This is a genomic window from Nevskia soli DSM 19509 (genome assembly GCF_000711955.1).
GTDB lineage: Bacteria > Pseudomonadota > Gammaproteobacteria > Nevskiales > Nevskiaceae > Nevskia > Nevskia soli.
Window position 1 is genome coordinate 1 of sequence record NZ_JONR01000025.1, and the last position, 57,546, is coordinate 57,546.

General features: G+C 66.1%; 47 protein-coding genes and 5 tRNA genes. 19 read left to right on the forward strand and 33 right to left on the reverse strand.

The window, feature by feature from the left end; all coding sequences use genetic code 11:
• Positions 1-129 precede the first annotated feature (129 nt).
• From BP26_RS30355 to recQ, 3 genes are read left to right on the forward strand one after another with little or no spacing between them, the layout of a single operon-like run.
• The gene (locus BP26_RS30355) at positions 130-1,527 is read left to right on the forward strand and encodes a Y-family DNA polymerase (RefSeq protein WP_029921166.1); all 1,398 of its coding nucleotides are present in this window, start codon (positions 130-132) and stop codon (positions 1,525-1,527) included.
• Entirely contained in the window at positions 1,524-4,634 is a 3,111-nt protein-coding gene (locus BP26_RS0113800; RefSeq protein ID WP_211254920.1) for an error-prone DNA polymerase, read from the forward strand. Before BP26_RS30355 ends, BP26_RS0113800 begins: the two co-directional genes overlap by 4 nt.
• Positions 4,635-4,666: 32 nt before the next feature.
• On the forward strand, positions 4,667-6,577 hold the full coding sequence (gene recQ, locus BP26_RS0113805; RefSeq protein WP_245611802.1) for a DNA helicase RecQ: 1,911 nt from the start codon (positions 4,667-4,669) through the stop codon (positions 6,575-6,577).
• A 94-nt stretch (positions 6,578-6,671) separates the two neighbouring features.
• Here the strand turns inward: recQ and BP26_RS0113810 are convergent, their stop codons facing one another.
• From BP26_RS0113810 to BP26_RS0113820, 3 genes are all read right to left on the reverse strand, one after another.
• A complete protein-coding gene (locus tag BP26_RS0113810) occupies positions 6,672-7,088 on the reverse strand; it encodes a PaaI family thioesterase (protein ID WP_211254921.1) in 417 nt (138 codons plus the stop codon).
• 45 nt (positions 7,089-7,133) lie between these two features.
• A tRNA-Arg gene (locus BP26_RS0113815) sits at positions 7,134-7,210 on the reverse strand.
• A 16-nt stretch (positions 7,211-7,226) separates the two neighbouring features.
• Positions 7,227-7,316: transfer RNA gene (locus BP26_RS0113820), tRNA-Ser, on the reverse strand.
• A 146-nt stretch (positions 7,317-7,462) separates the two neighbouring features.
• Between BP26_RS0113820 and BP26_RS0113825 the strand changes: the two genes are divergently transcribed.
• The 3 genes from BP26_RS0113825 to BP26_RS0113835 all read left to right on the forward strand — a co-directional run bounded on the left by BP26_RS0113825 (position 7,463) and on the right by BP26_RS0113835 (position 7,800).
• A tRNA-Thr gene (locus BP26_RS0113825) sits at positions 7,463-7,538 on the forward strand.
• Positions 7,539-7,628: 90 nt separating this feature from the next.
• Positions 7,629-7,705: transfer RNA gene (locus BP26_RS0113830), tRNA-His, on the forward strand.
• A 20-nt stretch (positions 7,706-7,725) separates the two neighbouring features.
• Positions 7,726-7,800 (forward strand) — tRNA-Lys (locus BP26_RS0113835).
• A gap of 90 nt (positions 7,801-7,890) precedes the next feature.
• Here BP26_RS0113835 and BP26_RS0113840 read toward each other — a convergent pair.
• The 4 genes from BP26_RS0113840 to BP26_RS27670 all read right to left on the reverse strand — a co-directional run bounded on the left by BP26_RS0113840 (position 7,891) and on the right by BP26_RS27670 (position 15,988).
• Complete coding sequence (locus BP26_RS0113840) at positions 7,891-8,535, reverse strand: RBBP9/YdeN family alpha/beta hydrolase (RefSeq protein ID WP_051748967.1); 645 nt, start codon at positions 8,533-8,535, stop codon at positions 7,891-7,893.
• Between the two features lie 166 nt (positions 8,536-8,701).
• Positions 8,702-10,036, reverse strand: a complete 1,335-nt coding sequence (locus BP26_RS0113845) for a CehA/McbA family metallohydrolase domain-containing protein (RefSeq protein WP_051748968.1) — start codon at positions 10,034-10,036, stop codon at positions 8,702-8,704.
• A gap of 64 nt (positions 10,037-10,100) precedes the next feature.
• Positions 10,101-13,088, reverse strand: a complete 2,988-nt coding sequence (locus tag BP26_RS26710; protein WP_029921172.1) for an InlB B-repeat-containing protein — start codon at positions 13,086-13,088, stop codon at positions 10,101-10,103.
• A 173-nt stretch (positions 13,089-13,261) separates the two neighbouring features.
• Positions 13,262-15,988: an InlB B-repeat-containing protein gene (locus BP26_RS27670; RefSeq protein WP_029921173.1), complete on the reverse strand. Its 2,727-nt coding sequence runs from the start codon at positions 15,986-15,988 to the stop codon at positions 13,262-13,264.
• 19 nt (positions 15,989-16,007) lie between these two features.
• On the opposite strand from BP26_RS27670, the gene BP26_RS27675 reads away from it, so the two are divergent.
• Together BP26_RS27675 and BP26_RS0113865 are read left to right on the forward strand one after the other, a co-directional pair.
• Positions 16,008-16,370, forward strand: coding sequence for a hypothetical protein (locus BP26_RS27675; RefSeq protein WP_157572528.1), 363 nt, complete (start codon positions 16,008-16,010; stop codon positions 16,368-16,370).
• 166 nt (positions 16,371-16,536) lie between these two features.
• Positions 16,537-17,355, forward strand: a complete 819-nt coding sequence (locus BP26_RS0113865; RefSeq protein WP_029921175.1) for a crotonase/enoyl-CoA hydratase family protein — start codon at positions 16,537-16,539, stop codon at positions 17,353-17,355.
• An 18-nt stretch (positions 17,356-17,373) separates the two neighbouring features.
• Here BP26_RS0113865 and BP26_RS0113870 read toward each other — a convergent pair whose 3' ends face one another.
• The 7 genes from BP26_RS0113870 to hutU form a co-directional block, all read right to left on the reverse strand.
• A complete protein-coding gene (locus BP26_RS0113870; RefSeq protein ID WP_169740715.1) occupies positions 17,374-19,983 on the reverse strand; it encodes a DUF1302 domain-containing protein in 2,610 nt (869 codons plus the stop codon).
• A 183-nt stretch (positions 19,984-20,166) separates the two neighbouring features.
• Positions 20,167-21,174: a CE1 family esterase gene (locus tag BP26_RS27680; RefSeq protein ID WP_169740716.1), complete on the reverse strand. Its 1,008-nt coding sequence runs from the start codon at positions 21,172-21,174 to the stop codon at positions 20,167-20,169.
• 17 nt (positions 21,175-21,191) lie between these two features.
• Positions 21,192-21,998 carry an N-formylglutamate deformylase gene (gene hutG / locus BP26_RS0113880; protein ID WP_029921178.1) on the reverse strand — a complete coding sequence of 269 codons (807 nt, stop codon included), beginning with the start codon at positions 21,996-21,998 and terminating at the stop codon, positions 21,192-21,194.
• The gene (gene hutI, locus BP26_RS0113885) at positions 21,995-23,179 is read right to left on the reverse strand and encodes an imidazolonepropionase (RefSeq protein ID WP_051748981.1); all 1,185 of its coding nucleotides are present in this window, start codon (positions 23,177-23,179) and stop codon (positions 21,995-21,997) included. The genes hutG and hutI overlap by 4 nt, the downstream gene beginning before the upstream one ends.
• A 64-nt stretch (positions 23,180-23,243) precedes the next feature.
• Complete coding sequence (locus tag BP26_RS0113890; protein ID WP_029921180.1) at positions 23,244-24,620, reverse strand: formimidoylglutamate deiminase; 1,377 nt, start codon at positions 24,618-24,620, stop codon at positions 23,244-23,246.
• 44 nt (positions 24,621-24,664) lie between these two features.
• The gene (gene hutH, locus BP26_RS0113895; protein ID WP_211254922.1) at positions 24,665-26,188 is read right to left on the reverse strand and encodes a histidine ammonia-lyase; all 1,524 of its coding nucleotides are present in this window, start codon (positions 26,186-26,188) and stop codon (positions 24,665-24,667) included.
• 10 nt (positions 26,189-26,198) lie between these two features.
• Positions 26,199-27,884: a urocanate hydratase gene (gene hutU, locus BP26_RS0113900; RefSeq protein ID WP_084183093.1), complete on the reverse strand. Its 1,686-nt coding sequence runs from the start codon at positions 27,882-27,884 to the stop codon at positions 26,199-26,201.
• A gap of 85 nt (positions 27,885-27,969) precedes the next feature.
• Here hutU and hutC point away from each other — a divergent pair, with 85 nt between their 5' ends.
• Positions 27,970-28,722 (forward strand): histidine utilization transcriptional repressor HutC, encoded by a 753-nt coding sequence (gene hutC, locus BP26_RS0113905; protein ID WP_051748970.1) that lies wholly within the window; start codon positions 27,970-27,972, stop codon positions 28,720-28,722.
• An 11-nt stretch (positions 28,723-28,733) separates the two neighbouring features.
• On the opposite strand, the gene BP26_RS26730 is transcribed toward hutC, so the two are convergent.
• The 13 genes from BP26_RS26730 to leuC form a co-directional block, all read right to left on the reverse strand.
• Complete coding sequence (locus BP26_RS26730) at positions 28,734-29,627, reverse strand: SPOR domain-containing protein (RefSeq protein ID WP_036516917.1); 894 nt, start codon at positions 29,625-29,627, stop codon at positions 28,734-28,736.
• 22 nt (positions 29,628-29,649) lie between these two features.
• On the reverse strand, positions 29,650-30,912 hold the full coding sequence (gene folC / locus BP26_RS0113915; protein ID WP_029921184.1) for a bifunctional tetrahydrofolate synthase/dihydrofolate synthase: 1,263 nt from the start codon (positions 30,910-30,912) through the stop codon (positions 29,650-29,652).
• Between the two features lie 99 nt (positions 30,913-31,011).
• Positions 31,012-31,881 carry an acetyl-CoA carboxylase, carboxyltransferase subunit beta gene (gene accD / locus BP26_RS0113920; protein WP_029921185.1) on the reverse strand — a complete coding sequence of 290 codons (870 nt, stop codon included), beginning with the start codon at positions 31,879-31,881 and terminating at the stop codon, positions 31,012-31,014.
• Between the two features lie 19 nt (positions 31,882-31,900).
• Positions 31,901-32,707 (reverse strand): tryptophan synthase subunit alpha, encoded by an 807-nt coding sequence (gene trpA, locus BP26_RS0113925; protein WP_029921186.1) that lies wholly within the window; start codon positions 32,705-32,707, stop codon positions 31,901-31,903.
• A 2-nt stretch (positions 32,708-32,709) separates the two neighbouring features.
• Positions 32,710-33,915 (reverse strand): tryptophan synthase subunit beta, encoded by a 1,206-nt coding sequence (gene trpB, locus BP26_RS0113930; RefSeq protein WP_029921187.1) that lies wholly within the window; start codon positions 33,913-33,915, stop codon positions 32,710-32,712.
• Positions 33,916-33,939: 24 nt separating this feature from the next.
• On the reverse strand, positions 33,940-34,575 hold the full coding sequence (locus BP26_RS0113935; protein WP_029921188.1) for a phosphoribosylanthranilate isomerase: 636 nt from the start codon (positions 34,573-34,575) through the stop codon (positions 33,940-33,942).
• 37 nt (positions 34,576-34,612) lie between these two features.
• A complete protein-coding gene (truA, locus tag BP26_RS0113940) occupies positions 34,613-35,410 on the reverse strand; it encodes a tRNA pseudouridine(38-40) synthase TruA (protein ID WP_029921189.1) in 798 nt (265 codons plus the stop codon).
• A 6-nt stretch (positions 35,411-35,416) separates the two neighbouring features.
• A complete protein-coding gene (locus tag BP26_RS0113945) occupies positions 35,417-38,023 on the reverse strand; it encodes a FimV/HubP family polar landmark protein (RefSeq protein WP_084183094.1) in 2,607 nt (868 codons plus the stop codon).
• Between the two features lie 408 nt (positions 38,024-38,431).
• A complete protein-coding gene (locus tag BP26_RS0113950; RefSeq protein WP_029921191.1) occupies positions 38,432-39,454 on the reverse strand; it encodes an aspartate-semialdehyde dehydrogenase in 1,023 nt (340 codons plus the stop codon).
• 39 nt (positions 39,455-39,493) lie between these two features.
• The gene (gene leuB / locus BP26_RS0113955) at positions 39,494-40,564 is read right to left on the reverse strand and encodes a 3-isopropylmalate dehydrogenase (RefSeq protein WP_029921192.1); all 1,071 of its coding nucleotides are present in this window, start codon (positions 40,562-40,564) and stop codon (positions 39,494-39,496) included.
• On the reverse strand, positions 40,561-41,352 hold the full coding sequence (locus BP26_RS0113960) for a class I SAM-dependent methyltransferase (RefSeq protein WP_036516920.1): 792 nt from the start codon (positions 41,350-41,352) through the stop codon (positions 40,561-40,563). The genes leuB and BP26_RS0113960 overlap by 4 nt, the downstream gene beginning before the upstream one ends.
• Complete coding sequence (gene leuD, locus BP26_RS0113965; RefSeq protein WP_029921194.1) at positions 41,349-41,984, reverse strand: 3-isopropylmalate dehydratase small subunit; 636 nt, start codon at positions 41,982-41,984, stop codon at positions 41,349-41,351. Before leuD ends, BP26_RS0113960 begins: the two co-directional genes overlap by 4 nt.
• Positions 41,985-41,986: 2 nt before the next feature.
• Positions 41,987-43,414 carry a 3-isopropylmalate dehydratase large subunit gene (leuC, locus tag BP26_RS0113970; RefSeq protein ID WP_029921195.1) on the reverse strand — a complete coding sequence of 476 codons (1,428 nt, stop codon included), beginning with the start codon at positions 43,412-43,414 and terminating at the stop codon, positions 41,987-41,989.
• Between the two features lie 115 nt (positions 43,415-43,529).
• Here leuC and BP26_RS0113975 point away from each other — a divergent pair, with 115 nt between their 5' ends.
• The gene (locus BP26_RS0113975) at positions 43,530-44,429 is read left to right on the forward strand and encodes a LysR family transcriptional regulator (protein ID WP_029921196.1); all 900 of its coding nucleotides are present in this window, start codon (positions 43,530-43,532) and stop codon (positions 44,427-44,429) included.
• Here BP26_RS0113975 and BP26_RS0113980 read toward each other — a convergent pair.
• Positions 44,400-44,822 carry a hypothetical protein gene (locus BP26_RS0113980; protein WP_157572529.1) on the reverse strand — a complete coding sequence of 141 codons (423 nt, stop codon included), beginning with the start codon at positions 44,820-44,822 and terminating at the stop codon, positions 44,400-44,402. The two genes, BP26_RS0113975 and BP26_RS0113980, sit on opposite strands and share 30 nt — an antisense overlap.
• Positions 44,823-45,045: 223 nt before the next feature.
• Here BP26_RS0113980 and BP26_RS0113985 point away from each other — a divergent pair, with 223 nt between their 5' ends.
• Positions 45,046-45,978 carry a glutathione S-transferase family protein gene (locus BP26_RS0113985; protein WP_029921198.1) on the forward strand — a complete coding sequence of 311 codons (933 nt, stop codon included), beginning with the start codon at positions 45,046-45,048 and terminating at the stop codon, positions 45,976-45,978.
• Positions 45,979-46,184: 206 nt separating this feature from the next.
• Here BP26_RS0113985 and yedA read toward each other — a convergent pair whose 3' ends face one another.
• Together yedA and BP26_RS0113995 are read right to left on the reverse strand one after the other, a co-directional pair.
• A complete protein-coding gene (gene yedA / locus BP26_RS0113990; RefSeq protein WP_211254923.1) occupies positions 46,185-47,114 on the reverse strand; it encodes a drug/metabolite exporter YedA in 930 nt (309 codons plus the stop codon).
• Between the two features lie 150 nt (positions 47,115-47,264).
• Entirely contained in the window at positions 47,265-48,893 is a 1,629-nt protein-coding gene (locus BP26_RS0113995; protein WP_029921200.1) for a phytoene desaturase family protein, read from the reverse strand.
• A gap of 236 nt (positions 48,894-49,129) precedes the next feature.
• On the opposite strand from BP26_RS0113995, the gene BP26_RS0114000 reads away from it, so the two are divergent.
• From BP26_RS0114000 to map, 5 genes are read left to right on the forward strand one after another with little or no spacing between them, the layout of a single operon-like run.
• Complete coding sequence (locus BP26_RS0114000) at positions 49,130-49,777, forward strand: FABP family protein (RefSeq protein ID WP_029921201.1); 648 nt, start codon at positions 49,130-49,132, stop codon at positions 49,775-49,777.
• A 48-nt stretch (positions 49,778-49,825) separates the two neighbouring features.
• Positions 49,826-50,218 carry a VOC family protein gene (locus tag BP26_RS0114005; RefSeq protein ID WP_029921202.1) on the forward strand — a complete coding sequence of 131 codons (393 nt, stop codon included), beginning with the start codon at positions 49,826-49,828 and terminating at the stop codon, positions 50,216-50,218.
• A gap of 15 nt (positions 50,219-50,233) precedes the next feature.
• The gene (locus BP26_RS0114010; RefSeq protein WP_029921203.1) at positions 50,234-50,674 is read left to right on the forward strand and encodes a YybH family protein; all 441 of its coding nucleotides are present in this window, start codon (positions 50,234-50,236) and stop codon (positions 50,672-50,674) included.
• Positions 50,658-51,068: a hypothetical protein gene (locus tag BP26_RS29545; protein WP_157572530.1), complete on the forward strand. Its 411-nt coding sequence runs from the start codon at positions 50,658-50,660 to the stop codon at positions 51,066-51,068. The genes BP26_RS0114010 and BP26_RS29545 overlap by 17 nt, the downstream gene beginning before the upstream one ends.
• A 41-nt stretch (positions 51,069-51,109) precedes the next feature.
• Positions 51,110-51,856 (forward strand): type I methionyl aminopeptidase, encoded by a 747-nt coding sequence (gene map, locus BP26_RS0114015; protein ID WP_029921204.1) that lies wholly within the window; start codon positions 51,110-51,112, stop codon positions 51,854-51,856.
• A gap of 638 nt (positions 51,857-52,494) precedes the next feature.
• Here map and BP26_RS0114020 read toward each other — a convergent pair.
• The 3 genes from BP26_RS0114020 to prmB are packed head-to-tail and all read right to left on the reverse strand — an operon-like array spanning position 52,495 to position 55,492.
• Positions 52,495-53,391: a DMT family transporter gene (locus BP26_RS0114020; RefSeq protein WP_029921205.1), complete on the reverse strand. Its 897-nt coding sequence runs from the start codon at positions 53,389-53,391 to the stop codon at positions 52,495-52,497.
• Between the two features lie 46 nt (positions 53,392-53,437).
• Positions 53,438-54,538 carry a chorismate synthase gene (gene aroC, locus BP26_RS0114025; RefSeq protein WP_029921206.1) on the reverse strand — a complete coding sequence of 367 codons (1,101 nt, stop codon included), beginning with the start codon at positions 54,536-54,538 and terminating at the stop codon, positions 53,438-53,440.
• 18 nt (positions 54,539-54,556) lie between these two features.
• Positions 54,557-55,492: a 50S ribosomal protein L3 N(5)-glutamine methyltransferase gene (gene prmB / locus BP26_RS0114030; protein ID WP_051748972.1), complete on the reverse strand. Its 936-nt coding sequence runs from the start codon at positions 55,490-55,492 to the stop codon at positions 54,557-54,559.
• A 99-nt stretch (positions 55,493-55,591) separates the two neighbouring features.
• Here prmB and BP26_RS0114035 point away from each other — a divergent pair, with 99 nt between their 5' ends.
• The 3 genes from BP26_RS0114035 to asd are packed head-to-tail and all read left to right on the forward strand — an operon-like array spanning position 55,592 to position 57,524.
• Positions 55,592-56,209 carry an SCO family protein gene (locus BP26_RS0114035; protein ID WP_029921208.1) on the forward strand — a complete coding sequence of 206 codons (618 nt, stop codon included), beginning with the start codon at positions 55,592-55,594 and terminating at the stop codon, positions 56,207-56,209.
• Positions 56,206-56,640 (forward strand): copper chaperone PCu(A)C, encoded by a 435-nt coding sequence (locus BP26_RS0114040; protein ID WP_051748973.1) that lies wholly within the window; start codon positions 56,206-56,208, stop codon positions 56,638-56,640. The genes BP26_RS0114035 and BP26_RS0114040 overlap by 4 nt, the downstream gene beginning before the upstream one ends.
• Before the next feature lie 29 nt (positions 56,641-56,669).
• Positions 56,670-57,524: an archaetidylserine decarboxylase gene (asd, locus tag BP26_RS0114045; RefSeq protein WP_029921210.1), complete on the forward strand. Its 855-nt coding sequence runs from the start codon at positions 56,670-56,672 to the stop codon at positions 57,522-57,524.
• Positions 57,525-57,546 lie beyond the last annotated feature (22 nt).

Here is a 57,546-nt window from a genome sequence, read left to right on the forward strand (position 1 = left end):
TGCTGCGCCGGCCAGAGCGCACCATGGAATCACCATGCCGCACTCTGTCCGACTTGCACTGCGCAAAAATGACCGCCGTCGCAGGCGCGATTCATTCTGTTACAGGCTCTTAGGGCCAGGGCGTGAACCGTGCTCTGGCTCTGCATCCATCTGCCGGCCTTGCCGCTGGAGGCCCTGGCGCCTTCGCCGGATGAACCCGCCGGCATCGTCGAAACCAGCGGCGCGCGCCGTCGCCTCATCGCACTGAACGAAGCCGCCGGCAGGCGCGGGCTACAACCCGGCATGGGCGTCAACAGTGCCCTCGGCCTGGTGCCGGAAATCCGCCTGCTGCAACGGGACACGCAAGCCGAATTGCAGGGACTGGAAACCATCGCCTGCTGGGCTTATACCCTGGGCACGCCGGTGACGCTCGCCGCCGGCACGCTCGACGTGTGGGTGGAGATCCGCCGCAGCCTGCGCCTGTACGGCGGCTGGCCCCCGCTGCGCCGGCACATCACCACGCAAGCCCAGGACCTGCCCTACACCCGCAGCTACGGCATCGCCCCTACGCTCGCCGCCGCCGCCCTGCTGGCGCATGCCGGGGCCGGCTTGCAGCACCCCATCGCGCGCATCGGCGAGATCCACGCCGCCATCCGCGACTGGCCGTTGCAACTGCTGCCCTTCGAGGCTGGCGTGATCGACACACTGCACAGCTCCGGCCTGCGCCGCATCGGCGAAGTGCTTGCCCTGCCCCATGACGCCCTCGGTCGCCGCTTCGGTCCGCAGGTGCCGCTGGCACTGTCGCGCCTGCTGGGCCGTGCCGGCGAAGCCTGGGAATCGTTCGAGCCGCCGCCGGTCTACCGCCGCCGCTTCGAGCTACCCGGCCACGCCGAGACCACCGAAGCCCTGCTGTTTCCGTTGCGCAAGATGCTCAACGATTTCGCCCTCTACCTGCGCGGCCGCGACGTAACGGTGCAGCGCTTCCGCCTGCGCTTCCGTGATCTCGGCCGGCGCATGACGCGGCTGGACATCGGCCTGCTGGCGCCGACGCGCGATCCGAACCGCCTGCTGCTGGTGCTGCGCGAGCGGCTGGAAAAAGTGGTGCTGGCCGAGCCGGTGCAGGAATTGTTTCTCGAAGCCCGCCGCTTCGAGCCGGCCAGCGCGGCGCAGGACGACCTGTTCCAGACCGGCAATGCGCTGGCGGAAGGCCTGGATACCTTGCAGGAGCGCCTCGTCGCCCGGCTCGGCGCGGATGCCGTGCGCCGGCTGGCGACCACGCCGGACCATCGTCCGGAGCGGGCCTGGTCTACTGCTGATGCATCTGCGGCCGGCGCGCATCCACCGCGCCCGTACTGGTTGCTACCGAATCCTAAGCCGATTCCGCTGCCCCGGTTGCTCGGACCACCCGAGCGCATCGAATGCGGCTGGTGGGAAGGCCGCCAGGAAAGCCGCGACTATCACCTGGCCGAAGACTCTTGCGGCCGCAAGCTGTGGGTCTATCGCGAGCCGGGCGATCCGCAGTGGCGCCTGCATGGCTTGTGGGAATGAAGATGCCGTTGAACCCGGGCTATGCCGAGCTGCACTGCCTCAGCAATTTCTCGTTCCAGCGCGGCGCCTCCAGTCCGCAGGAACTGGTGCAACGCGCCCACGATCTCGGCTACCAGGCCATCGCCGTCACCGACGAATGCTCCCTCGCCGGCATCATCCGCGCCTGGGATGCGGCGAAGGACGCCGGCATGCGGCTGATCGTCGGCAGCGAATTCCAGCTCGATCATGGCCCGAAGCTGGTGCTGCTGGCACCCAACGTCGCCGGCTATGCACAACTCTGCGCCCTCATCACCCACGCCCGGCGCGGCAACGGCAAAGGGCAGTACCGGCTTACGTTGCAGGACCTGGCGCAGAACAGCGGTGAACTGCTGGCGCTATGGATTCCACGTTGGCCGGCGCAGGGCAAGACCGAATCCGTCTTCGCCGACGAAATCGAAGTCCTGCGCGAGTGCTTCACCGCGCGCCTGTGGCTGGCCTGGGAGCGCCATCTGCATCCGCAGGACGACGAACGCCTCGACCTGATGCAGCGCCTGTCCCGCCGCTACAACCTGCCATTGCTCGCCGCCGGCGATGTGCATTACCACGTCCGCGAACGGCAGCGGCTGCAAGATGTGATGGCCTGCGTCCGCGCGCGCTGCAGCCTGCACGATGCGCAAGCGCCGCTGTTTCCGAACGGCGAACGCCATCTGCGCAACCTGGCCAACCTGCAACGTTTCTATCCACCGGAACTGCTGCGCGAAACGCTGGTGGTGGCCGAACGCTGCACCTTCGATTTCAGCCAGATCCAGTACAGCTATCCACATGAACTGGTGCCGCAGGGAGTGGATGCCACGCAACACCTACGCAATCTCACCGAAGCCGGCATCCGCTGGCGCTGGCCCCAGGGCATTCCCGAGAAACCTCGTCGCGACATCGAGAAAGAACTGAAGCTGATCGAGGAACTGAAATACGAACACTATTTCCTCACCGTGCACGAGATCATGCAGTTCGCGCGCTCGCAAGGCATCCTCTGCCAGGGCCGCGGCTCGGCCGCGAACTCGGTGGTGTGCTACGCCCTGGGCATCACCGAAATCGATCCGGATCGCGTCAACCTCCTGTTCGAGCGCTTCATCTCGAAGGAGCGCGCCGAGCCGCCGGATATCGATATCGACTTCGAGCACCAGCGCCGCGAAGAAGTGATCCAGCACATCTACGAGAAATACGGCCGCGAGCGCGCCGCCATCGCCGCCACGGTGATCACCTACCGCCGGCGCAGCGCCATGCGCGACGTCGGCAAGGCGCTGGGCCTGTCGCTGGATCAGGTCGATGCCCTGTCCAAGGCCCATGCCTGGTGGGATGAACCGGAACAGCTGCGGCAACGTCTCGCTGCCATGGGCTTCGCCCTCGACGGCGCCCTGCTCACCAACTTCATGCGCCTGGTCGGCGAAATCGAAGGCATGCCGCGCCACCTGTCGCAGCACGTCGGCGGCTTCGTCATCTCGCACCATCCGCTGCATACCCTGGTGCCGGTGGAGAACGCTGCCATGCCGGACCGCACCATCATCCAGTGGGACAAGGATGATCTGGACTCGGTGGGGTTGTTCAAGATCGACGTGCTGGCGCTGGGGATGCTCAGCGCCCTGCGTCGTGCGTTCGAACTGGTTTCGAAATATCGCAACGAGCCGATCCTGACCATCGCCACCGTCCCGGCGGAGGACAAAGATACTTACGACATGATCTGCAAAGCCGAAACGATCGGCGTATTCCAGATCGAATCGCGGGCGCAGATGAGCATGCTGCCACGCCTGAAGCCGATCAATTTTTTTGACCTGGTGATCGAAATCGCCATCGTGCGGCCGGGCCCCATTCAGGGCGACATGGTTCATCCCTACTTGCAACGACGGAATGACAAGGGAAAGATCGAATATGAAAGCGATGATCTGAAAGAAGTGCTGAAGAGCACGCTCGGCGTGCCGCTGTTCCAGGAGCAGGTGATGAACATCGCCATCGTCGCCGCCGGCTTCACCCCTGGCGAAGCGGACCAGGTCCGGCGTTCCATGGCGGCGTGGAAGCGCAGTGGGGGCCTGGAGAAATTCGAGGTCAAACTCAAGAGAGGAATGAAGGAGCGCGGTTATTCGGATGAATTCGCCGACCGGATTTACAAGCAGGTGCTGGGCTTCGGCGCGTACGGCTTCCCCCAGAGCCATTCCGCTTCATTCGCCTTGCTGACTTATGTCTCCTGCTGGCTCAAATGCCATGAACCCGCCGCCTTCTGCGCTTCCTTGCTCAATTCCCAGCCCATGGGCTTCTACGCCCCGGCGCAACTGGTCAACGATGCGCGCCGCAACGGCGTGCGGTTCCGTCCCGTCGATATCGCGATCAGCGAGTGGGATTGCACGCTGGAGCGTGGCGATGACGGCAAACCCGAGTTGCGCCTGGGCCTGTGCATGGGCGGCGGTCTGTCGGAAGCGGAGGCCGGCAAGCTGCTGCAAGCCCGTGCCGGCGCAGCGTTCGACTCGATCGAAGATCTCGCCAATCGTGCCGGCCTGAGTCGCCATGCCCTCGCCGCCCTGGCCGAATCCGGCGCGCTGCAATCGCTGAGCGGCCACCGTCACGCTGCGCGTTGGTCCGTGGCCGGTGTGCAGAAGCTGGACCGGGTACTCGCCGGCTCCACCCTGGCCGAGAATGCCATCGCCCTGCCGGCGCCGACCGAAGGACAGGCCCTGGTCGCCGACTACCGCAGCCTGGGCCTCACGCTGGGGCGCCACCCGCTGGCCCTGCTGCGCGGCAAGCTGGCGCGCCTGCGCGTGGTCACCGCCGAGAAGCTGCGCGATCTGCCGAATGGCCAGACGGTGCGTGTCGCCGGCATCGTTACCCACCGCCAGCGTCCCGGTACCGCCTCCGGCGTGGTTTTCGCCACCCTGGAAGACGAAACCGGCTCGACCAACCTGGTGATCTGGCCCAAGGTGATGGAGGCGCAGCGCGACGCCATCCTCGGCTCCAGCCTGATGCTGGTGGAGGGCGAGCTGCAATCTGCTGAAAATGTGATCAATATCGTCGCGCGCCGCGTTCATAACCGCAGCGGATGGCTGGGTCAACTGCAAACAAGCTCGCGCGATTTTCATTAGGATGGCGCTTCTGGTTGTTGCTCCTGAATCGCGTGCCTGACTCCCCCTCTGAAATCTCCTACGAAGCCCTCGCCGATGCCCTGAAGCGCTGGTTCGGTTTCGATGCCTTCCGCCCCGGCCAGGAAGCCGTGGTGCGCGACGCACTCGCCGGGCGCGACCTGCTGGCGATCATGCCCACCGGCGGCGGCAAAAGCCTGTGTTTCCAGCTGCCGGCGCTGCTGCGCCGCGGCGTGATGGTGGTGGTGTCGCCGCTGATCGCACTGATGCAGGACCAGGTGCGGCTGCTGCGCGACATGGGCATTCCCGCCACCTTCCTCAATTCCAGCCTCGACGGCCGCGAGGCGGCGGAGCGCACCTCCGCCCTGATGCGCGGCGAGTACAAGCTGCTGTACCTGGCACCGGAGCGCCTGCTGCTGCCGGAATTCCTCGGCGGTTTCCTGCCGCAGTTGCAGAATGCCCAGGGCATTTCCGGCTTCACCATCGACGAGGCGCACTGCGTCTCCGAATGGGGGCACGATTTCCGCCCGGAATACCGCCAGCTCGGCCTGCTGCGCGACCGCTTCCCCGAAGTGCCGGTGTTCGCCTTCACCGCCACCGCCACCGGGCGGGTGCGCGAGGACATCGTGGCGCAGCTCGGCCTGCGCACGCCGGCGGTGGAAGTGGCCAGCTTCAACCGCCCCAACCTGCACTACGCGGTGCGGCCCAAGGACAAGCAGACCTATCCTGAACTGCTCGAACGCGCCCGCAAGGGCGGCGGGGTCGGCATCGTCTACTGCCTGTCGCGCCGGCGCGTCGACGAACTGGCGGCCAAGCTCAATGGCGATGGCGTGCGCGCCCTGCCGTACCACGCCGGACTTGATGCGGGAACGCGCCGCGACAACCAGGACTCATTCATCCGCGACGACGCGCAGGTGATCGTCGCCACCGTCGCCTTCGGCATGGGCATCAACAAGCCGGACGTGCGCTGGGTGGTCCACTATGACCTGCCCAAGAGTATGGAAGGCTATTACCAGGAAGCCGGCCGCGCCGGGCGCGACGGCGACAAAGCCGACTGCGTGTTGTACTTCGGCGTCGGCGACATCCGCACCGCCGACTTCCTCATCGCCCAGAAGATCCACCCGGATACCGGCGAACCCCTGGAGCAGGAGCAGCGCATCGCCCGCCAGGCCCTGCGCAAGGTGCTCGACTATGCCGAGTCCAGCGAATGCCGCCGCGCCGTGCAGCTGCGCTACTTCGGCGAAAGCTTCCAGCCGCCCTGCGGCGCCTGCGACAACTGCCTGGCGCCCAAGCCGGTGGAAGACTGGACGCACGAGGCGCAGCAGTTCCTGTCTTGCGTGGCGCGCCTGGCACAGCGCGGCAGCCGCTTCGGCGTGGCTTACGTCATCGACCTGCTGCGCGGCGCCGAAAGCCAGAAAATCATCGACCGCGGCCACCAGCAGCTCAGCACCTACGGCATCGGCAAGCAGCGCTCGCAGGACGAATGGCGCCTGCTGGCCCGCACCCTGCTGCACCAGGGCCTGCTCGACGAAACCACCGACGGCTACCCCGTGCTGCTGCTCAACGCCGCCAGCCGCCGGGTGCTCAAGGCAGAACAGAAGGTGATGCTGGCCGTGCCGCCGAAGCGCGAACGCCCGCCCGCACGGCGCTCCCGTGCACAGGCTTCCGCCGGCGAGTTCGTGCAGACCCCGCTGGGCGAAGACCTGTTCGAACGTCTGCGCATCCTACGCAAGCGCCTCGCCGACGAACAGAAGGTGCCGCCGTACGTGGTCTTCGCCGATGCCGCCTTGCGCGCCATGTCCGAACAGCAGCCGCAGACGCTGGACGCCTTCGCCGACATCTCCGGCGTGGGCAAGCACAAGCTGGAGAACTACGGCGAGACCTTCATCGCCGAGATTCGCGCGTTTCGCGGTGAACGGAAGTTGCCGGTGGAAAACGCGGGTTGAGGCGGTGATTCAAGAATCCGGATTCATTGCAAAGGTCCGTTCGCCCCGAGTGCCCGCGTAGCGGGTGTATCGAGGGGTCAAAGCCGAACCAGCCTCAGCTCTTCACCGGCAACGCATAACTGCCGGTGACATGCGCCACCAGCGTCTCCGGCTCGGCCGACGAGTACAGCAGCGTTTCCATCACCGCCAGCCGCCGCCCCAGCTTCAGCATCTTCCCCTCGCCGATGATGTCCCCCGGCTTGGCCTTGGACAGGAAGTTCATGTTGAAGTTGGCCGTCACCGCCATCATTTCCGGCCCGACGTGCGACAGCACCAGCGCGTACATGGTCAGGTCCGCCGCCGTGAACAGCGCCGGCCCGGACAACACATTGCCCGGCCGCAGCATCGAATCCCGGTACGGTAGCCGCGTGCGCACGAAGCCCGGCCGCACTTCCTCGATGCCGAGCATTTTCTTTTTCGCGGCGAAGCCCAGGTGAATCAGGTCTTCGACCTGCTGGGCAGTCAGTTTCACATCCATGGTCGATGAGCGGGCAACGGGCTGGACTGGAAGAATAAATGGCGCGCCCGACAGGAATCGAACCTGTGACCCTCGGCTTAGAAGGCCGATGCTCTATCCGACTGAGCTACGGGCGCCTGACGGCGTAGTGAATGGCGGAGAGGGAGGGATTCGAACCCCCGGACGGGATGAACCGTCAGCGGTTTTCAAGACCGCCGCAATAGACCACTCTGCCACCTCTCCGGAGCATGGACGGCGTTATTTTATTTCAAACGGCAGTCCACAAGCCGATCAGCGGACAAAAAAGCTCAAAAAAAGCCGGGGGAATCGATGATCCGCCGCCGAACTGGCCTCTTTGGGGCTGTCTTTGGCTATAATGCGCGCCCCGTGCCGAGATAGCTCAGTCGGTAGAGCAACTGATTCGTAATCAGTAGGTCGGAGGTTCGATTCCTCTTCTCGGCACCAGTTTTCGCATTTTGGGGCGGTGCAGGGGCAGGAATTCGGTACGCAGGGCTTTTCTGTTTCGTTACCAATCGGTTAAAATGGTCGTCTTTGGTGGGCGTAGCTCAGTTGGTTAGAGCTCCGGATTGTGATTCCGGAGGTCGTGGGTTCGAGTCCCATCGTCCACCCCAAAGTTTTGTCGTTTCATGCTGGGCTGTTAGCTCAATGGTAGAGCAGCTGACTCTTAATCAGTAGGTTCCAGGTTCGAGTCCCGGACAGCCCACCAGCATTTTCAGCAAGCGCTCGTCAGCGACTTGCCAACGTTTCAGAACGAAGTATCTCGTCGGCCTCGGCCGGCGTTTTTCGTTCTGGCGCCTTATGCCGCTTCGGCCGGCGCCGCCACACGGCGGCAAAGCTGCTCCAGCAGATCGAATCCCAGTTCCGGCTTGCGCTGCCATCCGGCATGTCCGGAATGCGCATTGTCGTGGCTGCCCCGCCCCAGGCTGGCGAATTGGCTGTTCCAGTGCAGCGCCCATTGCCAGGCCCGCTGCGGCGGTAGCTCCTGGTCGCCCTCGTTGCAGACCAGCACGCTGGGCAGGTCCAGGCTCAGATCAGTCAGTCGCTCCTGCAAGCCCAGGCGCACGGGATCGCTGGGCGCGGTGAGCAAGGCGCCGGCGATCACGCCAGGCTGAAGTGCCGCGGCGCGCACCGTCGCCAGGCAGGCGAAGCCCTGGGCAACCACTACCACCGGCTGCGGCAGGCGGCGGGCCGCTTTCAGGATGGACTGCGCCCAGGTGTCCAGATCTGGAATCTCCCACTCAGCCTGCCGGACCGTGCTGAATTGCGGCAGCCGGTGCCGCCAGTCCAGGGCCAATGCGCCCTGAAAACCGGGTGCCAGGAGGATGGAGCAGCGCGAGAAGGGCGAGGCAACCCGCGCCGGCGCTTGCGGCGGAAACGGGTAGGCCCCGGTCCGGGAAACCCCGGCGCGCCCGGCGTGGGCTGCTGCGATGTGGAGCTGCATGGCGGGTACCTGCCCTTCGCTTTGCTTGAGGCATATACCCTAACGCCAGCCTATACCGCGCCGGAAGATGAAAAATAGAATAAGCATCAAACGATTCTGAGGCCGCGCCTTGCCCCTCCCGGAAGTTGCTGAATCTGCTGATTAAGAGTCAGTTGCTCCGGATCGCTTATTTGATCGCCATCTGCGCGGCGACAGCGCGCGGCTTGATCCAGACCGGGCTGGTATACGCCAGGGACTGCCCCGCGGTGGAATCGACGCGCACGAAGTACCAGTGCTCGCCGTCCGCCTTCACCGGCAGCTGGTAGCTCAGAGTGTCTCCCGTTGCGGTCGCGATCGGATCGCCTGTCGTGGAAGCGAGCAGCAACTGCGGATTAGCGTGATCGTACAGGCGCAGGATGCCGTTGAAGGGCGTGCCACTCGCCGTCTTCACCTTGACCGTCAGCGGCACCGTCTTGTCCGTGTCGCAGCTCAGTTGCGCGCCCATCGGGTGGCCTTCGGCCTGCATGTCGATGGCCAGGTCCTCGCCCGCTTCGCGCGAGACCTGCGCGAACATGCGCCGGTCGAGCATGGCGCTGCGCAGGGTCTCCGGCTTGTGGTCGGCAGCGAGGATCACCGTCTTCGGATGGGCGGGCAGCGCCCAGGTAGTGTCGTGCATGTCTTCACCGCCCACGGCGCCGACATGCCAGCCGTTGTTCAGCGCGGTCATGTACCAGTCGGCGTAGTAGTCGTGGCGCCCGCCGTCGGGATCGTCGTCGGTCGCCCCGCTGTTGAACAGCTCCATGCCCACCATCTGCGTATCCGCGGAAGCCACATGCTGCAGCAGGTTCCAGTTGCGGCCCGGATCGCTGTCGCTGAGCTTCTTGTCGTTGGGGTGGTTGAAGATGGCGATGCCGTCGCTGGCGCCGCCCAGCAGCGGGAATCCCGGGGCGCGCTGCAGCCAGGAATAGAAGGTGCCCATATCGATGTAGCCACCGTCGATCTTGGCGTTGGTGATGTCGGCCGAGAACAGCACATTGATGTGGCCGAAGCGGTCGGAGGTCCACTCGAAGCCGCGCAGCGCGGCGAAGGTATCGGTGGTTGCCGCCGCGGCCTGCTCCGCCGTGGCGCTCCATTTGCGCAACTTGTCGTCGTTCGGCGTGAGGCAGGTCAGCAGGTTGTCCGGCGTGGTGAAGCAGTCGCTGCCGGTGCTGATGAAGATGTTCGGGTTGTAGGTATCCGAGTGCTCGGTGCCGGCGAAGAAATCCAGGCCCTGCTGGGTGGCGATGCGGTAGTAATCCGAGGGCAGCGAGTGGATGTCGCCGTCGGAGTAAGCGCTGTGCGCATGAATGCCGCCACGCAACTGCTGCAGCGAGGACAGCGCCGGCCCGGTATAGGCATCGCAGGCCAGCACCTGCTGCGGCGCCGACGGCGTGCCGGCCATGCCGACGGAATCGGAACTGCCGCAGCCGACGAGAACCGGCAGGCACAGCGCCGGGACGAGAAGGTTTTTCGAAATCCGCATTGGAGCTGGTTTCCGGTTCTGCAAAAGTGTCAGACGTTCGCCATCGGTGTCCGGCTCCGCGCCCTCAGGGCGCTGCCGGCACCGTCATGCTGTAGATCTCCTGCGTGCGGTCCCGCTGCAGACGCTGCGCGTCGCGGCTGCTGACGAAGACCAGCGTGCCGCCGGACAGCACCGGCCACAGGTTGTTGCCCTTGCCGGGAATCACCGTGGGCGCGGCCCAGCTGCCGTCCGCCAGGCGATGCGTGGCCACCAGGCGCCAGCGCCAGTCGGCCGAGCGCGTGTCCTGGCGCACCAGCACCACGTTGCCGGCGCCGTCCAGGCCCAGGCGCGGGAATTCGGCGCCGGAGTTCGCGTCGAGCGCCACCGCTTGCGGCGCGCTCCAGCTCGCGCCGGCCGTGGCCTGGCTTGCCGAAAGGATCGAGGTGAACACCCCGGCCGGTTGCAGGATCTTGGTATCCCAGGCCGCCACCAGGCTGCCGTCGCCGGCGTAGGCCAGTGTGGGATGCCGGTCGGCATGATCATGCGCGCCCAGGTAAGCGGGCGTGGTCCACACCGATTGCCCGGCCGGCAGCTGGGTCGCGTAGATCTGCCAGTCGTCCGGCTCCGTGCCCTCGCCGTAACCGGTGCCACCGGTCCATAGCGGGTCCTTGTCCTCGCGATCGTCCTGCCAGGCGACGGCGAAGCTGCCGTTCGCGGCGGCTACCGTCGGCCATACCGAGGCCGGGTAACGCGCCGTGCGGGTATCCAGCGGCGAAGCCGCGTTGAAGGATTTTCCAGCGGCGCTGAGGTTGACCGGTGCGCCGGCGCCACCGAGCATCTGCGCCCAGACGTCGAAGGGCTTGCCGCTGGCGATCTCTTGCCAGGCCACCAGCACCTTGCCGGCGGTGGTTGCGATCACCGGGTGTTCGGCGCGGCCCTGGTCGGGGCTGCGGATGGCGACCTCCGGCTCCCAGGTCGCGCCCTCGTCCGGCGAATGGCGCATATAGATGGCGGTGCGATACGGCAACTCACCGGCGCGATCGTCCTGCCACACCACCCACACATCGGAGCCGGCCGCGGCGACCCGCGGGAAGCGCGCATCTGACGAAGCCGGCACCAGGTCCACCGGTGCGGCGGTGCCCGCAGCACCGGTGCGCAGGTACTGGATGTGGCTGGCGCCAGCCTGGTGCAGTTCCGCCACCACGTGCGTGTAGGCCTTGCTCTGCGCCACATCGGGAAAACCGGTGAAATTGCCCTGGCTGCCGAGGACGGTCCTGGCACCATCGTCCACGCCCTGGTCGGCCGGGATCGGCACCGCCGGCTGCGCCGTCGCCAGCGTGGGCGAAACGAAGATCGGCGAGGCCACCGCGCGCAGCTGGTTGAACAGCACCAGGGATTGCAGCGTCAGGTTTGACGTATCGATGCCGGACGGCAAGCCGACCCCGCGCACTTCCACCCGGTACCAGGACGGATCGGTGCCGGCATCCACGTCCACCAGGTAGGTGCTGCTGAAGGGGATCAGGCCCGGGTGGAATGTCTTCAGCGGCCCGGCGGAGCGGCCCGGCGACTGGTACAGGTACACCGTGGTGCCGAAGCCGTTGTTCACGGTGATGCGCAGCTGGCCGTGCGTGCCCGGCGCAGCGACGACTTCATCGCCCTGGATCGCCTCGAATACCCCGTCCTTCTGGAAGTCCGCTTCGAGCGTGACCATCGGCGTGCCGGGGAACCCGGAATACACCGCCGTATGCCCGGAGCGCAGGCCGCTGACGATGCCCAGCTCGCTCTTGCGCGGCGCGAACACCTGGGTGGTGGGCGAGCTCGGGCCGGCGATCAGCCACAGCTCCTTGAAGTGATCGTCGCAGGCGCCGGCCACGCCGAAGCGGTAGCCCGCGTTCCAGCGGTTCTCGGCGTAGTCGATCTCGGCGTCCGGGCCGCTGGCCTTGTTCCACACCTCGACCGTGTCCACGCCCACGGCATTGGCGTTGTCGTTGGGTGTGCCATCGTCATTGGTCTCGCCGTCGTCGGGATGCGCCGTGCCCCAGTTCGCATCCTCGGAGTGCGCATTCCAGATCGACTGCTGCAAACTGACCCAGCCCGGGCCGCCCGGCGGATTGGCCTGCTGCACGATGCTGTCGATGCCGCCGTGCACGGTGGCATGCGGGCTGCCGTTGGCTTCTTCTCCCGGCACCAAGATCAGCTTCGACGACTGCCACAGCGGATCGTACTGCTGGGTGTAGGTGCGGTGATCGGTGAGCGGCATGAAATCCAGCCCCTTCAGTTCGCCCCACCCGATCTGGTCGGCGACAGAGACATTGCCCGGCAGCGTATCGTTGGAGATCTGCCGCGGCAGGCTGCCGTCATAGGAATGGTCGTCATGGACGTGGGTGTCGCCGCCCAGGGTCAGTCCCTGCGGTGCACCCGGGCCGCCGTCGAAGGTCGCGGTGACCACGGTGTCGGCGGTGAGCGCGAGCTGGCAACTGGCGGTGCCGGTGCAGGCGCCGCTCCAGCCGGTGAACACCGCGCCGATGTCCGGGGTGGGCGTCAGCGTCACCACTGTGCCCTGCGCGAACTGCGCGGAACATAGCGCGCCGCACTGGATGCCAGCCGGATCGCTGGTGACGGTGCCGTTGGAGACGCCGGCCTTCTTCACCTGCAGGGTCTTTTGCGCCGCCGTGGAGACGGCGAAGGTCGCCGTCACCTGGTGGGGCGCATCCAACGTCAACTGGCAGGCGCCGGTGCCGGAGCAATCGCCGCTCCAGCCGGAGAAGCTGCTGCCTGAAGCAGGGGTCGCGGTCAGGGTGACCGCTACGCCCGCCGTATAGCCCTGGGTGCAACGGCTACCGCAGTCGATGCCTTCGGGAACGCTGGTCACGTCGCCACTGCCGGAGCCGGCCGCGGCCACCGTCAGGATGTAACTTGCCGCCCCACCGCTGCTGGAAGAGCCGGACGAGGAAGAACTGGAAGAAGAGGAGCTGCCGGAGGAAGACCCGCCGAGCCCGGCGACGCCGCTGCTGGAGCCGCAGCCGCACAGGAACGCCACCCACAGCACCGCCACCAGCCGCAGCCGTTTCATCAATCGATTTCCCTGAGTTTTTGTGACGGATATTTCCGTGCACTTATCCGAGGGAGTATCGCCAGCCAAGGTGACCGGAATTTGAACATTGCGACGGCTTTACAAAAACAGCCGGCGCGGCTTCCGCGCCGCGCCGGCTGTTACCGCATGACAATTACCGCAGCGACCGGCCCTCAGGGTGTGGTCGGAACCTGCATGGTGTAAATCTCCTGTGTGCGATCGCGCTGCAGGCGCTGCGCATCACGGGTGCTGGCGAACACCAGCGTGCCGCCGGACAGCGCCGGCCACATATTGAGGCCCCTGCCCTGGATGACCGTGCCCGTGCCCCAGCTGCCGTCGGCGGCGCGGGACGTCGCCAGCACGCGCCAGCGCCAGTCGGCCGAGCGCGAATCCTGCCGCACCAGCACCACGTTGCCGGAACCGTCCAGGCCCAGGCGGGGGTACTCGCCGCCGGTATTCGCATCCAGCGACACCGGCACCACCGCGCTCCAGCCGGCCTTCGCCGTGAAGCTGGAGGAAAGGATCGACAGGTTGGCGCCGGAGGAGCTCAGGTTCTTCGCATCCCAGGCCGCCACCAGGCTGCCGTCCGCGGCATAAGCCAGCGTAGGATGGCGGTCGGCCTGGGTGTGCGAACCCAGCGAAGTCGGCGTGAGCCAGCCACTCAGGCCGGCCGGACGGGTGGTGACGTAGATCTGCCAGTCGTCCGGGTCGGTGCCGCTGCCGTAGGGATAGCCGCCGGTCCACAGCGGATCCTTGTCCTCGCGGTCGTCTTCCCAGGCCACGGCGAACTCGCCGGTGCTGGAAGCGGCCACCGTCGGCCACACCGAAGCCGGGTAGCGCGCCGAGCGCGTATCCAGCGGCGAGGCTTCGGCGAAGGTCTTGTTGGGCGCGCTGAGGTTCACCGGTTCTGCGTCGATGTTGATCAGCTTGGCCCAGACGTCGAATGGCACGCCGCTGCCGATTTCCTGCCAGGCCACCATCACGCGACCGTTGCCGTCGGTGGCAATGGACGGATGCTCGGCGCGGCCGGTCTCCGGATTGCGTACCAGCACTTCCGGCTCCCAGGTCGCGCCCTCGTCGGACGAATGACGCATGAACACGGCGGTGCGGTACGGCAGCTCGCCGTTGCGGTCGTCCTGCCACACCACCCAGACATCGGTGCCGAAAGCGGCGATGTGCGGGAAGCGCGCATCGGACGAAGCGGGGACCAGGTCCAGCGGCGCGGCGTTGCCGGCGGCGCCGACGCGCACATACTGGATTTGGCTGGTGCCGTTCTGATGCACTTCGGCGACCACGTGCGTGAACGACTTGGTGTGGGCCACGTCGGGGAAGCCGGCGAATTGGCCCGGCGCGCCGAGCACATTCTTGGCGCCGTCATCCGTACCCTGGTCGGCGGGGAGCGGCACGGCCGGCTGCGCCGCCACCACGCTGGGCGAGACGAAGATCGGCGACGTCACCGCGCGCAGCTGGTCGAACAGCACCTCGAAGTTCAGCGCGGTGAGACCGGTCAGGCCGGCCGGCTCGCCCGGACCGCGCACTTCGGCGCGAAACCAGGTCGGGCTGGGACCGGCGGTGACGTCGATAAGGTAGGTGTTGGTGAGCGATACCGAGTCCGGCATGAAAGTCTGGATCGCGCCGGCGGAGCGGCCCGGCGCCTGGTACAGGAACACCGTGGTGCCGAAGCCATTCTGCACCGTCAGACGCAACCGGCCCTTGGTGCCCGGCGTAGCGATGACTTCATCGCCCTGCATGGCTTCGAACACGCCATCATTCTGGAAGTCGCCTTCCAGCGAAACGCTCGGCGTGCCGGCGAAGCCGGAGTACACCGCGGTGCGGCCGGAACGCAGGCCCGCCACCACGCCCAGCGCCGTCTTGCGTGGCGAGAACACCTGAGTGGTGGGCATGCCCGGGCCGGACACCGACCACAGCTCCTTGAAATGATCGTCGCAGGCACCGGCCACGCCGAAGCGATAGCCCGCGTTCCAGCGATTCTCGGCGTAGTCGATCTCGGTGTCCGGCGCGCTGGCGCGGTTCCACACCTCGACCGTATCCATGCCCACCGCATTGGCGTTGGCGTTCGGCGTGCCGTCGCTGTTCATCTCGCCGTCGTCGGGATGCGCCGTGCCCCAGTTGGCGTCCTGCGAATGCGCATTCCAGATCGACTGCTGCAAGTTGACCCAGCTCGGCGCGCCGGCCGGGCTGGCCTGCTGCACGACGGTGTCGATGGCGCCGTGTACGGTGGCGTGCGGGCTGCCATTGGCTTCCTCGCCCGGCACCAGAATCAACTTCGACGAACGCCAAAGCGGATCGTATTGCTGGGTGTAGGTGCGGTGATCGGTGAGCGGCATGAAGTCCAGGCCCTGCAACTCGCCCTCGTTGATTTGATCCGCCACCGAAACGTTGCCCGGCAACTTGTCGCCGGACAGCTGGCGCGGCAGGCTGCCGTCCGAGGAGTGATCGTCATGCACATGGGTATCACCGGACAGGAGCATGCCCTGCGGTGCGGCGGCCGAGGCGTTGACGAAGGTCGCAGTGACCTGAGTGTCTGCGTTGAGCGTGACCTGGCAGGTCGCGGTGCCGGTGCAGGCGCCGCTCCAGCCGGAGAATACTGCGCCGGCATCAGGCGTCGCCGTCAGCGTCACCGCGGAGCCGCGGGTGAATTCGGCCGTACATTGTGCGCCGCAGTCGATACCCGTCGGACTGCTGCCGACGCGTCCGCTCGAACCGCCAGCCTTGATCAACTGCAAGGTCTGCTGCGGCTGCGTGGCGAGGTTGAACGTCGCCGTCACGTTGCGGACACGGTCCATGAACACTTGGCACGAACCGGTGCCGCCGCAGTCGCCGCTCCAGCCGGCGAAGACGCTGCCGGAAGCGGGGGTGGCGGTCAGCGTGACCTGCACGCCGCCGGCATAGTTCTGCGTGCAGCTGGTGCCGCAGTCGATGCCTTCAGGCGAACTCGTAACGCGACCATTGCCCTGCCCACCCGGCGCAAGGTTCAGCGCGAACGGCCCCGGACCGACCGGGCCGCTGGAAGAACCGGACGAAGACGAAGAGCCTGAAGAAGAACTGGAAGACGAACTCGAAGAAGAGCTCGACACGCCGGAGGAGGAAGAGGTGGCTCCGGAAGATGAAGAAGATGATGAAGACGAAGAAGATATGCCTCCGGAGGACGACACAGTCCCCGAGGAGGAGCCTCCGGCCGGCGGCGAACCGTCACCGGAAGAACAACCGTACAATATTGCCACGCACAGCAAGCTGCCGAGACGTAAACGCCTCATGTGATGATTCTCCAATGTTCCCAGTGCAGAGCGGTCCCTGCACCTATCCAGAAAGTTTCGCAGGCGAACGTGACCGGAGTTTTAAGATTTCGTTAAGTTGCGCCAGTCCGTACTTTCAAGTACGAAATGGTCTTTTCAAAACTGCAATGTCATAAAAAGAGACTGAACCAATGATGAACTTCCAGACCATCAAGATCGACCTGCATGATCACATCGCCTGGCTACGCCTGAACCGGCCGGACAAGGCCAATGCCTTCTCGCTGACCATGTGGGACGAGCTGCCCAAGGCCGCCGCCTGGATCGACGAGCAGCCGCAGGTGCGCGTGGTGATCCTTTGCGGAGAAGGCCGCCACTTCACCGCCGGCATCGACCTGGAAGCGCTCGCCCACGTCAGCCAGGCAGTGAAGGGCACCGGGTGCCCGGCACGGGCACGAGAGGGTGTGCGCAAGTTCATCCTGCATGCACAGAACAGCATCAGCAGCGTCGAGCGCCTGCGCGTGCCGGTGATCGCCGCCGTCCACGGCGCCTGCATCGGCGCCGGCATCGACCTCATCGCCGCCTGCGACATGCGCTACAGCACCGCGGATGCGAGGTTCTCGATCAGGGAAGTCGACCTCGCCGTCGTCGCCGACGTCGGCACCCTGCAGCGTCTGCGCCACGTCATCGGCCTGTCGCGCCTCACCGAACTGGCCTATACGGGCGAGACCTTCGACGGCCGCAAGGCGAAGGCCATCGACCTGGTCGGAGAGACCTACGAGACCCGCGAGGAACTGATGGCGCAGGTGGAGCAGCTCGCGCACCGCATCGCCGCCAAGTCACCCATCACCGTGCGCGGTATCAAGCACAACCTGCTCTACTCCCGCGACCACTCGGTGCAGGAAGGCCTGGAAATGGTCGCCGCCTGGAATACCAGCATGCTGGTGTCGGACGATCTGACCGAAGCGGTCAGCGCCCATTTGCAGAAGCGCGAAGCCAAGTTCGCGGACTGATCCTTCTGTCATTCTGACTCAGAACTGGTACTTGATGAACGCCTGCGCGAAATCACGATCCGACAAGGTGTTGTAAGCACCCCCGCCCCAGTACCAGGCATACCCCAGGCTGAGCGACAGCGCCTGCTTGTAGCGGAACTCGTAGACCATGTTGACCAGCTTGCGCCCCTTGACGAAGTTGCCGGCGGGGCCGGGCGAGATGCCGCCCACGTCCTGTGAGAACAGGATGAAGGGCTTGAGCGTGACGTTGGGCACGATCTGCTCGTAGCTGAGCAGGCCGATGACGCGATATCCCCAGGAGAACGCTCGTGGATAGCCGGCGTGATCCTGCTGATGCGGATTGAAGCGTACGCCGTCCGGACCATACGAGCAGTCCGGGATGTTGGAGCAGCCCATGCGCGAACCATCCGAACCGGAACCGTCGGCGCCGGCGGTGGGCGCCGATGTCGAATTCGGCCCCTCCAGCACCAGCCGGTCGTAGGAAGGTAGGAACGGCACATATTCCGCGCCCAGCTCGTAGACCAGGATGATCTGGTCGGCGCCGATCGGATTGTCGGTGGCGCCGAGCACCTTGGTGGCGCCCAGGTTGAACTGGAAGTCCTGCATCCGCTCGTAGCCCTGGATGTAGCAGGGACTGCTTTTGTCGTAGGCGTAGTACGGATGCTGGAAGGTGTTGAAGCCGTACTGCGCATCTTCTGCGGTTCCCGGCTTTGGGTAGCAGGGCGTGTTGTTTCCCACCACGCCGCCGCGGTACGGGACGATGAAGTTGGGGAAATAGCGCTGCGAGCCGGTGGCGTGGCCGACCACGAGGTTGAAGGTATCGTTGGTGTATGGCCGGCCGCTGCTGTTCACCGCGTCGCTCTGGCCGTAGGTCATGGTCTGGCCGTCCGGCCCCAGGCCGATGCCGCCGACGCCGAGCGCGCCCAGCAGCCCGGTGCCCTCGCAGTTGGTGCCGGGCTGGCCGCAGCGCGTCCCCTGGGCGCCGAGCGCGGCGAAGGCCAGGTCATGCGCATCCACCTGCATCGGCTTGTTCGGGCGGTACGCCACCTCGCCTTGGATGGAATAGCTGCCGACCGTGGTGTTGAAGCTGGCACCGATCAGATGGATGTCTTCCGGGTACTCCAGCATGAAGCGCACGCTCTGCACATTGAGCGCGCTGGAAGTCGCCTTGCGCGGATCGCCGGAAGAGAACAGCGGGAAGTTCGGGCAATCCAGCATCAGCGAGCTTATATCGGTGGCGTTGTTGCCGCGGGCATTGCCCTCGGCGCGGCCGCAGCTCGGATAGCCGGAGAACAGGCTCGCGTACGGCAGGCGCGAGTGATAATTCTCGTAGTACAGCGAGACGTCGGTGCCGTTGTTGAGGTTCTCGAAGTAGTAATCGAGCTTGACGCCATATTGCCCTGAAGTGCGCGGCTCCAGGTCCGGCACGCGGTTGATGGTGATGCAGGTCGGCGTCAGGCCGGTGAGGATGTTGTCGCCCAGCTTGCCCAGGCAATCGGGATCCTCCGCCGCCTGGCCGAAGCTGGCGTTGAGCGTCTTGCCGGTATTGTTGGTGCCGACATTGATGTCGGAAAAATAAGTCCCGGGCGTCGGCGCCTCGATCGGCTTCCACTCCAGCTGGTAGAACGCCTCGGCGGTGAAATTCTCGAAGGGGCTGAAGCCCAGGTCGATCATGTTCACCGGCACGAAATCTTCCTCGACCTGGTTGCCGACACGGTAGAAGTTGTTGGCGTTGACCGGGTTGGCCGAGTTGATGCTGTTCAACACCAGTGTCGTGCTCTCGCCCCAGTTCACCAGCTGGCGGCCGATCTTGAAGGTCAGGTCATGGTCCGCCCACAACGGCAGCTTGCCGAAGAAGTAGGTATCCAGGTATTGCAGGTTGGTGCCGGCCTGCGCCAGCACCTCGCCGTCGGTGCGCTTGCTGCGCACCACCCCGCCCTTGCCATAAAACCTGCCGCACACCGCGCTCGGATTCGGTACCAGCGAAGGCAGGCCGGCCCCATTGAGAATCGGATCGACCAGGTTGGTGATGGGCTGCAGCAGATTGCTCAAAGGGCCGGCCAGGCTGGAGCAGGGGCCGCCCACCAGGCCGTTCAAGGTCGGCAGCGTAGTACCGACCCGCCCCACCTGGTTCACGTTCTGCGCCGTGATCTCGTTGGGATGCTTCTCGGTGAAATCGTTGTTGACGAAATCATAGAAATACAGGGCTCGCGCAAAAATGCCGAAGTTGCCGTAGGTCAGCGTGAGGTCCGAAGTCACCTTGGCCGGCGCCTGGAAGAATTCACCTTTGTGGCCATAGTTCAGGTCGCCCCGATCGCCGTTGGCGCCAAACGATCCCGGCGCCGCCGTCAGGTGCGCCGCAGGAAAGGTCTGCGTGCGGAACAGGCCCTGGCAACTCTGGTAGGGAAAAGTGCATACATCGGGATTGAGGTCGCCCTTGGAGATCAGGTGCTCGCTCGGATTCTGCATGCGGATGCCGACGCCGGCGGTGAGCGTGGTGTTGAGTACCCCGTTCACCTTGTCATGGACGAACAGCGGCTCGAAGCTGAAGTCGAGCGCCCAGGCTCGGGGTGTGCATAGGGCCACGCACAGCAGGCCCATTGCCACGCCCCAACGGACAGCACCCACGCCCAGTGTTCCGGATCGCATGGTTCAGCCTCCCCCTCGCGCGGCGGGTCATCCCGCCGCTTTGTTTTATCCGCCGATGCAACAATCAGGTAACTTGAATTACCGACATCAATACGGTTAATTTTTCAACACAATACAGGGGGTTTTGGCCAGCGTCACCCCCCGTATGGCGGGGGGCCGGGATCAACGATCCGCTGGCGCTACAGCGGCTTGCGGCTTTGCGCCATGCCGCGGATGGGCGGCGAAGAAGCTCCAGATTTCGGTGGTGTCGTCGAAAGACCGGCTCATCGGACCGGCGACGGATTCCTTCAAGCCGTCCGGCAGGCTGCCCGCCCAGTGATGGCCGAGGTCGTTCACCGTCACCGCCTGCACTTCATTGCCACCGTCGCAGTCCTTCCATGCTTCGCGCAACACCTGTGGATTGGGCTGCGCCGTCTGCGCCTCGCCGGTGCAATGCAGATCCCGCACCCAGCCGGCCGTGTTGGCAGCCACCGGCGGCTGGTCCGGCCGGTCGCCCCAGGGGGTTATGCCTTTGCCGCCTTCGTACGGCACGACCGGATCGCGCCGGCCATAAACCAGCAGGACGGAAAGCGGATTGCGCGGCGCCACGTTCTGCGCGCGCAGGCTGCCCACCGCGGCAATCGCGGCGAAGCGCTCGCTCAGTTCCACGCCCAGGCGCTGCACCATGCCGCCGCCGCTGGAAAAGCCGGTGGCATAGACGCGATTCGGATCGATGGTATAGCGCTTGGCCAGTTCGTCGAGCACGGCGCGGGTATAGGCGACATCGTCGTTCTTCAGGATGCTGTCCTGCTGCACGCCCGGATCGCCGCTGTTCCAGATGCGGGGATTCAACTTGAAGTTGACCGGAAACCACAGCCGCGGCGGTCGCGCCTCCAGGCCGACCAGGATGAAGCCGTTCAGATCCGAAGCTTCGATCCAGCGGTACATGGCGAGGGTCTCGAGCGCATCGCCGCCCGCCCCGTGCAACACCAGCACCAACGGCCACGGCGCCGCCCGGCTGCCGCTGGGAAAATGCACGAAGTAATTGCGGCCGGTGTCCTGCACCTCGATGAAGGAGCGCTGCGCAATCGGTGTTTCGACGCGACGGTCATCGCTCCAGGCAATGCCGGTGCTGGACAAGACGGCATATAACGAGCCCCCCAGCAGGGCGCGACGCATTCCGTTCAACATGCCACGCGATCTGCCCATCACGCACCCCCACGCCAGGCCAGCAGGCTTTCCACCAGTCGCCGCAACACGTCCACCAGGGCCCGCGCACGCTGCGGTTCCCAGGCAAAAGGCGCGGCCTCGTCCATGTAGCAGGATTGTCCCATTTCCAGCTGCAGGGCCTGCACGCCTTCAGCCGGGTTCCCATAGTGGCGCGTGATGTAGCCGCCTTTGAAACGCCCATTGCAGATCGCACTCAAACCACCGGCTGATTGCAATACATTCATGGCCGCAGCTTGCAAAGCAGGATCACAACTCGCGCCCGCCGCGGTGCCGAGGTTGAGGTCCGGCAGGCGCCCGTCGAAGAAACGCGGCACCTGCGAACGGATCGAATGCCCATCGAGCAGGATGGCATAGCCATGCCGGGCCTTGATCTGCGCCAGCGTCGCGGCCAGGGTCTGGTGATACGGCGTCCAGTAACGCTCGCGGCGCAGCGTGATCTGCTCCGCGTCCGGCGCCTGGCCAGGGAGGTACAGATCCTCGTTGGCGAAACTGCGCGTCGGGCAAAGCTCGGTATTGTCCGCGCCCGGATACAGCGCCGCGTCGCCGGGATCGCGGTTGAGATCGGCGACATAGCGCGAGTGCGTGGCCACCATCAGGCCCGCGCCCAGCTGCAGCGCGAACTGGTACAGCAGGTGCACATGCCAGTCCGTATCCGGCACCGTCTGCGCGATCATGCTCATGCCCTGCCGCAGTTGCGGCGGGACGTAGGTGCCGGCGTGCGGCACATTGATCAGCAGCGGCGTACTGCCGGGCACCAGGGTGAAGAGTCGGTCGTTCGGATTCATGCGGACACCGGGGCAACGGTCCCGGCATAGTAACGGCCGACGCAGGGATTTGCGCCGAAGGCGTAAGCCAGCTCCGCCGGGCGTTCGATCTCCCACAGCGCCAGATCGGCGCGCAAACCCGGCGCGATGCGCCCGGCTTCCCGCTGCAAGCCCAGCGCCCGCGCGGCATGGCGCGTCACCCCGGCCAGGGCTTCGGCCGGCGTCAGCCGGAACAGGGTGCAAGCCAGGTTGAGCATCAATAGCAGCGAGGTGCAGGGCGAGGTGCCCGGATTGCAGTCCGTGGCCAGCGCCATCGGCACGTCCCGCTCGCGCAAGGCTGCGATCGGCGGCAGCTTCGTTTCGCGCAGGAAGTAATAGGCACCGGGGAGCAGCACCGCCGTCGTGCCGGCCCGCGCCATCGCCTCGACCGATGCCCGCGAGCTGTATTCCAGGTGATCGGCCGACAGCGCCCCATGCTGCGCCGCAAGGCCGGCGCCGCCGAGGTCGGACAGCTGGTCGGCATGCAGCTTCACCGGCAGGCCCAGCGCGCGCGCCTTGTCGAATAAGCGTGTGGTCTGTTCGGGTGTGAAGCCGATGCCTTCGCAGAACGCATCGACCGCATCGGCCAGGCCGGCCGCATGGATCGCGGGCAGCATCTCCTCGCACACCAGCGAGATGTAGTCGTCGGCGCGTCCCGCGTATTCCGGCGGCAGCGCATGCGCGCCGAGGAAGGTGGTTTTCACTTCCGTGGCGCAGGCCAGGCCCAGTTGCCGCGCCACGCGCAGGATGCGAGTCTCGGTCACGGTGTCGAGGCCGTAGCCCGACTTGATCTCCACCGTGGTGACGCCTTCGGCCATCAACGCGGCAAGACGCCGGCTGCTCTGCCGCAGCAGTTCCTGCTCGCTCGCCGCGCGCGTCGCCCGCACGGTGGAGACGATGCCGCCCCCGGCCCTGGCAATCTCTTCATAGCTGACGCCCTGCAGGCGCTGTTCGAACTCGCCGGCACGGCTGCCGGCATAGACCAGGTGGGTGTGGCAGTCGATCAGCCCCGGCGTCAGCCAGCCGCCGCGACAATCGTGCTCGATGCGCGCGCACCAACCGCCCGGAAGTTCGGCACGCCGCCCAACCCAGGCGATGCGTCCGTCCAGTGCAGCCACCGCGCCATCCTCGATGATGCCGTAGCCGTCACCGCCGGCATTCATGGTCGCCAGACGGGCATTGAGCCAGATCGCGTCCCAGTGATTCACGTAGAAGGCCTGTTAACGCTCAGTTTAGAAGGCGCTTCATCACGGCGCGATAACGCTTCAGGCTGGCTTCACCCTGCGCATGCACGCCGTCACGCACCTGCCACTGTCCCGCCACCATCACATCGCGCACCGGTGCCCGCACCGGCCCGAAGATGGCCGCATCGAGCAGGCCATCGCCGCTCTGCTCCGCCAGCGCCGGATCGTCTCCATTGAGCACCACCCAGTCGGCTCGGAAGCCCTCGGCCAGCTGGCCGATGTTCTGCCCCAGCGCCTGCGCGCCGCCGGCACAGGTACCGCGATAGAGCTGGCCGCCGAGCGAGTCGCCTATGGCCAGGGCGAGCACGTTGCGCCGTTCCAGCTTGAGGCGCTGGCCGTATTCGAACAGGCGCAGCTCCAGGAAAGGATCGACCGCCGCATGGCTGTCGCCGCCGATGCCGATCTTGCCGCTGGCGCGCAGGTACGAAGCCGCATTGAAGAAGCCATCGCCGAGGTCGCCCTCGGTGGTCGGGCACAGGCCGGCCACCGCGCCGGAGCGCGCCAGCCCCTTGGTCTCGTTGGCGTCCATGTGCGTGGCATGCACCACGCACCAGCGCGCATCGAGTTGCATCTGGTCCAGCAGCCAGGCTACCGGGCGCGTGCCGCTCCAGCTGAGGCAGTCGTCCACCTCCTTCTGCTGCTCGGCGGCATGGATATGGATCGGCGCACGTGCATCGATGCGCTCCATCGCCGCCACCACCGCCTTCAGTTCTTCCGGCGTCACCGCGCGCAGGGAATGCGGCGCGACGCCGATGCGCTGTGAGGGATCGGCCTGTACGGTCTTGGCCAGCGATTCCAGGATGCGGCCGAAGCCGTCGAGCGAGTTGATGAAGCGCCGCTGCCCCGGGGTCGGCTCGACGCCGCCGAAATTGCCGTGCGCATAGAACACCGGCAGCAGGGTCAGGGCCATGCCGCTGTGGCGCGCCGCCGCCGCGATGCGCTCGCCGACCTCGGCAAGGTTGGCGTAGGGCTGGCCTTTCGGATCGTGATGCAGGTAGTGAAACTCCGCCGCCGTCGTATAGCCGGCGCGCAGCATCTCGATATAGAGCTGCGTCGCGATGACTTCGACGTCGTCCGGCGTCAGGTTCTCGAGGAAGCCGTACATCAGCTTGCGCCAGGACCAGAAGCTGTCGCCCTGCGGGCCGCCCTTCTCCGTCAGGCCGGCCATGGCGCGCTGGAAGGCGTGCGAATGCAGATTCGGCATGCCGGGAATCACCGGCCCGCGCAGGCGCTCGGCATCACCGGCCGCCGCGCGCGGTGTGGCCCTGGCGATCAGGCCGTCGGGCCCCACTTCGAACAGGACATCGCGGGCCCAGCCCGCGGGCAGCATTGCGGCTTCTGCGAAATAGCTTTTTGTCATTGTTGTAGTCCTCTCCTCCAGCGGATCAGGCGTTCGCGCGGGGCTCAGGCGAACGACGGCAGTATGCTCCCGACCATTCCGGTCAGCTTGCCCTCTCCGAGGAACCGTGTCACGGCCTCGATGTCCGGCGCGAAGTAACGATCCTCGGCGTAGAACGGCACGCGCCCGCGCACCAGCGCCTGCACGTCGAGCAGCACGGGGGAGGTTTCCAGCGGGGCGTGGAAATCGATACCCTGCGCCGCCGCCAGCAGCTCGATGCCGACGATGCAGCGCGTATTCGCCGCCATCTCCAGCAGGCGCCGCGCGGCGAAGGTGGCCATGCTGACATGGTCCTCCTGGTTGGCCGAGGTCGGCAGGCTGTCGACGCTGGCCGGATGTGCCAGCGACTTGTTCTCCGAAGCCAGCGCCGCCGCGGTAACGTGCGCCATCATGAAGCCTGAATTGAGCCCCGGCTCCCTCACCAGGAACGGCGGCAGACCGGACAGGGTGGCGTCGATCAGCAGCGCGATGCGCCGCTCGGACAGCGCGCCGATCTCGGCGATGGCCAGCGCCAGCGTGTCGGCCGCCAGGGCCACCGGCTCGGCGTGGAAGTTGCCGCCGGACAGCACTTCCCCGGTGTCGGTGAACACCAGCGGGTTGTCGGTCACCGCGTTGGCCTCGATGGTCAGCGTCGCGGCGACGTTGCGGATCAGGTCCAGGCAGGCGCCCATCACCTGCGGCTGGCAGCGCAGGCTGTAGGGATCCTGCACGCGGTCGTCGTTGACCAGGTGCGAGCGGCGGATCTCGCTGCCGCTGAGCAGCTTGCGGTACTTCGCCGCCACGTCGATCTGCCCCGGCTGGCCGCGCACCTCGTGAATCCGTGGATCGAAAGGTGCATCGCTGCCGCGCGCCGCGTCGACCGACAGCGCGCCGGCCACCACCGCCGCCGCGAACAGATCCTCGGCCTCGAACAGTCCGCGCAACGCCAAAGCGGTGGAAACCTGGGTACCGTTGAGCAGGGCCAGGCCTTCCTTCGCCGCCAGCGTCAGCGGCTGCAGGCCGGCACCGGCCAGGCCTTCGCGCGCCGGCATCAGCTTGCCGCCGACACGAACCTCACCCTCGCCCATCAGCGCCAGCGTCATATGCGCCAGCGGCGCCAGGTCACCGGAAGCACCGACCGAACCCTTGGACGGAATGCAGGGATACACCCCGGCGTTATACAGGGCCAGCAGGGCCTCGATCACCGACGGCCGCACGCCGGAGTAGCCGCGCGCCAGGCTGGCCGCCTTCAGCGCCAGGATCAGTCCCACCGTGGCGTCGTCGAGCAGAGCGCCAATACCCACCGCGTGCGAACGCACCAGGTTGGCCTGCAGTTGTTCCAGCTGCGAATCCGGTATATGCGTCTTGGCCAGCTTGCCGAAGCCGGTATTGATGCCGTAGGCCGGCGCACCTTGAGCCACCACCGAATGCACCGTGGCGGCGGAAGCGAGAATCGCCGCGTCGGCGGCAGGATCGATCGTCAGCTTCAGACCACCTGCGGCGATGTGACGAATTTCAGACAGGCTCAACCGGCCGGGTTTGATCTGCATGGAATCGTTCTTAGTCATTGATCATCGGCAGCTTGAGGTTGTTTTGTTTCGCGCAGTCGATGGCGATATCGTAGCCCGCATCCGCATGACGCATCACCCCGCTCGCGGGGTCGTTGTTCAGAACGCGCCCGATGCGCTTCGCCGCTTCCGGCGTGCCGTCGCAGACGATGACCATGCCGGCATGCTGCGAGAAACCCATGCCGACGCCGCCGCCATGGTGCAGCGATACCCAGGTGGCGCCGCTGGCGCAGTTGAGCAGGGCATTGAGCAAGGCCCAGTCGGACACCGCATCCGAACCATCCTTCATCGCCTCGGTCTCGCGATTGGGGCTGGCCACCGAACCGGAATCCAGGTGGTCGCGCCCGATCACCACCGGTGCCTTCAGCTCGCCCTTCGCCACCATCTCGTTGAATGCGAGGCCGACGCGGGCGCGATCGCCCAACCCGATCCAGCAGATGCGTGCCGGCAGGCCCTGGAACTTGATGCGCTGCTGCGCCATGTCCAGCCAGTTGTGCAGGTGCGCGTTGTCCGGCAGCAACTCCTTCACCTTCGCGTCGGTGCGGCGGATGTCCTCCGGATCGCCCGACAGCGCCGCCCAGCGGAACGGCCCGATGCCGCGGCAGAACAGCGGACGGATGTACGCCGGCACGAAGCCCGGAAAGTCGAAGGCATTCTTGACGCCCTGCTCCAGCGCCATCTGGCGGATGTTGTTGCCGTAGTCCACCGTCGGGATGCCCAGGGCGTGGAAGCCAAGCATGGCCCGCACCTGCACCGCCATCGAAGCCTTGGCTGCCTGCACCACGCCGGCGGGATCGGTGCCGCGCCGCTGCGCCGCCTGTTCCAGCGTCCAGCCGGCCGGCAGGTAGCCGTTGAGCGGATCGTGCGCGCTGGTCTGGTCGGTCACCAGGTCCGGCCGCGCGCGCGCGTCACCGGCCTGCGCACGCTCGAGCAGCTCCGGAAACACTTCCGCCGCATTGCCCAGGAGGCCGACCGATACCGCCTTGCCGGCGGCATGCGCCTCGGCAATCATGGCCAGTGCGTCGTCGAGCGTAGCCGCCTGCCGGTCCAGGTAACGCGTATCCAGCCGCATCTGGATGCGGCGCGGTTCGCACTCCACCGCCAGCATCGAGGCGCCGGCCATGGTCGCCGCCAGCGGCTGCGCCCCGCCCATGCCGCCGAGGCCGCCGGTGAGAATCCATTTGCCTTTGAGCGAGCCGCCGAAATGCTGGCGCCCCGCTTCGACGAAGGTCTCGTAGGTGCCCTGCACGATGCCCTGGCTGCCGATATAGATCCACGAGCCGGCCGTCATCTGGCCGTACATCATCAGGCCCTTGGCATCGAGCTCGTGGAAGTGCTCCCAGGTGGCCCAGTGCGGCACCAGGTTGGAATTGGCGATCAGCACGCGCGGCGCATCGGCATGGGTGCGGAACACGCCCACCGGCTTGCCCGACTGGATCAGCAGGGTCTCGTCGTCTTCCAGCTTGTGCAAGGCTTCGACGATCCGGTCGTAGCATTCCCAGTTGCGCGCGGCGCGGCCGATGCCGCCGTAGACGATCAGGTCTTCCGGCTTCTCAGCCACTTCCGGATCGAGATTGTTCATCAGCATGCGCAAGGGGGCTTCGGTCAGCCAGGACTTCGCATGCAAGATGCTGCCGCGATGGGCGCGGATCACGCCGGGTCTGTGCATGGTGCTCATGGGATAGCGGCTCCGTCTGTGATCGGGGTCGGTCAGCGGCCCCCGCTTGATGCCATATGTATATACATATTAAAGTGCAGGGGCAATGACCGCAACGACCCTCGCAATGGATGGCCCCGAACTCGACGGCGACGGCCCGCTGTGGCTGCAGATCCGGCGGGCGCTGGCGCAGCCGATCGTGGACGGAAGCTGGCCGCCCGGCACCAAGATCCCGGCCGAAACCGAGCTGACCGAACGCTACGGCACCTCGCGCATGACCATCAACAAGGCCCTGCACAGCCTGGCGCACGATGGCCTGGTGGAGCGCCGCCGCAAGCGCGGCACCATCGTCGCCGACCGCGCGCAGCAGCACCCGGTGTTCGAAATCTGGGATGTGGCGGAGGAAGTGCGGCGCGCCGGCGCCATCTATGCCTTCAATGTCTACGAGAGGGATATCGTCGGCGTGGACAGCGAGCATGGCCGCTTCACCGGCGTTGGCGCGGAAACACGCCTGCTGTGGCTGCTGGTCGAGCACTTCTCCAACGGCCAGCCGGTACAACTGGAGGAGCGGCTGATCAACCTGGACGCCATTCCGAAAGCCGCGAAGGAATCGTTCCGGAAGGCTGCTCCCAGCGAGTGGCTGCTCAAGCACGTGCCCTGGACGCAGGCGGAGCACGCCATCCTGGCACGCGAAGCCAGGGGCAGGACCGCGAAGCTGCTGCAACTGCGTCCCGGCAGTGCCTGCCTGGTGGTGGAACGCCAGACCTGGGACGGCGCCACGCCGCTTACCTTCGCGCGGTTATGGCATCCGGGTGAGCATCACCGCCTGGTGGGACGCTTCGAGCCGCGGAAGTACTGACCCCTCTGTCATCAATGCTTGACCGAAGCGGCTTCCGACAGCACACGCGCCTGCGGATAGCCCTGGTGCGAGACCTTGTCGAGTGCCTGCTGCGCTACCGCTTCGCTCGGAAACGGCCCCAGGCGCACACGGTATAGCGCGCTTCCGGAAGCGCTGGTGATCTGCTTCGATTCGCCGCGGGCGCCGATGTTCTGCAGCAGGTTCAGCGTGGTCTGCGCATTGCCCTGGTCGGCGAAGCTGCCGATCTGCACGTACCAGAGCTTGGCCTGGGCCGGCGCGGAACTGACGATGGGCGCCGGCGGAGTCGGCACCGCGGCGAGCTTGGGCGCGGCCGGAACCGGGGGCGGCGGGGTTGCGGGCTTGGGTGACGGCGCGGGAACCGCGGTGGGCTTGTTCATCGGCGGCAGGGACTGCGTCAATTTCAGCGCCGGCGGCTTGGACTCCACCTTGGGCTCGGGTTTGGCCGCGGGTTTGGCTTCGGCCTTGACCTCGGGCTTGACGCTTTCCGCCAGCTTCGGCAACGGCGGCTTGACGGCGGCGGGCGGCGGCAGCGAAGGAGCAGCCGTCGGCTTCGGCGCCGACGGAGCAGCGGGAGCACCCAGGGGCGGTGCCGAGGAATCGACCGCGCTGACCGACTCGGGCATTGCGCCGGCACGCGCCGGCGCGGCCGTTACCGAGGCGGCGGGCGGCGGCGCGGTCGCGTTTGCGTCTTCCGACACGGCAGGTTCCGACGCAGGCGCGGATGCCGCGGCATCCAGGCCATTCGCGGTCAGCGGCAAGGTGGTGCTGGGCACGCCCTTCTCGCCGGATTCGGGCCAGTTGTCCGGCAGCAGCAGGGACAGTGCGAAGACCAGCACCAGCAGGACCAGCAGGCCAATCAGGCGACGCTTCAGGGTATCGTTCATTTACTTCGTCGGAAAACAGACATCAAAAGAGCGGGCTCGCCACCGCGGCGACGGTGAGAAACGAGCCGCACACCAGGATGCGATCGTCCGGCCCCGCCAGCGACTGCGCCACCCGGTAGGCCTCGGCGATGTCGCTCACCGCATGTCCGTTCAGACCGGCTGTGGCCGCCCTTTGTTGCAAGGCCGCGCCATCCAGGCCGCGCGGCGGCGGCAGGCCGCCGAACACCGCACCCCGCACCAGCGGCGCCAGCACCGCGCAAACCGCTTCCACCGGCTTGTCGGCAAGCATGCCCAGCACCAGCCAGGTCCTGCCTGCTCCACTCTCGCCCCGCAGATTATCCGCCAGAACCTCCGCCGATTCGACATTGTGCGCGACGTCGAGGATGGTATTGCCCACGCGCTGGTAGCGCCCGGCGAGCGACATGGCCGGCAAGGCGGCACGAATCGCCGCCTCGTTCACCGGCAGCAGTGCCTGTAAAGCCGTCACCGCGGCCAGCACCCCGGCTGCATTGCGGTATTGCACCTCCCCGCTCAATGCGGGCGCCGGCAAGCCAGAATAAGCAACGCTGCCACGCCAGTTCCAGCTATGGTCAGCGTTCAGCGAGAACGAGAAATCGCGGCCGGCCAGCGCCAGCGGCGCACCGATGGCAGCGGCATGATCCAGCAGCCGCCGTGGCGGTAAATCGTCGGCATATATCGCAGGCTTGCCGCCGCGCATGATGCCCGCCTTCTCGAACCCGATGCTGTCGCGGTCCGGCCCCAGCCAGTCGGTGTGATCCAGGCCGATATTGGTGACCAGGGCGCAATCGGCATCGACGATGTTCACTGCGTCGAGCCGCCCGCCCAGTCCCACTTCCAGCACCTGCACGTCCAGCGCCGCTTCGTGGAACAGCCACAGCGCGGCGAGCGTGCCGAATTCGAAATAAGTCAGCGGAATTTCCGCGCGCGCGACCTCGATTGCCGCAAAGGCCCGGCACAGCACCTCATCGGAAACCTCGACGCCGTCGATGGCCACGCGTTCGTTGTAGCGCAGCAGATGCGGCGAGGTGAAGCGCCCGACCTTGTACCCGGCCGCCTGATAAATACCCGCGGCAAGCGTGACGCTGGAACCCTTGCCGTTGGTGCCGGCAACCGTCAGCGTGACGGTCTGCGCCGGCAACAGGCCCAGCCGCAGTGCGACCGCGCGCGTGCGGTCCAGGCCCAGTTCGATGGCGTTGGGGTGGGTGCGTTCCTGGTAGGCGAGCCAGTCGGCGAGCGGGCTATTCGCTGATGGAACGGCGGTCACTTGCTTGTTTCAACGGCCAGAGACGAGACAACTCCAAACAAAGCCCGCTTGTTTCAACAGTCCACGCCACGGATGGCGTGGTGCTTGTCATGGATGACATCAATGCGCAACGGCTGGTGCAAAATGCGTCAGCATCGCCAGCAAGCGATGGATCTTCTCGCGCATCTCGCGCCGGTCGACGATCATGTCGACCGCGCCTTTCTCCAGCAGGAACTCGGCGCGCTGGAAACCTTCCGGCAGCTTCTGCCGCACCGTCTGCTCGATCACGCGCGGGCCGGCGAAGCCGATCAGGGCCTTGGGCTCGACCACGTTGATGTCGCCCAGCATCGCCAGGCTGGCGGACACGCCGCCCATGGTCGGATGCGTCATCACCGAGATGAACGGCAGGCCGCGTTCGGCCAGCTTGGCCAGGGCCGCGCTGGTCTTGGCCATCTGCATCAGCGAGAACAGCGACTCCTGCATGCGCGCGCCGCCGCTGGCGGAGAAGCACACCATGGGAATGCCGTGCTCCAGGCTGGCGTTGACGCCGCGCACGAACTTCTCGCCGACCACGCTGCCCATCGAGCCGCCCATGAAGCCGAACTCGAAGGCGGCGGTAACCAGCGGCAGGCCCATCAACTGGCCGCGCATCACGATCAGCGCATCCTCCTCCTCGGTATCCTCGCGCGCCTCGATCAGGCGGTCGGTGTACTTGCGCGTGTCCTTGAACTTGAGCGGATCGGTGGCCCGCACCTTCGGCGCGATCTCCACCCGCGGCTCGGCGTCGAGGAAATGATTGAGCCTTGCACGCGCCGTGATGACGCGATGCGCGCCGCACTTCGGACACACTTCCAGGGTGCGCTCCAGCTCGGCCCGGTACAGCACCGAGTGGCAGCTGTCGCACTTCATCCACAGGCCTTCCGGCACGCTCTTCTTGCGTACGCCGCCGGTCAGCAGTTTCGATCCCGAGATTTTTTCGAGCCAGCTCATGGATGTGCCTACCTATAGCCTATAGCTTGTCGAGCGCCGCGCGAATGGCGCCCAGTTGTTGGGTCAGAAGGCCCGGCAATACCGCAGGCTCATTCTGGTGTTTTTCGATCTGCGATACCAGTGCGCTGCCCACCACCACCGCGTCGGCCACGCGGCCGACCTTGGCGGCCGACTCGGCGTCGCGGATGCCGAAGCCCACCGCCACCGGCAACTTGGTGTGCTGGCGGATCTCGGCCAGCTTGGCCTCGACGCTGCCGATATCCAGCGTCGCCGCCCCGGTCACGCCCTTGAGCGAGACGTAATAGAGATAGCCGCTGGCCTGCTCGGCGATGGCGGCGATCCGCGCCGCCGAGCTGGTCGGCGCCAGCAGGAAGATGCAGTCCAGGCCTGCCGCGCGGAAGATCGGCGCGATTTCCGGCGCTTCCTCCACCGCGAGGTCCACCACCAGCACGCCGTCGACGCCGGCCTGGCCGGCGCGCTTTGCAAATGCCTCGAAGCCGCGGGCTTCGATGGGGTTGAGATAGCCCATCAGCACCACCGGCGTGGTGTTGTTGGTGGTGCGGAATTCCGCCACCATCTCCAGCACCTGCCACAGGCTGGTGCCGTGGACCAGGGCCCGCTCACAGGCCAGCTGGATCACCGGGCCATCGGCCATCGGGTCGGAGAACGGCACGCCGACTTCGATCACGTCCGCCCCGCCCTTCACCAGCGCATGCATCAGCGCCACGGTGTGCTTCGGATGCGGATCGCCCGCGGTGATGTACGGCACCAGCGCCTTGCGGCCGCCCGCCCTCAAAGAATCAAACACACCTTTAATTCGGCTCATGCTTATTTCAACAACTCGATGCCTTCGCGCTTGGCGATGGTGAAGATGTCCTTGTCGCCGCGGCCGGAAATGTTGATCACCATGGCCTCGTCGCGCCGCATCTGCGGCGCCAGTTTCTTGCCGTAAGCCACCGCATGCGCCGATTCCAGCGCGGGAATGATGCCTTCGATACGGGTCAGCTCATGGAACGCGGCCAGCGCCTCGTCATCGGTGACGGAGACATAGCTGACGCGCCCGCTGTCCTTGAGCCAGGAATGTTCCGGGCCCACGCCGGGATAATCCAGGCCGGCGGAGATCGAGTGCGTGCCGAGGATCTGCCCGTTCTCGTCTTCCATGATGTAGGTGCGGTTGCCATGCAACACGCCAGGCTTGCCGGCGGATAGCGGCGCTGCGTGCTGTCCGGTGGCAATGCCGAGGCCGCCGGCCTCGACGCCGTACATCTTCACCGAGGGGTACGACAGCAGCGGATGGAACAGGCCGATGGCGTTGGAGCCGCCGCCGACGCAAGCCACCAGCGCATCCGGCAGGCGGCCGAACAGGTCCTGCGACTGCTTGATCACTTCGCGGCCGACTACCGCATTGAAATCGCGCACCAGCATCGGATACGGATGCGGCCCGGCCACGGTGCCGATGATGTAGAAGGTGTCGTCGACGTTGGTGACCCAGTCGCGCAGGGCCTCGTTCATCGCATCCTTCAGGGTCCGCGTGCCGCTGGTCACCGGCCGCACTTCGGCGCCGAGCAGCTTCATGCGGTAGACATTGGGCGATTGCCGCTCGATGTCGTCCGAACCCATGAATACCACGCACTTCAGGCCCAGCCGCGCCGCCACGGTGGCGCTGGCCACGCCGTGCTGGCCGGCGCCGGTTTCGGCGATGATGCGGGTCTTGCCCAGGTGCTTGGCCAGCAGCGCCTGGCCGACGGTGTTGTTGATCTTGTGCGCGCCGGTGTGATTCAGGTCCTCGCGCTTGAGGTAGATCTGCGCCCCGCCCCAGATCTTCGTCAGCCGCTCCGCCGGATACAGCGGCGAGGGACGGCCCACATAATAGGCGAGATCCCGGTCCAGTTCGGCACGAAACGCGCTGTCGGTCTTGAGGCGGTTGTACGCCTCTTCGAGCTGGCGCAGCGGTTCCATCAGGGTTTCCGCGACGAAGCGGCCGCCGTAAGGGCCGAAGTGGCCGCGGGCGTCAGGCAGATTCTGGTTGCTCATCAAGTACTTGCTTAGCAGTTGCCATCAGGTGTCGGCGTCACGGACGTGGCGCACGAAGGCCTCCATTTTGCCCGAATCCTTGATTCCCGGCTTGGATTCGATGCCGCTGCTCACATCCACCGCATAGGGACGCGCCGTGCGGATGGCGGCGGCGACGTTTTCCGGATTCAGGCCGCCGGCCACGATCAGGGGAATCCGCACGCCTGCGGCGATTTCGGCCCAGTCGAAGGTCTTGCCCTGGCCGCCCATTTCACCGGGGGCGTGACCGTCGAGCAGCAGGGCCGCCGCATCGGCATAGTCCGCCGCGATCTCCGCCAGCGGCCGATGCGATCCGCGCATGGCGACCGCCTTCAGGTACGGCAGGCCGAAACTGCCGCAAAACTGCGCCGTTTCCTCGCCGTGGAACTGCAGGAAGTGCGGCCGCACCGCGTCGACGGTTTCCCAGACCTTGTCGCTGTCCGGGTTCTGCAACAGCGTCACCACCGAAAGCAGCGGCGGCAACCTGTCGCGGATCGCTGCGGCGGCATCCAGCGTCAGGCAACGCGGGCTGCCCGGCACGAAGATGAAGCCGAGGGCATCAACACCCAGTGCGGCGGCGGCCAGGGCATCCTCGGCCCGGGTGATGCCGCAGAACTTGATGCGGGTGCGCAGTTGCTTCATGCGGGGATTATCCCACGGACGGCTGCCGTTTCCCGGATCACGCCGGAAACCAGGCCTTGGCCGGTCCCGGCAATCCGAAGCGTTCGGGATATTCAGGCCCCATGAAGTACAGGCCCTGCCCCGGCGCCGTCATGCCCGCCTTGCTGCGGTCGCGGCCTTCCAGCACTTCGCCGGCCCAGGATTCAGGGCGGCGCGATTGCCCGATCTCCAGCAGCACGCCCATGATGTTGCGCACCATGTGATGCAGGAAGGCGTTGGCGCGAATGTCCATCACCACGAAATCACCGCTGCGGAAGACCGTGATCGACTCCACATTGCGCATCGGCGTCGAGGACTGGCATTCGGCCGCCCGGTAGGCGGAAAAATCGCGTTCGCCGAGCAGGGCCTGCGCGGCGCGGTGCATGGCCGCTGCATCCAGTTGCGGCGTGATCCAGGACACGCGCTCCGCCAGCAGGGCCGAACGGGCGCGATGGTTGAGGATGACGTAGCGGTAGCTGCGCATGAAGGCGCTGTGCCGCGCGCTGAAGTCGGACGGCACTTCCTGCACCCAGCGCACGCTGATGTCCGGCGGCAGGCGAGAATTGGTGCCGAGTACCCAGGCATAGACGCTGCGCTGCGCGGCCGAGTCGAAATGCACCACCTGGCCGCAGGCATGCACCCCGGCGTCGGTGCGTCCCGCCGCCTGGGTGCGCAGCGAATGATCAGCGACGGAGGACAGCGCCGCTTCCAGTTCGGCCTGCACGCTGGCGCGGTCCTGCTGCGCCTGCCAGCCGCCGTAGTTGCCGCCGAGATACTCGATCCCGGCGGCCCAGCGCTTCGATACGTCTTCGGTCAGCGGACCTTATGCGGACAGGCGCTTGATCAGCGCTTCCGCCTCCCCTTTCTGTGCGGCGTTGCCGGTGCTCAGGACTTCGCCGAGCAGGCCGCGCGCCGCCTCGTTGTCGCCCATGTCGGCATAGACGCGGGCCAGGTCGAGCTTGGTACCGATCTCGTCGCCGCTGGAGACGTGGCCGATGCTGCCGCCCGCCGGCTTGCTCAAATCGAGCTCGTCGAGATTGAATTCGACCGTGCCTTCGGTTCCTGCGGGATGCGGCGGCTCGCTGCTGAAATCGAAGTGGCTGAGGTCGAAATCTGGGCTTTCCGACGCTTCGTGGACTGGCGGTGCGGGCGTGGCCGGTGCGGCCTTGCTCAGCTCGGCATCCAGATCGAAGTCGATGACATTGCCCGCCGAAGCGGCCGGGGGGCTCGACGTCGTGCCCAGCACCTGCGCCGGCGCGGGGCCGATGCTGTCGCCGAGGCTGAGATCGATATCCGGTGCCGGTGCCGGTGCATTGCCGTCGCTCTTGAACAGGGACGAATCCGGGCACAGCTGGCGCCCCATGATGGCGATCTTCTGCCAATCCGAAGCACTGATCTGGTTGTGCAGGGACTCCGCGGTTTCCTGGAATTCCATCGGCTTGCCGCCGGCAAAATAGGTCTCCGCGAGCTTCAGGCGCAGATCCTGGCGTTGCGGCTCCTTGACCAGGGCCTGTTTCAGCAGTGAAGCGGCCTCGTCATAGAGACCGTAGGCCAGATGGAAATCGGCTTCGGACAGCGGATCGTTGGCGTCGAGGTTGACCGACAGCGTCTGCGCCTCGAACTGCGAAGTCAGGTCGAAATCGACATCGCCGCCACCCACCGGTGCCGCCTTGCTCTGGGCGGTCTTCTCGAACGACGGGACCGGCAGCAGGGTATCCGCCATCTTCACCTGGGCGGTGTCTTCCAGTGAGGTCTTGGCCAGCGGTGGTTCGCTCAGCGGTGCACCACTGACGGCCGCTTGCACCGCTGCGGGCCGATCCTCGGCCACCGCCGTGGTGTCGCCCAGCTGGGAGGTCTGCGGCTTGGGCGGCAACGGCGGCGGCACGGGAGCCGCGGCCTTCTTCGGTGGTGCCGCCGCAGCAGACTTGGAACTCAACAGCGGCGTCTTCGGCGCCGGTGCCTTGGCGCGGAAATCGGGGGTGTTGTCCTTGCGGCGGCGGAAGATGAACCAGCCCATGACGGCGATCAGCAGGACCACGACTCCAGCCAGCTCCATCTGCGTCGAGGAATCCTCGAACAGACCGGGCGGCGGCGGAGGCGGCGGCAGCACCTTCTTCTTCGGCGGCTCGGCAGCGGCTGCCGGAGCGGCATCCGCAGGCGGTGCGGCGGCAGCAGGTGGCGTCTGCGCGGCGGGGGCTGCCTGGGCCGGAGTCGCGGCCTGAGGCGCCGGTTCTGGAGCGGACGCGGCCGGTGTGGAGGGCGGAGTGGCCGGAATGTTGGAGATGGGAGCCGGCTCGGGCTTGGAAGCTACCGGTGCCGGAGGCGGCGGGGCGACAGGCGCTACAGCCGCTGGCGCCGCAGGTTCGGGCTTTGCTTCAACAACAGGCTTTGCGGGCTTGGTGTGGAGCGGCTTGGGCTTCTCGGTCTTGGCCGGAGCCGGAGTTGCCGCCGCAGCGGCGGCAACCGACTCGGAATTTTTTTTTATGCTGGCCGGACGCGTGCCGTGGCGCCAGGCATCCACCGTGGTCTTGGCTTGCGCCGCGGAAGACTCCTGCATTTCGGCCAGGCTCGGCACCTGCAGGGTGCGCCCCTTGAGCAGGCCGTTGAAGCTGCCCTTGTCGAAGGCCTGCGGATTGGTGCGGTAGATGGCCAGCAGCACCTGGTCCATCGAAACCTGGGGACCCGGGCGCAGCTTGGTGGCGATGCTCCAGAAGGTTTCCTGCGGCGCGATCGGGCCGTAGGTGCCGGCGCTGCCGGAACCGGATGTGGCTGCCGGAGCCGGCAGCGGTTCAGGCGCGGGCGCAGGGGCTACAGCCGTTTCAGCCGGCGCTGCTGCCACGGGTTCGGCCGGAGCCGGCTTGGCAGCCTTGGGGGCTTTGCCCTTGCCATGCTTATGAATATCAGCCGGACCCTGAGGCAACGTTGCCAGAGCCGCCGCTTCCGCCGGCGCCATCTGGTGCTGCGCGGGAGCAGACTGCACCTGCATCACCGGCGCGGGCGGCGGTGTGTAAGCGGCAGCCGGGGCGGAACTGTCCGCCATGCTCGGCGGATCCAGCAGCACGGTGTATTCGCGCAGCAGCTTGCCGTCGGGCGAGCGGGCTTCGACGATGAAATTGAGGAAGGGCTCGCGCGCGATCTGGTCGCTGCTGATGGTGACGCGGGCGCCGCCCGCCACTTCGTCGATGGTGAATTTCAGCGAGGACAGGTAATCGGAGCGCTCGATGCCGGCCCGGTTGAATTCATCCGGGGTGCCCAGCCTCACCGAGAGGGAATCCAGCTGCGCCGAGGATGCCCCCAGCACCGCAATGGTGGCGGAGAAAGGCTGGTTCAACTTGGATTTGACGTTGATATCGCCAAGGCCGAGCGCAAACGCCTGCGACGCCCAAAGGGCGCAGGCGACCACGGTAAGTCGGGCCAGCATTCGCAACATACACTTTCTCCCTAAAGGCTGTTGCCTATCCCCACGGGCCCGCTCGGGGGCACGCGCTCAGCATTAGATTGTAAGCCTTAGAGCCTATAACCCGATGAATCGCGCCTGCGACGGCGGTCATTTTTGCGCAGTGCAAGTCGGACAGAGCGCGGCATGGTCATCCCATGCAAGCTCTGGCCGGCGCAGCAATGCGCAAAAATGGCCCCGTCCCGAAGGGTTGCGTCCAAAATCGCGCCATGCTGCGTTGTCAGACTGAGCCATGGAATCACCATGGCTCAGTCCTCCGCCTTGCCTGACGCGATTTTGGACTGCAACGCAGGCGTGATTCATCGGGTTATAGGCTCTAACCCACTTTATACCCCACAATCCCTAAAGAACCAAGGGCTTCGGCCTGAAAACTAAGCCAGATTAGAGATACTCGCGGATCAATACCTCGGCGATCTGCACGCTGTTGAGGGCGGCGCCCTTGCGGATGTTGTCGGACACCACCCACAGGTTGAGGCCGCGCGGATGGGAGATATCCTCGCGGATGCGGCCGACGAATACGCCGTCCTGGTGCGCCGCCTCGGTCGCGGCCGTGGGATAGCCTCCGTCCTGGTGCGAATCCATCACCACCACGCCCGGCGCCCCTTCCAGCAGCCGGCGCGCTTCGCGGGCGCTGAGCTTGCTGCGGGTTTCGATGTGCACCGCCTCGGAATGGCCGTAGAACACCGGCACGCGCACCGCGGTGGGATTCACCTGGATGCTGTCGTCGCCCATGATCTTGTGCGTTTCCCACACCATCTTCATTTCTTCCTTGGTGTAGCCGTTGTCGAGGAAGACGTCGATGTGCGGGATGCAGTTGAAGGCGATCTGCCGGGGATAGACCTTGACCTCGATCTCCTGGCCGTTCAGCGCCTGCGCCGTCTGCCGCGCCAGTTCCTCGATCGCCGGCTTGCCGGTGCCGGAAACCGACTGGTAGGTGGCGACGTTGATGCGCTCGATGCCGGCCGCGTCGTGCAACGGCTTCAGCGCCACCAGCATCTGGATGGTGGAACAGTTCGGATTGGCGATGATGCCGCGGTTCTTGTAGAGCGCGATATCCTTCGGATTGACCTCCGGCACCACCAGCGGGATGTCATTGTCGTAGCGGAACTGGCTGGTGTTGTCGATCACCACGCAGCCGGCCGCGGCGGCCTTGGGCGCGTAGACCTTGGAGACGTCGGCGCCGGGCGAAAACAGGCCGATCTGCGTCTTGGAGAAATCGAAGGTGGCGAGGTCGTGCACTTCCAGTTCCTCGTCGCCGAAATCGACGAACTCGCCGGCCGAGCGCGCGGAAGCGATGGCGTAGACCTTCCCCACCGGGAACTTGCGCTGCTTGAGGATCTTCAGCATCTCCTCGCCCACCGCGCCCGTCGCACCCACCACCGCCACATCGAACGTCTTGCTCATTGTTCCTGTCCGTTTACCGCGAATAGAAAGAGAAATCGTCTAGAGCCGGCCGACCACGGCCTCGCCCATCTCCAGCGTGCCCACCGTCTTCTCGCCGCTGCGCGCGATGTCGGCCGTGCGCAGGCCATCGGCCAACACGTGGCGTACCGCCTTCTGCACCTTGTCCGCCAGGTCGCCGCGCTTGAGGCTGTAGCGCAGCAGCATGGCCAGCGACAGGATCATCGCCAGCGGATTGGCCACGCCCTTGCCGGCGATATCCGGCGCGCTGCCGTGGATCGGCTCATACAGCCCCTGCCCGCGCTCGTTGAGCGAGGCCGAGGGCAGCATGCCGATGGAGCCGGTGAGCTGCGCCGCGATGTCGGAGAGGATGTCGCCGAACAGGTTGGAGGTGACGATCACGTCGAACTGCTTGGGCGCGCGCACCAACTGCATCGCCGCGTTGTCGACATACTGATGCGTCAGCTGCACATCCGGATAGTCGCGGCCGACGCGGATCACCGTCTCGCGCCACAGCTCCGACGACTCCAGCACATTGGCCTTGTCCACCGAGCACAGGCGCTTGCCGCGCAGTTGCGCGGCGTCAAAGGCGGTGCGCGCAATGCGCTCGATCTCGGGCTCGCTGTAGACCTCGGTGTTGATGCCGACGCGCACGCCATCACGCACCTCGATGCCGCGCGGCTGGCCGAAGTAGATGCCGCCGGTGAGCTCGCGCACGATCAGCACGTCGAGGTCGGCCACCAGTTCCGGCTTGAGCGAGGACGCGGCGGCAAGCTCGGGATAGAGGATCGCCGGACGCAGGTTGGCATACAGGCCCATGCCGGCGCGGATGCCCAGCAGGCCGCGCTCGGGACGCTTGTCGCGCGGCGCGGTGTCGTACTTGGGGCCGCCGACGGCGGCGAGCAGCACCGCGTCCGACTTGCGCGCAGCTTCGAGCGTCGCGGCCGGCAGCGGTTCGCCGGTGGCGTCGTAGGCGGCGCCGCCGAGCAGGCCATGCGTCCACTCCACGTCGAACTTGTACTTCGCGCGCAGGACTTCCAGCACCTTCTCGGCCTGGGCGGTGATTTCCGGTCCGATGCCGTCACCGGGCAGGACGAGGATTTTTGCGGTCATGCGGATACCTTTTTCAAAGCTATAAAACGGAGGCGGACATAGTCGGCGATCCACACGCCGGCGACGCCGAGTTGCGGGCGCAGGACTTCCTGCACCTCGGCCACCACGTCGGCGCGCTCGCCTTCCGGCACGAACTCCAGGAATGCCTGCGCGAAGGTGCGCAGCCAGCCCGCAACGTCGCCAGGCAAAGGCGTGGGCCGCGGAAACTTTTCGATGCGCGCCACCGTGAAGCCGGCGGCTTCGAGCCGGGCCCGGTATTCATCGGCGGTCGGGAAATACCAGGGGTCGGCGCCGACGGCGTCGATGCCGCGCCGGGTCAGCGCATCATAAACCGCGGCGCGGATGCTGGCGACGTTGCCGGCGCCGCCCATTTCCGCCACGAAGCGGCCGCCGGGCTTCAGCGCCCGCGCCACGCCCGCGACCACCGCATCCGGATCGCGCTTCATCCAGTGCAGCGCGGCGTTGGAAAACACCGCGTCGAATTCCTCGCGGAACGGCAGCGCCTGGCCGTCGATCAGCCGCGCATCGAGGCCGCGCTCGCGCGCCGTGGCGACGAACTCGGCGCTGGCGTCGCCGCCGACCACCTCGCAACCCGCGGCCACGAGCTGCTCGGTCAGGGCGCCATCGCCGCAGCCGAGGTCGAGCACGCGCTCGCCGGCCTTCGGCGCCAGCCAGTCCAGCACCGGCGCGCCCAGTTCGGACACGAAACGGCCGTTGCGCGCGTAAGCACGCGGATCCCACACCTGACCGGCGGCCGGAACCGCGCTGCTTCTCGTCGGAGTATTCATGCGAACAACCAGGGCGCCTCTTGCTTGCGTCGCGCCTCGTAGGCGCGGATGGCTTCGGACCGCTGCAGGGTCAGGCCGATTTCATCCAGGCCACGCACCAGGCAGTCCTTGCGGAAGGGATCGATGTCGAAACGGAAGCTCTTGCCGCCCGGGGTACGGACGGTCTGCTCCGGCAGATCCACCGTCAGGCGATAGCCTTCGGCCTGCGCCTCCACGAACAGCGCGTCGATCTCCTCGTCCTTCAGCACGATCGGCAGGAAGCCGGTCTTGAAGCTGTTGTTGAAGAAGATGTCGGCGAAGCTCGGCGCGATGACGGTGCGGAAGCCGTAATCGCTCAGCGCCCACACCGCATGCTCGCGCGAGGAGCCGCAGCCGAAGTTCTCGCGCGCCAGCAGCACGCTGGCGCCCTTGTAGCGCGGCTGGTTCAGCACGAACTCGGGATTCGGCCGGCGCGTTGCAGGATCGATATCGAGGTCGCCGGCATCGAGATAGCGCCAGTCGTCGAACAGGAAGGGGCCGAAGCCGCTGCGCTTGATCGACTTCAGGTACTGCTTGGGAATGATGGCGTCGGTGTCGACGTTGGCGCGGTCCAGCGGCAGGGTCAGACCGGTGACTTGAGTGAATGCCTGCATGATTAGCCCCTGATGTCGACGAAGTGGCCGGCGATGGCGGCGGCGGCGGCCATGGCGGGACTGACCAGGTGGGTGCGGCCACCCTGCCCCTGGCGGCCTTCGAAATTGCGGTTGGAGGTGGAGGCGCAGCGCTCGCCCGGCGACAGGCGGTCGGCGTTCATGCCCAGGCACATCGAGCAGCCCGGCTCGCGCCATTCGAAGCCGGCGTCGAGGAACACGCGATCCAGCCCTTCCTTCTCGGCCTGCTGCTTCACCAGGCCGGAGCCCGGCACCACCATGGCCAGCTTGACGTTGGAGGCGATGCGCTTGCCGCCGACAACCTTGGCCGCGGCGCGCAGGTCTTCGATGCGCGAGTTGGTACAGGAGCCGATGAAGACCTTGTCGATGCGGATCTCGTTGATCGGCGTGTTGGCGGCCAGCCCCATGTAGTGCAGCGCGCGCTCCATGCCCTGGCGCCGCGTGGCATCGGCTTCCTTCGCCGGATCGGGCACGCGGCCATCGACCGGCACCACCATTTCCGGCGAGGTGCCCCAGGTGACCTGCGGCTTGATGTCGGCGGCTTCGATCAGCACTTCGCTGTCGAACTTCGCGCCGGCGTCGCTGTGCAGGGTGTTCCACCAGGCCACGGCCTTGTCCCAGTTCTCGCCCTTCGGCGCGAAGGGGCGGCCCTTGACGTAATCGATGGTGGTCTGGTCCACGGCGATGATGCCCGCGCGCGCGCCCGCCTCGATCGCCATGTTGCAGACCGTCATGCGGCCTTCCATCGACAGGGCGGCGATGGCTTCGCCGGCGAACTCGATGGTGCTGCCGTTGCCGCCGGCGGTGCCGATGCGGCCGATGATGGCCAGCACGATGTCCTTGGCGGTGATGCCGGGCGCAACCTTGCCGTGCACGGTAACGCGCATGCTGCGGCTCTTCTTCTGCACCAGGGTCTGCGTCGCCAGGGCGTGTTCGACTTCGCTGGTGCCGATGCCGAAGGCCAGCGCGCCGAAGGCACCATGGGTGGAAGTGTGCGAATCGCCGCAGACCACGGTCATGCCCGGCAAGGTGGCGCCCTGCTCCGGGCCGATGACGTGGACGATGCCCTGGCGCAGGTCGGACATGCGGAATTCGGTGATGCCGAATTCGTCGCAGTTGGAATCCAGCGCATCGACCTGGGTGCGCGAGATGGGATCGGCGATGCCCTGGCTGCGGTCGGTGGTCGGCACATTGTGATCGGCCACGGCGAGATTGGCGGCCAGGCGCCAGGGCTTGCGGCCGTTGAGGCGCAGGCCGTCGAAGGCCTGGGGACTGGTGACTTCGTGCACCAGGTGGCGGTCGATGTACAGCAGGGCGGCGCCATCGCCCATTTCGGCGACAACGTGGGCCTGCCACAGCTTGTCGTACAGGGTTTTGCTGGGGGTTTCGCTGGCGGCTGACGGATTGGTCATGGCCGGTAACTCCTGGCTAATTTTTGATCAGGCGGAATTCTAGGCCCCACCCATCTATAACTCCAATGAATCGTTTTCATATAATGAATTCCATACTTGGATCAGTTGGTGGTCTATGGATACGCAGAGCCTGATGGCCTTCATGGAAGTGGCGGAGAGCCGGTCTTTTTCCAAGGCCGGGGAACGGCTGCACCTGTCGCAGCCGGCGATCAGCAAGCGCATCGCCGTGCTGGAGGAGCAACTGGGCACGGCGCTGTTCGATCGCGTCGGCCGGCAGGTGGCGCTGACCGATGCGGGCCGCACCCTGCTGCCCTATGCCAGGAAAGCATTACAGGACATGGAGGACGGGCGGCGCGCGCTATCGCAACTGTCCGGCAAGGTCGGCGGGCGGCTGTCGATCGGTACCAGCCACCACATCGGCCTGCATCGCTTGCCGCCGGTGCTGCGCGCCTTCACCGGGCAATACCCGGAAGTGGACCTCGACATCCATTTCATGGATTCCGAGGATGCCTGCGAGGCGGTGGTACACGGCAAGCTGGAGATCGGCATCGTCACCCTGCCCACCCAGCCGATCCCGCAACTGGAAACCCTGCTGGTCTGGCCCGATCCGCTGGTGGTGGTGGTGATGCCGACGCATCCCCTGCTGAAGCTGAAGCACCCGAAGCTGAGCGACCTGGCGCTTCATCCCGCCGTGTTGCCGGACGACCAGACCTATACCCACCGCATCGTCAAGGAAGCGCTGCAGGCGCACGGCATCCAGCCGCGCATCCGCCTGGCGACGAACTACCTGGAAACGCTGAAGATGCTGGTGGCCATCGGCCTGGGCTGGAGCGTGCTGCCCCGTTCGATGCTGGACGACACCATCAGTCCCTTGCCGATTCCGGAGTTGTCGATGCGGCGCGAGCTGGGTGTGGTCTGGCATGAGCGGCGCACGCTGTCGGCTTCGGCGCGCGCCCTGCTGCGGCAGATGCAGCCTGACGCGGCTTCAGAAACCCAAGCCCAGCAGGACGTGTAAGCGCACCGGCGTGGTGCCGGCGATGGACAGCAGCCAGAACGCGAGACCGGCGAAGATACCCCAGGCGGCCAGGATCAGGGCATTGAACAGTCCGAAGGCTTCCAGGTGCGGCGGCGTGCCGATCTGCCAGTACAGGACCACCAGCGGCAGGGTGCAGAGCAGGCCGCACAGGGCCATGTGCCACCAGGCCAGCCAGCCCCTACGCCGGAAGACAAAAAATAACGGTAGCCCGAACAGCAGCGCCGCTGGATAGGACAGGGCGACGCCGATCGGGAATGCCCAGGGCTGGGCGAAGAACATGGTGGCGTAGAACGCCGGCAGCAGCGGCGCCAGGACGAAGCCGAGCACGATTCTCGAAGTCTGCGGTACGACCTTAGACGGGAGTTCCGTCATCGGATGCCCTGATTATTATGGCCGGTGGTCCCCTGGCGATTGGGTATGGTGACCGTGCCATCTGACAGAACGATGACGGCCGCCGCGTTACGGCCCGCACCCGGGCCGGAAGCGGGTGTATCGCAAGTCTCTATACTGCGCATGGCCAGTCGCATTCCCCTGCGGAAAAACAATAGCGACAAGCCCCCGACAAACACAAGCGGCACCATCCCGGAGACAGTGCATGAGCGAGATCATCCTTCACCATTACGAGGGCTCGCCCTACTCCGAAAAGATCCGCACCATCTTCGGCTACAAGAAACTGGCCTGGCGCTCGGTGACCACGCCGGCGATCATGCCCAAGCCGGAGCTGGTCGCCCTCACCGGCGGCTATCGCAGGGCGCCAGTGCTGCAGATCGGCCGTGACATCTATTGCGACACGCGGCTGATGGTGCGTCTGCTCGACCGGCTGCATCCCGAGCCCGCGCTGGTGCCGGCATCGCTCAAGGCCAGCTGCATGGCTTTCGCCAGCCTGGAGCAGACCCTGTTTTTCGCCACGGTCCCGGTGGTGTTCCAGCCGGCCGGACTGAAAGTGATGGCCGAGCAGCTGGGCGCCGAGGTGATGCCGAAGTTCAGCGAGGATCGCAAGCTGCTGTTCAGCGGCGGTACGTCCCATCGCCCCAGCGCGGCTTTCTCGCGGCTCAATTTCCTGCCGCTGTTCCATGCCGCCGACGTGCAGCTCGCCGGCACGCCGTTCCTGCTGGGCCAGACGCCGACCGTGGCGGATTTCATTTACTACCACTGCGCCTGGTTCGTCCTGCGCAACAGCGGCGTGGCGGGCAGCTTCGATCCGTTCCGGAACCTGCTGACCTGGGTCGAGCGCATGAAGGCGTTCGGCCATGGAACCCCTGCCCCGATGTCCACCGCCGAAGCGCTGGAAGTCGCGCGCGGAACCGCGCAGGGCCAGTCGTTCGACGGTCCGCTGGTGGAGCCGGAGGGTTTGAAGCTGGGGCAGCGCGTCAGCGTTTGCGCCACCGATTACGGCTGCGATCCGGTCACCGGCACGCTGGTGCATGCCTCGGTGTTCGAGCTGGCGGTGAAGCGCAGCGACGAGCGGGCCGGAGAGGTCGTCGTGCACTTCCCGCGGGAGGGGTTCAGGGTTTTTGCGGTGGAATAGCCGCAATCGGCCCCCTGCAAAGACGTCGCTACGGCCTCCGATAGCGCGCGCGGTAAACGGCGGGTCGCGGACCCGCCCTACGGAACAGTTCGCGACAAAACCTTCATGCGTGCCATGCGTGCCAAGGGTTTTTGTTGGCACGCATGCGGTGAGCGACGGAAGCCGGGAATGCGGAAACGGCTATTCCGCATGGCCGCCGAAGGGGCTCAGGCGTCCGGTTCGGTGGGGGGAACGGACGCTGCCGGCGGGGCTGCCGGGCGGTTGTAGTAGACGATCAGGGCCACGCCGAGCAGGACCAGGGCGATGGCGACGTAGCCGCTGCGCACGATGTGCTCGCCGCCCAGGGTCAGGCCGAACAGCAGGGCCACCACCGGGTTGACGTAGGCATAGCTGGTGGCCAGCGAGGGCGTGACGTTCTGCACCAGGAAGATGTAGGCGCTGAAAGCCAGCAGGCTGCCGAACACGATCAGGTACAACAGGGCGCCGGCCGCCTTGGGGTTGGGCACCAGGGTCCAGGATTCGCCGCGCAGGGCGCTGGCGATGAAGAACAGCGCCCCGGCCGTGAGCATCTGGCAGGCGCTGCTCATCAGGCCCTTGGGCAGGTCGAGCCGGCGGCTCCACACCGAGCCGAAGGCCCAGGTGGCGGCGGCGATGGTGAGCAGCACGGCGGCGACGGGGTTGGCGGCGAAGTCGCCGCCGAGGTTGAGCACCACGATGCCGACGAAGCCGATGACCATGCCGACCCACTGCATGCGTACCGGCCAGTTGCCCCAGATGCCGGCGAACACCGCCGCCCACAGCGGCACGGTGGCGACGGCGGTGGCGGACAGGGCGGAGCCGACCGAGCGTTCGGCGACGACCACGCCGCCGTTGCCGATGTTGAGCAGGAGTATGCCGATCAGCGCCGCGTTGCCCCACTGGCGCAGGGTCGGCATGGCCTGACCGCGCAGGCGCAGGAAGCTGAAGAGGATGCTGCCGGCGACGGCGAAGCGGACACCGGGGAAGAACAGCGGCGGATAGCCGTCCAGGGCGAAGCGGATGGCGAGGTAGGTCGAGCCCCACACCACGTAGACGGTCAGCAGGGCCAGCACCACCAGCAGGGGCGGCGCGGCGCGGGCAGCTGTGGAATTGTTCACCACGCAAAGCTCCATCGACGGCAGGACCCCGGCTGCGGATACGACCCGGGGTCCACAAGGGCGCGCATCATAGCCGTTCCGGGGCGATTCGACCGGCCGTTTCCGGACCGGGAACAGGCTCTTCAGGCCTTTTGCACCAGCCTCGCGGAATCAGCCGTCGCGCAGCATTTCCCGCGCACAGTTCCAGCCCGGCGCGCCGCTGACGCCGCCGCCCGGATGCGCGGCCGCGCCGCAGATATAAAGGCCAGCCACAGGGGTGCGGTAGTCGCTCCAGCCCGGTACCGGCCTGAAGCTGAACAGCTGGTGCAGCGGCATGGCGCCCTGGAAGATGTTGCCGCCGGTGAGACGGAAACGGCGCTCCAAGTCTAGCGGCGTGAGCACTTGCCGGTGCAGTACAGAAGCGCGGAAATTCGGCGCGTACAGTGTGGCGGCATCGATGCAGCGCTCGGCGAAGGCATTGCCGATGGCGTCCCAGCCGCCCTCGATTTCCGGGGCCAGCTGGTACGGCGCGTACTGCACGAACATCTGCACGATGTGGTGCCCTTCCGGCGCCAGGGTGCGGTCGACCGAGGTGGGAATGGTCAGCTCCAGCACCGGCTCGCGCGAGGGATGGCCGTACTTGGCATCGTCGTAGGCGCGTTCCAGGTACTCCATGGTCGGGCTGATGTGGATGGTGCCGCGGTGCTGCGGGCCGACTTCGCCCTTGCCGGGCAGGCAGTTGAAGTCCGGCAGCTCGGACACCGCGAGATTGATCTTCATCGAGGCGCTGGAATAGTCGATGCGGCTGACGGCTTCGCGGAACGATTGCGGCAGCGTCGCGCCGCTCAGCAATTGCTCGAAGGTGATGCGGGCGGTGGCGTTGGAGGCGACCATGCGCGCACCGATGGTTTCCCCGCCCGCCAGCCGGACGCCGCTGGCCTTGCCGCCTTCGACCAGGATCTCGGCCACCTCGGCGTTGAGGCGGATTTCCACGCCGGACTCCGTGGCGGAGCGCGCCATCGCCTGGGTCAGCGCGCCCATGCCGCCTTCGACGTAGCCCCAGACGCCGCGCGCGCCGCCGGCGGTGCCCATGACGTGATGCAGCAGCACGTAGCCGGTGCCGGGGGCGGAAATCGGGGCATGGGTGCCGATCACCGCGTCGGTCGCCAGCGTGGCTTTCAGCGCATCGGATTCGAACCAGCGGTCGAGAATCGGGCGCGCGGCGCCGGTGATCAGCTCGGCCGACTGCGGCAATTCCAAACCCATGGCGCGCAGGGCCTTGTACAGGCGCCCGCCCCGCCCCAGTTCGCGCAGGCGCTGCATCAGGCTGCGTGGGCGCCAGTCCGCCGGCAGCGGCAGCAGATCGGCCGGCGGCTCCGCCAGCAGCGGTTCGATGCATTCGGCGACGCGGGTCAGCCAGGCTTCGTAGCGTGGATAGGCTTCGGCATCGCAGGCCGAGAACTTGGCGATCTGTTCATGATTCAGTGCCTCGTCCGGCCCCATCAGCAGGTGGCGGCCGTCCGGCAGCGGCGTGAACGAGGACGGGTTCCGCGCCAGCACGCGATAGCCATGGCGCTTCAGCTCGAGGTCGCGCTCGACTTCGGGCAGCAGCAGGCTGACGAGATAGGAAGCCGTGGAGACGAAGTAGCCGGGCGCGATCTCGTCGGTGACGGCGGCGCCGCCGACCACGCCCTGCCGTTCCAGCACCAGCACGCGCTTGCCGCCGCGGGCGAGGTAGCTGGCGCAGACCAGGCCGTTGTGGCCGCCGCCGATGATGATGCAGTCGTAGTGTTGGGTCATGGGGTGATCTTGCCGCAGACCGCTGGTTGGTGCATCTCCAAGCGAAGTAAACCGCATCGCGGGACTTGCCAACGGTCCGTGCCCTCCTCCGACGCTCTTTCAGCGGGCGGATTCAATCCGGCGTGATATTTTCTCCAACGAAGAATCATGGGGCCTGACCGAAGGAAAATTGCGTCATGCCGCAGCGGGAACGGTTCTCACTGTGGTTCAATCGGCGTCAGACCTCGGAGGCGGCAATGCAGGAATTTCCAAAAGATATCTACACCGAACCAGAACCCAGTGTCGATACGCTCGCCAATCTGGGACCGCTGACCGGGATGGCCGGCATCTGGACCAGCGCGCAGGGTCTGGACATCAATCCGAAGGCCGCCGGTCCGGAAAGGCAGCCATTCGTCGAGCGCATCGAACTCCAGCCCATCGACGCACAGACCAATGGACCACAATTGTTCTATGGATTACGGTACCACACGCGCATCGTCAAACCGGGCGAAGTCGAGACCCTTCATGACCAAGTCGGCTATTGGCTGTGGGAGCCGGCCACCGGTGCGGTGATCCAGACGCTTTCCATCCCGCGCGGCCAGACGGCGATGGCGGTTGGCCGCGCCGCGGCCGACGCGAAATCGTTCCGCCTCGAAGCGGTTCGGGGGTCCGAGACGAACGGGATCATTTCCAACCCGTTTCTTGAGTACGCCTTCCGGACCATTAGCTATGCAATCACCGTAACGATCCATGCCGACGGCACCTGGTCTTATGAGCAGGACACGGTTCTGATCATCCCGGGACAGGCGGAGCCGTTTCACCATACGGATCGCAACACGCTGCGAAAGATCGGCGAACCCACGCCGAATCCCACGGCGCAGGCTGCGGCTGGCCGCAGCCGTTAGCGGACCGTGGCTTGGAGCACTGAGAAGAACAGCACCAATGAGGAACTGATGAACAGCCAACAAAAACCAGGCGCGGTACTGTTTGCCAAGGACATCGTGCGTATTGCCAGGTTCTATGCCGAGCTTGTTCCCATGACGGCCACCCTGACCCAGCCTGACCTGATCGTCCTGGAGTCCGCCCATTTCCAGCTCGTGGTTCATCCGATTCCGAAGCAGATTGCCAAGTCGATCAAGATCGCCTCACCACCCGTGCGGCGTACCGACGTTCCGGCGAAGCTGATCTTTCCGGTTGCGGATATCGCTGAAGTCAGGGCGAGGGCATCTGCGCTGGGAGGTGAATTGAATCCGCCAGCGAAGGAATTTGAAGCCCGGGGGTTTCGCGCATGCGATGGGCATGATCCCGAGGGGAACGTCGTGCAGTTCCGTCAGAGTGCCCTCTGAGCAAGGAGGCCCGGAATGAACAGCCCCGAAGATTCGGTTCTGCAAGTGATTGAGGCCTACAAGGCCGCGGTGCTGGAAAAGGATGTCGATGCGTTCATGCGCCTCTATGACCAGAAGGTACGGGTGTTCGACATGTGGGGTGTGTGGTCGTACGAAGGCGCCGCTGCCTGGCGGAAGATGATTGAAACGTGGTTTGGTTCGCTCGGCAGCGAGTTGGTGAAAGTATCGATGGATGATGTGCAAGCCACGGCCGGGCGGGAACTGGCGATGGTCAGTGCGATCGTCACTTATGCGGGAGTCTCCGCGGAAGGGGAGGAACTCCGCGCCATGCAGAATCGGCTTACCTGGGTGTTGAAGCCCGAAGGCGGCGCCTGGAAGATCGTCCATGAGCATACGTCGGCCCCGGTGGGGTTCGATGATTCAAAGGCGATTCTTCGGTGTGAGAAAACGTTCTGAGGTGCATTGCGGCAGTGACTCCCAACCCTTCGATCGGGTCGATGTTCATCGGCAAACCCAGTCCATCCTTCTATTGAAAGCCGAAGCTCAACGTCAGACATCTCTCATGACATATCAAGATGGTTACGCGATAGAACTCGGCGATGTTGTTTGTGTTCCTGTGCCCGGTGGTACGGCCAAGGCACGCGTGGTCATGCTCGGTGCCACCTATGAGCACTTAGATATCGACAAACAATTTCTTTCGTGGGTAAAAGAAAAGAAGGTGCTAGACGCGTCCTCTATTGTTATTGAATGGCTTGGTCCAAATCCGTTTGCTCACAATGATCCTCGTCATGCACCAGTGGGAAACTACATGTTCTCCCCGGTGGATGAACACGTTCAGCGCATTGCCTGACCATGCTCTCAATTGAACTTTAGCTTTCACAAGGAAATCACATGACCATCGAAACTCAAGACGACATCGTGGCGCTGAAGCGGATCGGCAGGATCGTTTCTGTCGTGCTGCAGAAGATGCTCGACGCGGCGGAACCGGGCATGACCACCCGGGAGCTCGACTCGCTGGGCGAGCGGCTGCTGGCGGAACAGGGCGCACGCTCGGCGCCGAAACTGACCTACAACTTCCCGGGGACGACCTGCATCAGCATCAATGAAGAGGCTGCGCATGGAGTGCCCGGAGACCGGATCATCCGGGCCGGCGATGTGCTCAATGTGGATGTTTCGGCGGAACTCGATGGCTACTTCGCGGACACCGGCGGCACGGCCGTGGTGCCTCCCACCAATCCGCTGAAGACCCGGCTTTGTCACGCCACCCGCTCCTCCCTCAACGAGGCGATGAAATGCGCCCGCGCGGGCAAGCCGATCAATGGCATCGGCGCGGCCATCCAGCGCACCGCCAGGACCTACGGCTTCAGGATCATCGAGAACCTGGGAAGCCATGGGGTTGGCCGCGCGCTGCACGAGGCGCCGGAGCATATTCCGGGGTATTTCGATCCATCGGACCGGCGTGTCCTGAAGGAAGGGATGGTCATTACCATCGAACCGTTCCTGTCGACAAAAAGCCGCATGGTTACCGAGGCTTCCGATGGGTGGACGCTGGTGGGCGCCAGCGGCAATCTTTCCGCGCAGTACGAGCACACCATGATCATCACGAAGGGCGAGCCGATTGTGGTTACGCGGCATTGATTTCGCTGTGAGCGAAAAAGCCGCGTTCCGCCTGCGGCGGAAGGGCGGCCCCGACACGGTGCCCGAGTGTAGCGAGGTGGGTGCGGGAGGGGGCGTCTGCCTGCGTTAGCTAAATTATCCCGGGGCCGCTGCGCCTGCTCCCGCACCCACGCTTCGCGGCACCGTGTCGCAGGCGCAATGCGCTTCGCTTATTCCACCCTACAATCATCGCCCAAAGTGAGTTCATTAAATCTTCAAATTCACCGAAGCCTGGATTCCGGCTTTCGCCGGAATGACGATGGGGATGAGTCCGTGGTTGGCCCCTCCCTCGATACAAATCGCTTCGCGATTCACTCGGGACATTCGGAAAAGTACACCCGCTTCGCGGGCACTCGGGGCGAACGGAGGGTGGTATTGGTCGAGCGGAAAAGCGCCCTGCCCCGACCTTTCTCTTTGTCTACTTCGTTCCGGGCCAAGATTCCGGGGGCATGGTTTGATCCGGTTCACCGTAGACGACCCAGGTGCACCGCAAAGTTGAAGTACGCAGAACTGGATTCGCTGCGCGGGAATGACGAGATTGTGGTGTGGGCGCGAATGGGCGAACAGCGGTTGAAGCATCGCGGATTTGAGTGGGCATCGGCGGCCACGGGCCGCCCTACTCAGGCAGTTATTTCCGGGGGGCGTTCGCGCATGGCGATGACGACGCCGGCGATCAGCAGTGCGGCGCCGGCGAGCACGGTCATGGCGGGCAAGGACTGGCTCCACAGTGCGCCGTAGGCGATGCCCGCAACGGTTTCGAAGACGATCAATTGGCCCAGCAAGGAAGCGGGCACGCGGGTGCTGGCCATGTTCCAGGCGGCGTTGGCGGCCCAGGAGGTGATGATGCCGAGGAGCAGGCTGACGGTGATGAAGGCGGGCCAGGCGGCGTCCTGCGGCGGGTGCGGCGAGGCGGCGAACAGGGCCAGGGCGAAGGGCAGCGCGGCGGCGCCCTGGAGGGAGGACCATTCGAGGCCGCCGACCTTGGGGTGGGCGCGGAGCCAGTCGGCGTTGATGACGCCGTAACCGGTCCACAGGGCCAGGGCGCCGAAGGCGCAGGCCAGGCCGATCCAGTCGCCGCTCGCCTGGGCGCCCTGCCCCGGCTGGTTGGCGAGGAACAGGCCGGCGACGATCAGGACCAGGGCCACGGCGTAGGCCGGGGTCAGGCGCTGCCTGGCGCGCAGGCGGCCGGCCATGGATATCGTCACCGGCAGCAAGCCGATGATGAGGGTGGTCAGGAAGACGCCGGAGCGCTTCAGGGATTCGCTCATCAGGGTGTAATAGAGAAGGTTGCCGGCCAGGGTGAAGAGTGTGGCGTCGCGCCACTTGCGGGCGTCGAAGGGCTGCGGGCCGCTGCGCGCACGCATCACGCCCAGGGCGATGAGCGACCACAAGCCGTAGGCGATGTAGCGGCCGCCGGCCACCGCGGTGGCGGTCCAGGCGCCGACGATCAAGGGGCCAATGAAGGCGAAGCCCCAGGCGGCACAGGCGAGGATGGCGTAGAGCACGCCGGGATTCATGCGCGGCGCACCGTGCGGGATGGGCCCGCGGCCCTCACTCCCCTCCTCACTCCCTGGCTGCGGGGATGCGCGGGGTTTCGACCTTCACGTCGGCGTTCTGGGCGCGGTGGCGGAGGTAGTGGTCCATCAGCACCAGGGCGACCATGGCTTCGGCGATGGGCGTGGCGCGGATGCCAACGCAGGGGTCGTGGCGGCCGGTGGTGCGCATCTCGGTGGCCTGGCCTTCGCTGTCGATGGTCTTGCCCGGGATGGTGATGCTGGAGGTGGGCTTGAGGGCGATGGAGCAGCGGATGTCCTGGCCGGTGGAGATGCCGCCGGCGGTGCCGCCGGAGTGGTTGGCGAGGAAGCCTTCGGGAGTGAGTTCATCGCGGGCCTGGCTGCCGCGCTGGGTGACGACCTCGAAGCCGTCGCCGATCTCCACGGCCTTGACGGCGTTGATGCTCATCAGGGCGTAGGCCAGCTCGGCGTCGAGACGGTCGTAGACCGGCTCGCCGAGTCCGGGCAGGACGCCGCTGGCGACGACGTTGACGCGCGCGCCGACCGAGTCGCCGTCGCGGCGCAGCTGGGTCAGGTATTCGTCGAGCATGGATACCTGGTCGGGGTCCGGGCAGAAGAAGCTGTTCTGCTCGACGGCTTCCCAGCTTTTCAGCTCCAGCGCATGCGGGCCGATCTGGGCGCAGTAGCCGCGCACCTGGGTGCCGAGGCGTTCGCGCAGGTACTTCTTGGCGATGGCGGCGGCGGCGACGCGCACGGCGGTCTCGCGTGCGGAGGAGCGCCCGCCGCCGCGCGGATCGCGGCGGCCGTATTTCTGGATGTAGGCGTAGTCCGCGTGGTTGGGGCGGAACACTTCCTTGATCTTGTCGTAGTCGTAGGAGCGCTGGTCGGTGTTCTCGATCAGCAGCGCGATGGGCGTGCCGGTGGTGTAGCCCTGGTAGACGCCGGAGAGGATCCTGACCGCGTCGGCTTCCTTGCGCTGGGTGACATGGCGCGAGGTGCCGGGCTTGCGGCGGTCGAGGTCGGGCTGGATGTCGGCTTCGCTCAGGGCCAGGCCCGGCGGGCAGCCGTCCACGACGCAGCCGATGGCGGGGCCATGGCTTTCGCCGAAGCTGGTGACGCAGAACAGTTTGCCGATGGTATTGCCGGACATGCCCGATGGTTTCCCGAATTAATAGCCGCGCGCGTCGAGCCAGGCCAGCAGCTCGTCGCGATTGATCACGAAGACGCCGTCGCCGCCTTTTTCGAATTCCGGCCAGGCCACGGGGATGTCCGGGTAGCGCGCCAGGAATTCCTGCTGCGAGCCGCCGATTTCGCAGACCAGGATGCCGTCGTCGGACAGGTAGTCCGGCGCCTGGCTGAGGATGCGCTCGACCACGTCCATGCCGTCGGCGCCGGCATCGAGGGCCAGGCGCGGCTCGTGCTTGAACTCCGGCGCCAGGGCCTGCCATTCGGCGGTGGGCACGTAGGGCGGATTGGACACGATCAGGTCATAGCGGCGCCCGGCGACGGGCTCGAACAGATCACCCGCCACGGCGGTGACCTGCTCGCCCATGTTGTGGCGGGCGATGTTGCGCTCGACCAGTTGCAGGGCGCCGGCGTCGATCTCCACCAGTTCCACCCCGGCTTCCGGGAAGGCGTAAGCGCAGGCGATGCCGATGCAGCCGCTGCCGGCGCAGAGGTCGAGGATCGACTCGGGGTCCACCGTCAGCCAGGGGGCGAAACGGGTCTGGATCAGCTCGCCGATGGGGGAACGCGGGATCAGCACGCGCTCGTCCACCTCGAACGACAGGCCGGCGAACCAGGCCTCGCCGGTCAGGTAGGGCGAGGGCTTGCGGGTGCGCACGCGGGTTTGCAGCAGCTCGATCACGGCGATGCGCTCGCGCTCGGTGACGTTGGCTTCCAGGTAGACGGCCGGCAACTCGAAGGGCAGCTTGAGCGCCCACATGACGAGGTGGAAGGCATCGTCCAGGGCATTGTCGGTGCCGTGGCCGAAGACCAGGCCGGCGCGGTTGAACTCCGAGGCGCCCCAGCGCACCAGGTCGCGCACGCTGCGCAGGGCCTGGAACTCCGGTGAATCGGGCAATGAGGCGGGTTCGGGGGGCATTCGGGGGAATTTCAGTGTGGCAAGACCGGTATTTTATTAAAGTATGCAGCCTTCCGTTTATTGACCGTGCCGGACCGGTACGGCGGAGAATTCCACAACGTGTCGAATCGTTCCTTGAGCCTGGGCTTGCTGGCGGCATTTGCCGTGCTGATCGGCATCGTCGCCGGGATGGTGGTGCTGCGGCCCGCGACCGTGCAGATCCAGTCTGGCACACTGCTGCAACAGCCGCGGCCGATCGCCGATTTCAGCCTCAACGGCAGCGACGGCAAGCCCTTCACCAAGGCCGACCTGGCCGGGCACTGGAGCGTGATCTACGTCGGCTACACCCATTGCCCGGACGTGTGCCCGACCACGCTGGCGCAGCTCAAGGCGGTGGAAAAGGGCCTGGGCGCGGACGCGGCCAAGGTGCGCTTCATCTTCCTGTCGATCGACCCGGAGCGGGATACGCCTGAGACCCTGGGCCAGTACACCCATTACTTCAGCCCGGATTTCCTCGCCGTGACCGGGCCCAATGCGCAGCTCGACACGCTCGGCGCCAATCTCGGCTTCGTCTATGCCAAGGTGCCGGGCGAGACGCCGCAGAGCTACCTGATGGATCATTCCTCGGCCCTGATCCTGGTCGATCCCAAGGCCGGCCTGGCCGGCTACCTCACCCCGCCCTTCAAGACCGAGAGCCTGGTCAGCGACCTGAAGCAGGTCATCGGAAAGCCCTCATGAAATATTCCGCTCCCCTGGCGATCGCCCTGCTCGCCTGCGCCGCCTGTGCCCCGGCCTTCGCCGACTGCAAGGGACTGAAGGTGGAGGACGCCTGGATACCCGAGGGGCCGCCGGTGGCCGCGGTGCTGGCCGGCTATGGCGTGCTGAGCAATACGGGCGACAAGCCGCTGCACATCGACAGCGTGGACGGCGCAGACTTCGGCAGCGTGGAGCTGCACCAGATGAGCATGGACGGCGGCATGATGACCATGCGCCCGCTCAAGGGCCTGGACATCCCGGCGCATGGCAGCGTGGCGTTGGCCGACGGCGGCAAGCACCTGATGCTGATGAACCCGAAGCATCCGTTCAAGGCGGGCGACGGCAGCAGCATCGGCTTCCACTGCGGCAAGGACGTGACGCAGGTACCGTTCAGCGTGCGGGCGCAGCCATGATGCGCCAACCGCCGGGCAGCGAGGCGACGCTGGGCGACCGCATCTTCGCCACCTTCCAGTCCTTGTTGCCGACGCGGGCGCTGTCGGCCTTCATGTTCCGCGTGGCGCAGGTGCGGGCGAAGCCGTTCAAGAACGCGCTGATGCGCTGGTTCCTGCACAAGTACGCGGTGGACCTGGAGGAAGCGGAGTGGTCTCGCGTCGACAACTACGAGCACTTCAACGCCTTCTTCACCCGCGCGCTCAAGCCGGGCCTGCGGCCGCAGCCGGCGGCGGCGAACATCCTGAGCAGCCCGGTGGACGGCGCCATCAGCCAGGTGGGGCCGATCCGTCAGGGCCAGATCTTCCAGGCCAAGGGGCACGGCTACAGCGCCGCGGCACTGCTGGCCGACGAGGAGCTGGCGAAGGATTTCTATAGCGGCTCGTTCAGCACCATCTACCTCGCGCCGCACGATTACCACCGCGTGCACATGCCCTGCATCGGCCGCCTGCGCAGCTGGGCCTATGTGCCGGGACGGCTGTTCAGCGTCAATCCGAGCACGGCGCGCTCGGTGCCGGGGCTGTTCGCGCGCAACGAGCGCATGGTGGCGATCTTCGATACGCAGTTCGGGCCGCTGGCCCTGGTGATGGTCGGCGCCATCATCGTCGGCGGCATCGAGACGGTGTGGAGCGGGCAGCTCACCCCGCCCCACCTGCGCCATGTGCCGCCGACCTATTACCAGCCGATGCAGCCGCTGCTGCTGCAGCGCGGGGCGGAGCTGGGGCGGTTCCACATGGGGTCGACGGTGATCCTGCTGGCGCCTCCGGGGGCCCTGACCTGGGATCCGGCGCTGGCGGCCGGACAGGCAGTGCGGCTTGGGCAAAGCCTCGCTACGATGCTCAAATAAATATTCATCACCGATTCCGGCC

Excerpts from the sequence above, each read along its gene's own strand:
- accD (WP_029921185.1), bottom strand. The coding sequence starts at position 31,881 with ATGAGCTGGCTCGAAAAAATCTCGGGATCGAAACTGCTGACCGGCGGC.
- aroC (WP_029921206.1), bottom strand. The coding sequence starts at position 54,538 with ATGTCCGGCAATACCATCGGCAAACTGTTCTGCGTCACCAGCTTCGGC.
- BP26_RS0113975 (WP_029921196.1), top strand. The coding sequence starts at position 43,530 with ATGGATACGCAGAGCCTGATGGCCTTCATGGAAGTGGCGGAGAGCCGG.
- BP26_RS0113865 (WP_029921175.1), top strand. The coding sequence starts at position 16,537 with ATGATGAACTTCCAGACCATCAAGATCGACCTGCATGATCACATCGCC.
- BP26_RS0113960 (WP_036516920.1), bottom strand. The coding sequence starts at position 41,352 with ATGAATACTCCGACGAGAAGCAGCGCGGTTCCGGCCGCCGGTCAGGTG.
- leuD (WP_029921194.1), bottom strand. The coding sequence starts at position 41,984 with ATGCAGGCATTCACTCAAGTCACCGGTCTGACCCTGCCGCTGGACCGC.
- BP26_RS26710 (WP_029921172.1), bottom strand. The coding sequence starts at position 13,088 with ATGAAACGGCTGCGGCTGGTGGCGGTGCTGTGGGTGGCGTTCCTGTGC.
- BP26_RS0113980 (WP_157572529.1), bottom strand. The coding sequence starts at position 44,822 with ATGACGGAACTCCCGTCTAAGGTCGTACCGCAGACTTCGAGAATCGTG.
- hutC (WP_051748970.1), top strand. The coding sequence starts at position 27,970 with ATGACCGCAACGACCCTCGCAATGGATGGCCCCGAACTCGACGGCGAC.
- BP26_RS0113995 (WP_029921200.1), bottom strand. The coding sequence starts at position 48,893 with ATGACCCAACACTACGACTGCATCATCATCGGCGGCGGCCACAACGGC.
- BP26_RS0113840 (WP_051748967.1), bottom strand. The coding sequence starts at position 8,535 with ATGCAGCTCCACATCGCAGCAGCCCACGCCGGGCGCGCCGGGGTTTCC.
- hutH (WP_211254922.1), bottom strand. The coding sequence starts at position 26,188 with ATGCAGATCAAACCCGGCCGGTTGAGCCTGTCTGAAATTCGTCACATC.
- map (WP_029921204.1), top strand. The coding sequence starts at position 51,110 with ATGACCATCGAAACTCAAGACGACATCGTGGCGCTGAAGCGGATCGGC.
- leuC (WP_029921195.1), bottom strand. The coding sequence starts at position 43,414 with ATGACCAATCCGTCAGCCGCCAGCGAAACCCCCAGCAAAACCCTGTAC.
- leuB (WP_029921192.1), bottom strand. The coding sequence starts at position 40,564 with ATGACCGCAAAAATCCTCGTCCTGCCCGGTGACGGCATCGGACCGGAA.
- BP26_RS0113845 (WP_051748968.1), bottom strand. The coding sequence starts at position 10,036 with ATGCGGATTTCGAAAAACCTTCTCGTCCCGGCGCTGTGCCTGCCGGTT.
- BP26_RS0113950 (WP_029921191.1), bottom strand. The coding sequence starts at position 39,454 with ATGAGCAAGACGTTCGATGTGGCGGTGGTGGGTGCGACGGGCGCGGTG.
- trpB (WP_029921187.1), bottom strand. The coding sequence starts at position 33,915 with ATGAGCAACCAGAATCTGCCTGACGCCCGCGGCCACTTCGGCCCTTAC.
- BP26_RS0114010 (WP_029921203.1), top strand. The coding sequence starts at position 50,234 with ATGAACAGCCCCGAAGATTCGGTTCTGCAAGTGATTGAGGCCTACAAG.
- BP26_RS27680 (WP_169740716.1), bottom strand. The coding sequence starts at position 21,174 with ATGTTGAACGGAATGCGTCGCGCCCTGCTGGGGGGCTCGTTATATGCC.
- BP26_RS0114040 (WP_051748973.1), top strand. The coding sequence starts at position 56,206 with ATGAAATATTCCGCTCCCCTGGCGATCGCCCTGCTCGCCTGCGCCGCC.
- BP26_RS0113985 (WP_029921198.1), top strand. The coding sequence starts at position 45,046 with ATGAGCGAGATCATCCTTCACCATTACGAGGGCTCGCCCTACTCCGAA.
- hutU (WP_084183093.1), bottom strand. The coding sequence starts at position 27,884 with ATGAGCACCATGCACAGACCCGGCGTGATCCGCGCCCATCGCGGCAGC.
- BP26_RS26730 (WP_036516917.1), bottom strand. The coding sequence starts at position 29,627 with ATGAACGATACCCTGAAGCGTCGCCTGATTGGCCTGCTGGTCCTGCTG.
- BP26_RS0113890 (WP_029921180.1), bottom strand. The coding sequence starts at position 24,620 with ATGACAAAAAGCTATTTCGCAGAAGCCGCAATGCTGCCCGCGGGCTGG.
- BP26_RS0114020 (WP_029921205.1), bottom strand. The coding sequence starts at position 53,391 with ATGAATCCCGGCGTGCTCTACGCCATCCTCGCCTGTGCCGCCTGGGGC.
- BP26_RS0113935 (WP_029921188.1), bottom strand. The coding sequence starts at position 34,575 with ATGAAGCAACTGCGCACCCGCATCAAGTTCTGCGGCATCACCCGGGCC.
- BP26_RS0113945 (WP_084183094.1), bottom strand. The coding sequence starts at position 38,023 with ATGTTGCGAATGCTGGCCCGACTTACCGTGGTCGCCTGCGCCCTTTGG.
- BP26_RS0113800 (WP_211254920.1), top strand. The coding sequence starts at position 1,524 with ATGAAGATGCCGTTGAACCCGGGCTATGCCGAGCTGCACTGCCTCAGC.
- BP26_RS0114005 (WP_029921202.1), top strand. The coding sequence starts at position 49,826 with ATGAACAGCCAACAAAAACCAGGCGCGGTACTGTTTGCCAAGGACATC.
- BP26_RS0114000 (WP_029921201.1), top strand. The coding sequence starts at position 49,130 with ATGCAGGAATTTCCAAAAGATATCTACACCGAACCAGAACCCAGTGTC.
- prmB (WP_051748972.1), bottom strand. The coding sequence starts at position 55,492 with ATGCCCCCCGAACCCGCCTCATTGCCCGATTCACCGGAGTTCCAGGCC.
- hutI (WP_051748981.1), bottom strand. The coding sequence starts at position 23,179 with ATGAATGCCGGCGGTGACGGCTACGGCATCATCGAGGATGGCGCGGTG.
- trpA (WP_029921186.1), bottom strand. The coding sequence starts at position 32,707 with ATGAGCCGAATTAAAGGTGTGTTTGATTCTTTGAGGGCGGGCGGCCGC.
- hutG (WP_029921178.1), bottom strand. The coding sequence starts at position 21,998 with ATGAATCCGAACGACCGACTCTTCACCCTGGTGCCCGGCAGTACGCCG.